This is a genomic window from Ascidiimonas aurantiaca (assembly GCF_037646345.1).
GTDB classification, from domain to species: domain Bacteria; phylum Bacteroidota; class Bacteroidia; order Flavobacteriales; family Flavobacteriaceae; genus Ascidiimonas; species Ascidiimonas aurantiaca.
The window spans coordinates 1-57,671 of sequence record NZ_JBBEWR010000004.1; the positions used below are offsets into that span (position 1 = coordinate 1).

General features: G+C 37.5%; 39 protein-coding genes (1 of these 39 running past the window's edge). 29 read left to right on the forward strand and 10 right to left on the reverse strand.

Annotated features, from left to right (window positions below; translation table 11 throughout):
* The 3 genes from WAO84_RS05100 to WAO84_RS05110 form a co-directional block, all read right to left on the reverse strand.
* A partial coding sequence (locus WAO84_RS05100; protein ID WP_340064111.1) for a hypothetical protein occupies positions 1 to 9,951 on the reverse strand: 9,951 nt, incomplete at its 3' end.
* Positions 9,948 to 12,257 carry a PorP/SprF family type IX secretion system membrane protein gene (locus WAO84_RS05105; protein WP_340064112.1) on the reverse strand — a complete coding sequence of 770 codons (2,310 nt, stop codon included), beginning with the start codon at positions 12,255 to 12,257 and terminating at the stop codon, positions 9,948 to 9,950. The genes WAO84_RS05100 and WAO84_RS05105, both read right to left, overlap by 4 nt.
* A gap of 3 nt (positions 12,258 to 12,260) precedes the next feature.
* A complete protein-coding gene (locus tag WAO84_RS05110; protein WP_340064114.1) occupies positions 12,261 to 14,459 on the reverse strand; it encodes an Ig-like domain-containing protein in 2,199 nt (732 codons plus the stop codon).
* A 383-nt stretch (positions 14,460 to 14,842) separates the two neighbouring features.
* Between WAO84_RS05110 and WAO84_RS05115 the strand changes: the two genes are divergently transcribed.
* Positions 14,843 to 16,528, forward strand: a complete 1,686-nt coding sequence (locus WAO84_RS05115) for a glutamine--tRNA ligase/YqeY domain fusion protein (RefSeq protein ID WP_340064116.1) — start codon at positions 14,843 to 14,845, stop codon at positions 16,526 to 16,528.
* 375 nt (positions 16,529 to 16,903) lie between these two features.
* On the opposite strand, the gene WAO84_RS05120 is transcribed toward WAO84_RS05115, so the two are convergent.
* The 3 genes from WAO84_RS05120 to WAO84_RS05130 form a co-directional block, all read right to left on the reverse strand.
* Positions 16,904 to 17,830 (reverse strand): SPFH domain-containing protein, encoded by a 927-nt coding sequence (locus tag WAO84_RS05120; RefSeq protein ID WP_340064117.1) that lies wholly within the window; start codon positions 17,828 to 17,830, stop codon positions 16,904 to 16,906.
* A gap of 103 nt (positions 17,831 to 17,933) precedes the next feature.
* Positions 17,934 to 19,451, reverse strand: coding sequence for a glutamate--tRNA ligase (gene gltX / locus WAO84_RS05125; protein ID WP_340064119.1), 1,518 nt, complete (start codon positions 19,449 to 19,451; stop codon positions 17,934 to 17,936).
* Positions 19,452 to 19,522: 71 nt separating this feature from the next.
* Positions 19,523 to 20,569, reverse strand: coding sequence for an alkane 1-monooxygenase (locus WAO84_RS05130; RefSeq protein WP_340064121.1), 1,047 nt, complete (start codon positions 20,567 to 20,569; stop codon positions 19,523 to 19,525).
* Positions 20,570 to 20,651: 82 nt separating this feature from the next.
* Between WAO84_RS05130 and WAO84_RS05135 the strand changes: the two genes are divergently transcribed.
* From WAO84_RS05135 to WAO84_RS05155, 5 genes are all read left to right on the forward strand, one after another.
* Positions 20,652 to 23,999, forward strand: a complete 3,348-nt coding sequence (locus tag WAO84_RS05135; RefSeq protein ID WP_340064124.1) for a DUF4175 family protein — start codon at positions 20,652 to 20,654, stop codon at positions 23,997 to 23,999.
* Positions 23,986 to 24,417 (forward strand): rRNA maturation RNase YbeY, encoded by a 432-nt coding sequence (gene ybeY, locus WAO84_RS05140; RefSeq protein ID WP_340064126.1) that lies wholly within the window; start codon positions 23,986 to 23,988, stop codon positions 24,415 to 24,417. The genes WAO84_RS05135 and ybeY overlap by 14 nt, the downstream gene beginning before the upstream one ends.
* Before the next feature lie 35 nt (positions 24,418 to 24,452).
* A complete protein-coding gene (gene mnmG / locus WAO84_RS05145; RefSeq protein WP_340064128.1) occupies positions 24,453 to 26,324 on the forward strand; it encodes a tRNA uridine-5-carboxymethylaminomethyl(34) synthesis enzyme MnmG in 1,872 nt (623 codons plus the stop codon).
* 63 nt (positions 26,325 to 26,387) lie between these two features.
* Positions 26,388 to 27,239 carry a class I SAM-dependent methyltransferase gene (locus WAO84_RS05150; protein ID WP_340064130.1) on the forward strand — a complete coding sequence of 284 codons (852 nt, stop codon included), beginning with the start codon at positions 26,388 to 26,390 and terminating at the stop codon, positions 27,237 to 27,239.
* 226 nt (positions 27,240 to 27,465) lie between these two features.
* The gene (locus WAO84_RS05155; protein ID WP_340064132.1) at positions 27,466 to 27,981 is read left to right on the forward strand and encodes an OmpH/Skp family outer membrane protein; all 516 of its coding nucleotides are present in this window, start codon (positions 27,466 to 27,468) and stop codon (positions 27,979 to 27,981) included.
* A 58-nt stretch (positions 27,982 to 28,039) separates the two neighbouring features.
* On the opposite strand, the gene WAO84_RS05160 is transcribed toward WAO84_RS05155, so the two are convergent.
* Together WAO84_RS05160 and WAO84_RS05165 are read right to left on the reverse strand one after the other, a co-directional pair.
* Complete coding sequence (locus WAO84_RS05160; protein ID WP_340064133.1) at positions 28,040 to 28,423, reverse strand: DoxX family protein; 384 nt, start codon at positions 28,421 to 28,423, stop codon at positions 28,040 to 28,042.
* A 5-nt stretch (positions 28,424 to 28,428) separates the two neighbouring features.
* Positions 28,429 to 29,580 (reverse strand): DNA polymerase III subunit, encoded by a 1,152-nt coding sequence (locus WAO84_RS05165; RefSeq protein WP_340064134.1) that lies wholly within the window; start codon positions 29,578 to 29,580, stop codon positions 28,429 to 28,431.
* 107 nt (positions 29,581 to 29,687) lie between these two features.
* Here WAO84_RS05165 and WAO84_RS05170 point away from each other — a divergent pair, with 107 nt between their 5' ends.
* From WAO84_RS05170 to WAO84_RS05180, 3 genes are all read left to right on the forward strand, one after another.
* Complete coding sequence (locus WAO84_RS05170) at positions 29,688 to 30,878, forward strand: phosphoglycerate kinase (protein WP_340064137.1); 1,191 nt, start codon at positions 29,688 to 29,690, stop codon at positions 30,876 to 30,878.
* Between the two features lie 431 nt (positions 30,879 to 31,309).
* A complete protein-coding gene (locus tag WAO84_RS05175; RefSeq protein ID WP_340064139.1) occupies positions 31,310 to 32,881 on the forward strand; it encodes a LysM peptidoglycan-binding domain-containing protein in 1,572 nt (523 codons plus the stop codon).
* A gap of 11 nt (positions 32,882 to 32,892) precedes the next feature.
* Positions 32,893 to 33,873, forward strand: a complete 981-nt coding sequence (locus WAO84_RS05180) for a DUF4837 family protein (RefSeq protein ID WP_340064141.1) — start codon at positions 32,893 to 32,895, stop codon at positions 33,871 to 33,873.
* Positions 33,874 to 33,957: 84 nt separating this feature from the next.
* Here WAO84_RS05180 and WAO84_RS05185 read toward each other — a convergent pair whose 3' ends face one another.
* Positions 33,958 to 34,125 (reverse strand): DUF6747 family protein, encoded by a 168-nt coding sequence (locus WAO84_RS05185; RefSeq protein WP_340064142.1) that lies wholly within the window; start codon positions 34,123 to 34,125, stop codon positions 33,958 to 33,960.
* Positions 34,126 to 34,299: 174 nt separating this feature from the next.
* Here WAO84_RS05185 and WAO84_RS05190 point away from each other — a divergent pair, with 174 nt between their 5' ends.
* On the forward strand, positions 34,300 to 36,432 hold the full coding sequence (locus WAO84_RS05190) for a Tex family protein (RefSeq protein ID WP_422614478.1): 2,133 nt from the start codon (positions 34,300 to 34,302) through the stop codon (positions 36,430 to 36,432).
* 43 nt (positions 36,433 to 36,475) lie between these two features.
* Here WAO84_RS05190 and tatA read toward each other — a convergent pair whose 3' ends face one another.
* On the reverse strand, positions 36,476 to 36,658 hold the full coding sequence (gene tatA / locus WAO84_RS05195) for a twin-arginine translocase TatA/TatE family subunit (protein ID WP_340064147.1): 183 nt from the start codon (positions 36,656 to 36,658) through the stop codon (positions 36,476 to 36,478).
* Between the two features lie 212 nt (positions 36,659 to 36,870).
* Here tatA and WAO84_RS05200 point away from each other — a divergent pair, with 212 nt between their 5' ends.
* From WAO84_RS05200 to WAO84_RS05290, 19 genes are all read left to right on the forward strand, one after another.
* The gene (locus WAO84_RS05200; protein ID WP_340064150.1) at positions 36,871 to 37,740 is read left to right on the forward strand and encodes a M23 family metallopeptidase; all 870 of its coding nucleotides are present in this window, start codon (positions 36,871 to 36,873) and stop codon (positions 37,738 to 37,740) included.
* 5 nt (positions 37,741 to 37,745) lie between these two features.
* Entirely contained in the window at positions 37,746 to 39,245 is a 1,500-nt protein-coding gene (locus tag WAO84_RS05205; protein WP_340064152.1) for a GH3 auxin-responsive promoter family protein, read from the forward strand.
* Between the two features lie 42 nt (positions 39,246 to 39,287).
* The gene (locus WAO84_RS05210) at positions 39,288 to 40,973 is read left to right on the forward strand and encodes a DUF6909 family protein (RefSeq protein WP_340064154.1); all 1,686 of its coding nucleotides are present in this window, start codon (positions 39,288 to 39,290) and stop codon (positions 40,971 to 40,973) included.
* A gap of 3 nt (positions 40,974 to 40,976) precedes the next feature.
* On the forward strand, positions 40,977 to 42,032 hold the full coding sequence (locus WAO84_RS05215; RefSeq protein WP_340064156.1) for a hypothetical protein: 1,056 nt from the start codon (positions 40,977 to 40,979) through the stop codon (positions 42,030 to 42,032).
* A 2-nt stretch (positions 42,033 to 42,034) separates the two neighbouring features.
* On the forward strand, positions 42,035 to 43,051 hold the full coding sequence (gene rfbB / locus WAO84_RS05220; RefSeq protein ID WP_340064158.1) for a dTDP-glucose 4,6-dehydratase: 1,017 nt from the start codon (positions 42,035 to 42,037) through the stop codon (positions 43,049 to 43,051).
* Positions 43,048 to 43,917 carry a glucose-1-phosphate thymidylyltransferase RfbA gene (rfbA, locus tag WAO84_RS05225; protein ID WP_340064160.1) on the forward strand — a complete coding sequence of 290 codons (870 nt, stop codon included), beginning with the start codon at positions 43,048 to 43,050 and terminating at the stop codon, positions 43,915 to 43,917. Before rfbB ends, rfbA begins: the two co-directional genes overlap by 4 nt.
* Positions 43,914 to 44,459: a dTDP-4-dehydrorhamnose 3,5-epimerase gene (gene rfbC / locus WAO84_RS05230; protein ID WP_340064163.1), complete on the forward strand. Its 546-nt coding sequence runs from the start codon at positions 43,914 to 43,916 to the stop codon at positions 44,457 to 44,459. Before rfbA ends, rfbC begins: the two co-directional genes overlap by 4 nt.
* Positions 44,456 to 45,313, forward strand: coding sequence for a dTDP-4-dehydrorhamnose reductase (gene rfbD, locus WAO84_RS05235; RefSeq protein WP_340064165.1), 858 nt, complete (start codon positions 44,456 to 44,458; stop codon positions 45,311 to 45,313). Before rfbC ends, rfbD begins: the two co-directional genes overlap by 4 nt.
* Positions 45,314 to 45,480: 167 nt before the next feature.
* Entirely contained in the window at positions 45,481 to 47,028 is a 1,548-nt protein-coding gene (locus WAO84_RS05240; protein WP_340064167.1) for an aldolase catalytic domain-containing protein, read from the forward strand.
* The gene (locus tag WAO84_RS05245) at positions 47,028 to 47,771 is read left to right on the forward strand and encodes a 3-deoxy-manno-octulosonate cytidylyltransferase (protein ID WP_340064170.1); all 744 of its coding nucleotides are present in this window, start codon (positions 47,028 to 47,030) and stop codon (positions 47,769 to 47,771) included. The genes WAO84_RS05240 and WAO84_RS05245 overlap by 1 nt, the downstream gene beginning before the upstream one ends.
* Entirely contained in the window at positions 47,764 to 48,402 is a 639-nt protein-coding gene (locus WAO84_RS05250) for an HAD family hydrolase (RefSeq protein ID WP_340064173.1), read from the forward strand. The genes WAO84_RS05245 and WAO84_RS05250 overlap by 8 nt, the downstream gene beginning before the upstream one ends.
* Positions 48,393 to 49,856, forward strand: a complete 1,464-nt coding sequence (locus WAO84_RS05255) for a polysaccharide biosynthesis C-terminal domain-containing protein (RefSeq protein ID WP_340064175.1) — start codon at positions 48,393 to 48,395, stop codon at positions 49,854 to 49,856. Before WAO84_RS05250 ends, WAO84_RS05255 begins: the two co-directional genes overlap by 10 nt.
* Position 49,857: 1 nt before the next feature.
* On the forward strand, positions 49,858 to 51,087 hold the full coding sequence (locus WAO84_RS05260; RefSeq protein WP_340064177.1) for a hypothetical protein: 1,230 nt from the start codon (positions 49,858 to 49,860) through the stop codon (positions 51,085 to 51,087).
* Positions 51,088 to 51,528: 441 nt separating this feature from the next.
* Positions 51,529 to 52,434, forward strand: a complete 906-nt coding sequence (locus tag WAO84_RS05265; protein ID WP_340064178.1) for a hypothetical protein — start codon at positions 51,529 to 51,531, stop codon at positions 52,432 to 52,434.
* Positions 52,412 to 53,254 (forward strand): glycosyltransferase family protein, encoded by an 843-nt coding sequence (locus tag WAO84_RS05270; protein ID WP_340064179.1) that lies wholly within the window; start codon positions 52,412 to 52,414, stop codon positions 53,252 to 53,254. Before WAO84_RS05265 ends, WAO84_RS05270 begins: the two co-directional genes overlap by 23 nt.
* Positions 53,255 to 53,258: 4 nt before the next feature.
* Entirely contained in the window at positions 53,259 to 54,371 is a 1,113-nt protein-coding gene (locus tag WAO84_RS05275) for a glycosyltransferase family 4 protein (protein WP_340064181.1), read from the forward strand.
* Positions 54,372 to 54,507: 136 nt separating this feature from the next.
* On the forward strand, positions 54,508 to 55,668 hold the full coding sequence (locus WAO84_RS05280) for an O-antigen ligase family protein (RefSeq protein WP_340064183.1): 1,161 nt from the start codon (positions 54,508 to 54,510) through the stop codon (positions 55,666 to 55,668).
* Between the two features lie 21 nt (positions 55,669 to 55,689).
* On the forward strand, positions 55,690 to 56,778 hold the full coding sequence (locus WAO84_RS05285) for a DUF1972 domain-containing protein (protein ID WP_340064185.1): 1,089 nt from the start codon (positions 55,690 to 55,692) through the stop codon (positions 56,776 to 56,778).
* A 228-nt stretch (positions 56,779 to 57,006) separates the two neighbouring features.
* Positions 57,007 to 57,671 carry the 5' portion of a UDP-glucuronic acid decarboxylase family protein gene (locus WAO84_RS05290; RefSeq protein ID WP_340064187.1) on the forward strand. 331 nt of this gene lie beyond the right edge of the window, so 665 of the gene's 996 nt are visible here — the first part of the coding sequence; the start codon lies at positions 57,007 to 57,009; its stop codon lies off the right edge, out of view.

Here is a 57,671-nt window from a genome sequence, read left to right on the forward strand (position 1 = left end):
ACCTGCGCCGGCCGGGCTACAGAACACCTCTGCGGTGATGGCAGCCTGTAACGTCAATGGCGGATAAATATCTAAAGAAACCAGATTACCACAGCCATTGGCATCAATTACTTCTATGGTATGTGTTCCGGAAGATAAATTTGTAATGGTAAAGGTAGCCGCATTATTGGTTTGAGGGGCTCCTCCGTCAACACGGTATGTGTAAGGAGCTATTCCGTTTACGGTACGGTTTACTTCAATGGTAAAGGCACCTTCGGCAGCCGTACATTGATCAATAACCGTAGCAGTAATAACGGGCTCAGGATCGAGGTTAACGGTTACAGGAGTCTGCTGTACACAGTTGTTGGCATCTCTGGCATAAACTATATAACTATCTGCTTCTACATTGGCAACATTTGTAGTGTTCCAACCCGGATCGGTAGCTAAAGGAGCCGGATCTGAAGCCAGAAGGAACTGATACTCATACGGAGCGGTTCCAAATTGAGCCGATGCCGTAATAACGCCTGCGTTGGGGTTACAATTATCATTAGTAGCAGTAGCATTTACTACCAGAAGGTTTGGTGATTCTGAGATCACAAAAGGATCAGAAGCAATAACACAACCATTATTGGCCCCTCCTACCTCTGTAAAGAGAATGTAATATTCACCGGGAGACAGACTACCAAAATTATTTACCGTTTCAAGTCCGCCGGATAAAGGCGAAATAGAACCGTTTTGTCCTGCTACTACTGTATTGGTCAGGAAGGTATATATCTGATAATCTATAGAAGTAGCTCCTCCGTCATAATTATCAACCGTGAAGGTCACACTTCCGTCAGCAGCACCGTTACAGCTTACATCGGTAGGAGCTACGGTACTTACCAATTGTGATTGTGCGGCAACCGGAACGGTAGCTTCCTGTATGTATTCACAGTTGGTATCATCGTCGCGAACAATAAAGGTATAAGTAACTCCGGGCGTAAGTCCGGTAAAGGTAAATGTATTGGGTACTGTAGCCGGAGCGGTAATGCTGGATGCGGGGAACCATGCCGGACTTGTTATACTAAAAGGCGGTGCCGGGAAAATGGCAAAATAGAAATTACCGGTACCCAAAATACCATTATTGGCCTGGGCTACTACAGTCATTTCTCCACTCCCCAGGGTACAACCTGCGGCACCGGAGGTAGTGAGTAATACATCAGGACCGGTAGCTACCGTAGCAGGATACGTGGTCTGACACCCGTTACCGTCGTCAATAACCACAGTATAATCTCCAAAATCTACTCCGGCAAATGTTAAGCTGGTAGCAGCAGTGGGCCCGGTGGGGTTCGCGGTAGAGGTGGTTGCCAGGGCTCCGGTATTGTCCAGAAGCGTATAGGTATAATTAGGGGTACTGGGCGTTGTGATCACAATATCCACAGAACCTAACTGATTCCCTAATACGGGGTCACACGATAACGGATTCCCGACTACATTGGCCACCAGGCCATCGGGCTGGGAAATGGTTACCGGGAACGGAGCAGAAATACATCCTTTGTTATCAGTTACGCGTACTTCATAATTACCTGCAGGCAGGCCGGTAGTTTGTGTACCGTAATTAAAAGCCGTAGAAACATTCAGTACTTCTATGGTATAAGGGGGTACACCAATAGCGGTGTTTATAGTTACATCCAGAGCTCCGGTAAGGTCACCGTTACAAAGTATATTGGTGGGAACCACATTACTTATTACCGGGATATCTGCCGGAGTTACCGTAATAGGGTTTGTGATGGCCTGGCATCCTTGCGAATCAGTAACTCTAAAGGTATAGTTACCTGCGTTATTGGTGGCGAAGGTAGCCGAAGGGATCGATGTATAGGCCCCTGCGTTAAAGGATACTTCGTATGAATAGACGGGGTATCCGTTAGCGGCGTTTATATTGATCACCGCATCAGGCGATGCGGAACAATCCAGGTCTTTAGTGAGTACAGCCGAAGCCGTAAGTGCCGGGTTGATAGTAACCGGTGCCGAAGTACCAGTACATCCGTAGGCATCGCGTACTTCTACCGTATAGGTACCTGGGGCGAGTCCTGCAAAAGTATTAGCGCTTTGGAAGGCTCCCCCGTTAAGGCTAAACTCATAGGGTGCGATCCCACCTGCGGGTGTTGCGGTAATAGTAATACCCGTAGCGGCATCAAAGCAGAACGTATCTGGTGCGATAGTTACTGTAGGGTTTACCGGCGGATCAATGGTAAGGGGTTGTGTGATGACACAACCTCTAACGTCTCTTACAGAGATATCATAAGTACCTGCGTTAAGAGCCGGGAAGGTATTGTTAGTTTGGAAAGGTACATCAATACCTGCGGTGGCTGTATTATCGAGTTGGTACTCATAGGTACCCCATCCTCCTGTGGCATTTACGGTAAGCAGGGCATCGTCAATACATGTCAGCGGACTCAGGTTTGTGGTAAAGGCCAGAGCAGCAGGGGGCCCTGCTACGGTTACGGCTGCTGCGGTATCGTTACAGAAGGGATACGAGAGATCGGTTACCGTTACAGTATAGTCATCAGGGGCGAGTCCTGTAATCGTTTCCGTAGTATTAGAAGACGTACCGGAAGCTACAATAGTACTGGCGGCATTGCGCACTTCAAAGTCATAGGACCCCGTAAAGTTTGCCACCGTAAACCGAATGCTGCCGTCATTGGCCCCGTCACATACTTCGTCACTGAGCAGTTGCGCATTCACCGTAATAGGCGTAATGTTGTTAATAGTATAGCTTTCTTCAATAGTACACCCTTTATCATCCGTAACTCTAAAGGTATAGGTACCGGGCGCGAGAGCAGTAAAAGTGTCTGCATTTCCATTATTCACCGTAATAGGAGCGATGATCTCATAGGTAAATGGCGCATTTCCATCCACTACTGTTACGGTGACATCGGTAGTAAGTGCGGGGCACTGTACCGGTGCAGCAGCAAAGGTGAGGTCGGTAGGAGGATTTAACGGATCGAGAGTTACGGGATTGGTAACGAAAATACATCCGTTGGGTATATCTCTTACCGTAATAGTATAGGTACCATCAGTAAGGTTTGAGAACAGTGGGGATGGCTGGAAGTTCACCCCATCGATACTGTATTCAAACGTACCTGTACCTCCTGAGGCAGTACCTCCTGCTATGGTGATGGCCCCGTTTACCAGACAGGTATAAGGAGTATCGATCACAGCAGTAGCAGTGATAGGGTTTGCGGGGTTGATCGTAACAGAGAAAGTATCTTCACAGAGTTTGCTGTCTCTTACGGTATAGGAATAGGTACCTGGGGCGAGTCCTGCATATACAGTTTGTGCCGAGAAGGCACTACCGTTAAAGCTAATGAGGTAGGGCGGAGTACCGAAGTTAGTATCTACCGTAATGGTTACTTCCCCATCGCTACCTGCGTCACAGCTTACCGGGTTGGTTACTGTAGCATTGGCCTGAGGGAGTTCTGCTGGAGTTACCGTAATAGGGTTTGTAATGGCCTGGCATCCCTGGGCATCAGTAACTCTAAAGGTATAGTCACCTGGGGTGATGGTAGTAAAGGTAGCCGAAGGGATCGATGTATAGGCCCCTGCGTTAAAGGATACTTCGTATGAATAGGCGGGGTATCCGTTAGCGGCGTTTATATTGATCACCGCATCAGGCGATACAGAACAATCCAGGTCTTTAGTGAGTACAGCCGAAGCCGCAAGTGCCGGGTTGATAGTAACCGGTGCCGAAGTACCAGTACATCCGTAGGCATCGCGTACTTCTACCGTATAGGTACCTGGGGCGAGTCCTGCAAAAGTATTAGCGCTTTGGAAGGCTCCCCCGTTAAGGCTAAACTCATAGGGTGCGATCCCACCTGCGGGTGTTGCGGTAATAGTAATACCCGTAGCGGCATCAAAGCAGAACGTATCTGGTGCGATAGTTACTGTAGGGTTTACCGGCGGATCAATGGTAAGGGGTTGTGTGATGACACAACCTCTAACGTCTCTTACAGAGATATCATAAGTACCTGCGTTAAGAGCCGGGAAGGTATTGTTAGTTTGGAAAGGTACATCAATACCTGCGGTGGCTGTATTATCGAGTTGGTACTCATAGGTACCCCATCCTCCTGTGGCATTTACGGTAAGCAGGGCATCGTCAATACATGTCAGCGGACTCAGGTTTGTGGTAAAGGCCAGAGCAGCAGGGGGCCCTGCTACGGTTACGGCTGCTGCGGTATCGTTACAGAAGGGATACGAGAGATCGGTTACCGTTACAGTATAGTCATCAGGGGCGAGTCCTGTAATCGTTTCCGTAGTATTAGAAGACGTACCGGAAGCTACAATAGTACTGGCGGCATTGCGCACTTCAAAGTCATAGGACCCCGTAAAGTTTGCCACCGTAAACCGAATGCTGCCGTCATTGGCCCCGTCACATACTTCGTCACTGAGCAGTTGCGCATTCACCGTAATAGGCGTAATGTTGTTAATAGTATAGCTTTCTTCAATAGTACACCCTTTATCATCCGTAACTCTAAAGGTATAGGTACCGGGCGCGAGAGCAGTAAAAGTGTCTGCATTTCCATTATTCACCGTAATAGGAGCGATGATCTCATAGGTAAATGGCGCATTTCCATCCACTACTGTTACGGTGACATCGGTAGTAAGTGCGGGGCACTGTACCGGTGCAGCAGCAAAGGTGAGGTCGGTAGGAGGATTTAACGGATCGAGAGTTACGGGATTGGTAACGAAAATACATCCGTTGGGTATATCTCTTACCGTAATAGTATAGGTACCATCAGTAAGGTTTGAGAACAGTGGGGATGGCTGGAAGTTCACCCCATCGATACTGTATTCAAACGTACCTGTACCTCCTGAGGCAGTACCTCCTGCTATGGTGATGGCCCCGTTTACCAGACAGGTATAAGGAGTATCGATCACAGCAGTAGCAGTGATAGGGTTTGCGGGGTTGATCGTAACAGAGAAAGTATCTTCACAGAGTTTGCTGTCTCTTACGGTATAGGAATAGGTACCTGGGGCGAGTCCTGCATATACAGTTTGTGCCGAGAAGGCACTACCGTTAAAGCTAATGAGGTAGGGCGGAGTACCGAAGTTAGTATCTACCGTAATGGTTACTTCCCCATCGCTACCTGCGTCACAGCTTACCGGGTTGGTTACTGTAGCATTGGCCTGAGGGAGTTCTGCTGGAGTTACCGTAATAGGGTTTGTAATGGCCTGGCATCCCTGGGCATCAGTAACTCTAAAGGTATAGTCACCTGGGGTGATGGTAGTAAAGGTAGCCGAAGGGATCGATGTATAGGCCCCTGCGTTAAAGGATACTTCGTATGAATAGGCGGGGTATCCGTTAGCGGCGTTTATATTGATCACCGCATCAGGCGATACAGAACAATCCAGGTCTTTAGTGAGTACAGCCGAAGCCGTAAGTGCCGGGTTGATAGTGATAGAAGCTGTGTCGGTACAGTTCTTATTGTCTATAACTTCTACGGTATAGGAACCGGGACTGAGACCGGCAAATACATTACCGGTTTGATAGGCCCCTCCGTTAAGACGATACTGGAACGGTGCGGTACCTCCGGAAGTAACGGTGGCTGTAAGGGTAAGGCCTGCAGAAGCGTCATAGCACACATCATTGGCCGTTAGATCCAGTGCAGGGCTTACAGCGTCTGTAAGTGTAAAGACATCCTGTATCTCACAACCATTGGCATCTCTTACGGTTACAGTATAAGAACCAGATGTTGTAAGTGCTGAAAACGTATTATTAGATTGATAAGGAAAGTCAATACCTGCAGAGGCATCAAGGTCGAGCTGGTATTCATAAGATCCCCATCCGCCAGTGGCGGTAATCAAAACGGAACCGTCATTGGTACAGGTTTTATCAGTTACGGCAATAGAAACGGATAAAGGTGAAGGAGGACCGTTTATGGTAATAGAGGTAATATCTGTACAATTGGTAACTGTATCGGTTACTTCTATGGTATAGGTTCCTACGGAGAGTCCGTTAAGGGGTACATTATTACCGGGAGCAAGAGTACCTGAGAAATTATTCGGGCCGGTAACTACATAATCAAAAGTATTGGGGCTGTTCACAGTAAACAGTAATTCTCCGTCACTATCTCCGTCACACGAAATGTTGCGGATAAGCTGCCCGGTAACATCTATTTCGGTGATGTCTCCAATGGTAAGATTTTCAGTGTAAGAACATCCATTGGTATCGGTTACCCTAAAGGTATAGGTATCTGGTGTAAGTCCGGTAAAATTACCGGTGGTATTGGATGTAATGGCTGCGGTTGGTGCCAGGATCTCATAGGTAAGAGGTGCTACTCCACCGGTAGATACAGCAGTTACATCTACTGCTTTTCCGTTATTACAGGTTACCTGAGGAACGGTAAATGTAAGATCAGTAGGTTCGCTGTTCGCAGGAATATTCAGGGTATTGGTCTGGAAAACACAACCGTTGGCATCGCGTATGAAAATGGTGTACACACCGGGAAGAAGCCCGGAAAAAGAGGTGTTTCCTGAGAAATTAACACCGTTTATACTATACTCATAAGGTACGGTACCCCCACTTACAGAGCCGGGTACAATACTTACAATACCATCTGGCGTATTACAGGTATAAAACTGGTCTATTTGTGCCTGCCCGGTAAGAGGGGAAGCATCATTAATGGTGACGTTAACTGGTAGCGGACAACTGGCAGGACCTTTTTGCTGGTTGATCACTACGATATAATTACCGGCAGCGAGGCCTGTAAACACACCTGTAGTATTACTGGCTAATACATTATTAGACGTGTCAGTAAGGTCGTAACTTAAGGTAAATCCGTGAGATTGGGTAATGTTTATGGTAACTGAACCATCGGTTAAACCGGCACAGCTTACATCGGTAATTACCGGAGTAAATACGACATCAGGTTCCACGTTTATGGTTACGGGATTAGATACAACCGAGCAGTTATTGTTATCAACTACCACAAACTCATAAGTACCTTGGTTGCCTGCAGTAATCACAAATTGATTGCTGGTTTGGAACTGATCAGCCGGAATATCGCCTATTGTGGTATAAAGATCGGTACCGTTATAGCTCCATATAGCATAATTATAAGGAGACTGCCCTCCACTGGCAGTTAATTCAATGAGCCCGTCTTCACAGGAAATATCCTGTATTACACTGGCCTGCAAATCAAGATCTGAAAAGTCTTCAATAGTTATATCACCTGTAAAGGTACATCCGTCATCAGTTCGGGCATTAACCGTATAGGTTCCTGCGGGAAGATTGTTAAAGGTATAGTCGTTATTATTGGAAGGGCCAAAGGTATCTATAGTGGTACCTCCCTGAGAGATTTCATAATAATACTGGGGCTCTACATCGTTGATCTGTACTCGTACTGAACCAAGGTCACCATCGCAAAAAATAGGCCCTGGAATAAGATCTACGGTAAAGTTTCGCTCTCGCACATCTGCCGAAGCGGTGAATACACAAATGTTTCCCGAAACGTTTTTCTGACGAATATATACGGTGTAAAGACCCGCAGTAGTAACGTTAAACACGGGGCTATCCTGAAAAGGACCACTGGGATCAAGACTGTATTCATAATCAGAAGGAACATTGGTCACAGTAATTTGTCCGGGAGTATTACAAACAATGTCCTGAACAAGGGTTCCGGGGGTAAGCAGGTTTTGGCTTACATTAAAATAAAAACGGTTAAAGCAACCATTTTGATAGTTAATTACCAGTCGGTACTGTCCGGCAGCGTTAACGTTAAAGTCGTTACCGTTTTTAAGATCAACCCAGGTACAGGTTTGGTTTTTGTTGGCACAATCATCAATACCTACTGCGGGGCAACTACTTTCATCGAGCCTTTGCCACACAATATTGTCTGAGTCGGTAATTTCGGTATCAATAAAACGGCTGTCAGTACCCCCGCAAAGAAAGATCTTTGGTAATTCATCTCCGTCATTGGGGCAGGTAACTACCTCATCTGCATAAGGTATTACAGGATTGGTAGCCGTAGTACCAAATAAAACTACGTTAATAGTCTCATCAAAACTAAGACATGGTGCGGGAGCGGTTTTGGTAACTATATAGGTACCTGTCTGGTTTACGGTAAGGGTGTTCCCGGGTCCATCCTGAAGGATATTACCGGCACTGTCACGCCAGGTGTAATTTATAAATCCGGAACCGGCCGTAAGCACTACTTCCGAACCACAAAGTACTTCATCACGTTCAAAAGAACAATCGTCTATATCGGTAAGGAAATTGGTAGATCCGGGGATACCGAGATCACAATCATCAAAACCGGCAAAACTGGGGTCATCTGATATCTGATTATCATTGATAATTCCCTGATAGTAGGAGAAAGCCTGATTTTGAATAAGATTGGAACAGGCGTCTCTTAGTTCATTACAACTACTTACGACACGCACTTTCATACGTATTTCGTATTCGGGATCTCCAATTTCTACATAGCCGTCTGGAACGAAAAATTCGAGAGTATTGTTGGCTGCATCAAAAGTGTACGTAACTTGCTCGGTAGCGCTAAGTGGCGGAGGAAGAATAATGTCTCCGGGTTGAAGAGCTCCGTTGGGAGGGAAATTTACGTTTACAGGAAGTACGTCTCTTATGCGGTAATTGGTGGCATCGTCGTTTCCCCGGTTTTGGAACTTAAGCACATATACAATTTCCTGCCCGAGGGTAACTCCTGCCCCGCCAATGTCATTACCGGCAGCATCTTCTACGGTTTTGGCAAGTGCAATTTCGGGTTCTATGATCTCAATGGAAAAAGTGGAAAGAAAGGCTCCATAACCATCTCCATTGGTAATAAGTCGCAAGGTAGCGGCTGTTTCTCCATTACCAATTACTGAATTACCGGGGTTGTTCATATCAAAAATATCGGCATCAAAACCAAGGGTATTGGTACTGGCAATATTTCTGGTGGTTACATTGGCACCGTCTATGGTGATATTGGAATTAAAAAAGTTGGTACCCGGGTTTGCGGCGTTTGAGAGGCGTATGAAACCATCATTATCAGGCCCTCCGCTGGCGGGTTTTCCAAAAGCTTTTATACGAAGTTCATCATTTGAAATACCACGGTCCCCTTCAAGGGCTGCTACTCCCAAACGGGTTCTTACGGGCCCTATGGGTATAGTGGTAAATCCGGCAACATCTATTTCTACACGTGCATCGGGGTCTCCGTTACGATCTCTACCCTGTACCCCGTTATACCCGTCAAAAGTGGTGATGTATCTACCGGGTAATGTAGGGTTCTCATACACTACCACAAGTACCCATCCGGCGGCACTACCTCCCAGCCTTCTTCCTCTGGCGGCACGCATATTAGCTACAAAATACTCTCCGTTAGGATTGGCAAGTGGTGTGATTAAGGAGGTTACATCTGCCACACACACATAAGGTGCATCTTTAAAAGAATTCACCGGATCGGCACTGTTAAAACCGTCAAAACGAACAATATCGGCAGTTACATCGGTATAAGCACCTCCGGGAACTCTGAATTTGACTGTGGTAAAATCGGGACTACGGCCATTTCCGTCTCCAATGTACTGAAGCGCGGAACCAGTTTGACCGGGAGTGCCATCCGGAGCACCTCTGTCAAACGGATATACGGCAGACCAGTATAAAGCGGCATAGGCTATTTTGGTACAACCGTCCAGATTAAGGGTTGAACTACTGGAACTAAATGTTGACGGGTCACCGTCAATGTCAATATATTCTACGTTAAAGCTGTTATTGTTACCGGTACCGTTATAAGGGTTATTGGCTTCTGAGGGATTATTAACGTTGGCACGGTTAATAATACCGTTTGCCAGAAAGGTAACGTCTCCTTTAATATTGGTCTCAAATCTCTTTTCGAAACCAGGAGGTACAGGCGTCTGGGCATTAACAGCACTATAGCCTACTATAAAAAAGCAGGCTAGAATAAATAATTTTTTGGGGCTAAGTAGGTTGGTTTTCATCATAAGACGTAATTAGTGTTAACACGCATTATCCACATCTCATCGAAATAAGAGTCGTTAATGTTGGAATAATATGAAACTAGGGCACTATTCCAGGATTCGTGTTTTTTAAGGTATACGTATCGGTAGTTATTTTCGGGGTTAATAAAATAATCCGCTTGAATTCCTTGATTACGCAGTTTTTGTACAAAACGGGTAGCGTTTGAGGGCACGGCAAAAACATTGGCTATTATGTAATAACCATCATCTAATGAGGCAATGTTTATAATTTTTCCTTTTTTGGCAGTTCTTCGTTTTTTGCGAGTATTTTGCGAGTAAATATTCTTGATCTGTTGTTCTGTTTTATCCTCGATCCCTGTAATAGGAGGGCTTTCCATATCTTGCTGGGCAACATTTTTGTTTTTAACAGGAGTCGAAATGCGTCTGGTATCTGCATCTTTTTGCGGATCTCTACCTGCAACTTCCTGCTCTGCAGTAATGTTTGGAGTTACAACGGGTGAGGATACTCTTTTTATGGCGGGCTCTTCTTCCTGTTGTGGGTCGTTATTAGCTTCGGAAGCTACTACGGGTGAACTGATACGCTCTGTTTCTTGAGGCTCCTGTTGCCGGGTGGCATCTGTAATGCGCTCTGTACTCTTAGGAACAGGAGAAGTAATACGTCTGTTTTGGGGAGTAGCCGGAACGATCTCCGGGGTATCGGTATCATTTTCAGCAAGCATCCCTTTGTCAATTTCAGCCCCATCTTCTACACTCATGATCCAAATGTCGTCCTGATACGCACCATTAAGGTCTGATTTATAAGCGTCGAGTGCTTCCTGCCAGGTATCGTATCGTTGCAGATATACATAATTCAGGTTGTTTTCCGGGTTTTTAAAGAAGGAAGCATCTAAACCTTTGGTTCCCAGTGTTTCTATAAAACGGTTACGGTAATAGTTTCCTTTTTTACTCTGGCTATATACATTGGCTATTATATAATAACCACCTTTTACGCCCTGAACGGCTTTTAGGGTTTGCTGACGAATATTGTTTGCTTTGGCAGCCCTGATAAAGTCTTTTTTCTCTTCTGCATAGGAAGTATTATACACTTTGGCTTTTCGAGATACCGCAGTGCGGTCGGCAATGGCATTTTGGGCCACTTTAGGATCATTTTTCATGGATTTGATAAGGTGGTAAAATCTGCGCTCAATGTCGTTAGTTACCGCTTTTTCCATAGAATCCTGTTTAATAATCAGTTCGGCGAGAATTTTGTTATTCTCTTCCAGGTTTTTGCGAATTCTGGAAAGTTCCTCGTCTTTATCGGCTATGAGTTCGTCTTTTTCTTCCAGTTGTTGTTCCATTTGCGCGAGCTCATCACCTGCTTCTTCTTCCAGCATTACCCGATCTTCGGTGAGATTGGGTTGAAATGAATAGGCAAAAGTGATCTCATGAGTAGGCCCCAGGTTTTCTGTCTGGTCATTGAAACCTTTTTCAATGGTATAACCTAATGATAAACGTCTGGTAAGGTTAAAACCAATTCCGGCAGAGGCGCCGAAAAAGTCGTCATATCCGGCCTGTATCCACCCTAATTTAGGTAAATCGGCAATAAGGCTACCGGAAAGGTTGATTTCACGATCGCCCTGTTTTCTGGCTCTGGTAAGCACTGAGAGTTTTCCGTCTTCAAGTATCCCGGTTTGCTTTTCAAATCTGCGGGTGTACATAAGGTGACCTGAAAAGGTTTTCTCTGAGAAATCGGTAAGTGATTCACTGGTTCTCAGGTTAAAATCTACCAGGTTTTCGGCATAAAAACCAACATCAAAACTACCTAATGAAAGGTTGAAACCGGGTTGGAACGATAAAAGGGAACTATTGTTAAGCTCCAGTAATACGGGGTCTATTTCACCTGATATTACTTCGTCTCCGTCAAGACCGCTGCTAAAGAAAGAAAGATTGAACCCAAAGGTAAGGTTGCTTTTCTCGGCGAGCCTTACTCCATAGGCATAGTTAGCAAGTATCCCAAAGTTACTGATCACTCCCAGTTTTTGCTGATATACCCCGAGACCCAGACCGGTGCGATCCCCGATACGGCCTGAATAACTGGCCAGATAGATCTCCGGAGAATCTTCAAACTGTACCCATTGATTTCTGTGATACAGGTTGATATAGGAGTTATCTTCCCGTACTGTTGAAAATGTTGGGTTAATGAGGAACCTGTTAAACTTTAAAAGGTTCTGTGAAGGCACTTCAAAGGAGATAAACGGGGTTTCTTCCTGACTCTTCACTGCTGTAATTGAAAGAATCATTAAAAGAAATGCTACTATTTTACTTTTCATCCTCTAGCGTATTAAGGTTATCGTTCCTTGTTTTAAAATTTCTCTTCCCCTCACTATCTTGTAATAAAATACAGGTTTGTTAACGGGATATGATAGGTTCGATTCGGGCCAATTGTTTTGATACCCCACAGCACGAAACACATTCTCGCCGTTGGGGCCGTAGATAAATACCTCTACGTCATTTTTAAAGGCATAACTGTTGGGAATAACCCATAAATCGTTAATGCCGTCAGAATTAGGACTTATAATGTTAGGAACTACAAAACTGTCCTGATATACTACGGTAAAACTCTTTACCACCTGACATTCGCCTACATTCGCTCGCAGTATATATTGTCCTTCTTCCATAAGTGTAACCGAGGCGGTATTAGAGATCTGCATGTTCTCCTGGTTAAACCAGGCATAGGTATCTGCACCGGAAGCGGTTACGGTTTTTGAGAAGCCTTCAGCAATTACAATACGCTCGGGAGCATCTACAGTAACTACGGAATCTTCAAAAGGATTAATGACTAATTCATTGGAAAATACGATACACCCTTCTGTCATTACGCCCAGTTTATAAACTCCGGTGAGGTTAGTATTCAGTACAGAACCGGTTTCGGGTAACTGTGCATTGTCCAGGTACCATTTATAGGAGTACCCGGCATCAGTTATACTAGAGGTAATGGTAATAGTGGTAGCCCCGTTACAGGAAACGTTGCCGTTACTTGTAATTATGGGGTTAATATCGGGTTGAAGCTTTACAGGCAGGTCGTTGGAAGTAACTGTAAAAGCATTCAAATTAGCGGTAACACGATACGTACCATTTTCTGATGGATCTGACAATGAAATGGTAGAAGCAGTGGCACCGCTTAGCGGTTGTCCTTCAAACTGCCATTGATAGGTAAAGTTGTTTACCAGTTGGGCAGTCGCGTTTATGGTAGTGCTGCTGGTTATGGCATTAATAGTTTGTATATGTAGTGTAGCATCTGTCTGTGTACATTCACTATAAGGAGCCTGAGCAGCGATAATAATTTCAAAATCTTGCGGAAAAGCTATGGTAATTTCATTAGAAAAGGTTGCTACGGCACACCCTGTTCCCTGGATTACTCTGGCTTTATATACACCGGGAGTGCTTATAGTGAGTGAAGGTGTGGTAGCACCGCTCACGGCTGTATTATCTTTAAACCATTGATAAGAAGGTGATTGTGCATTGGTGGCAACGTTAAGTGAGACCGATTCACCGGGGAGCAGTAAAACATCTGCATCAGAAGCAATGGAAACATTGATGTTAGGGGCAGTAACAGTAACGGGAGCTGAGGTTTCCGAACACCCGCCTGGGTTTTCTATCTCCACGACATACATACCCTGAGGGTCTGTAGTACTCAGTGTAAACTCAGGAAGATAACCTGGTGTATTTTGCAATGTACCATTTTTGAACCAACGATAAATAAGATCGGAATCATCAATATTGGCCTTGAGTACATAAGGAGAACCTGTACATACTTCTACATTGGCAGAGCCCTCTATGGCAATACCCATAAAGTTATCAAGCTCTACGCCTACTTCGTTTGATGAGGTAGAACTGGAACAATAGTCACCATAATCAACTTCTACATAGTAATAGCCGGGTTGGGTTATATCGAGAAAATACTTATTGGCACCGGCAATAGGGGTTATATTTCGGTTTCTGAACCATCGGTACGAAGCTTCCCCGGGAAAGTTTAATACCTGGAGCCTGAAACTGGAACCATCGCAAATGTAAAACTCACCGAACAGCGGATTCCCATTTTCATCACCCAGTAGTAGTGATTCTCTAACAGTTTGATAATAAGCAGGAAAAGAATTGCTTTCAGGACTGGTTCTGGCAGGATTGGTACTTCTAACACGCACTTTATAATTTTCACCTCTTGTATTGGCAGGAAATGAAAAGTTAAATTCAAATTTCAGAGTGGTGTTTTTATTGGAAACCGTAGATAAAACTGTAGGATTGGAAAAGCTGCCATTCCCGTTTGATAATTCCAGAATGAATTCGTTGGTATTATTAACCAGTGGCGGCGACCATTCAAATTCTACTTTATAGGAGTTAAAATTGTCTGATATACAGGGAGCCGTAAAATACGGTACAGGCTTATTCAGTGTTTGCGAGTGTGAGGGGCAAACATGAAGTAAAAACAACGCGCACAACAGCGCAGCAATATGAAAACGTTTAGAACATTTCATATAATAAGTAGGTCAAAAATTTTAGATTTGGGCATCTAAAACAACAAAATTAAAATGATTTGGGTTAAAAAACTAGGCTAACAGCTTAAAACTTCGTTGAATTGTTCACAAATGACGAAAAAACCAAATATTTTTTTTCACAATGGCTTTTTTTTATCAACAACAACTTGCTATAAACTGATAAACAGAGTTTTAACATGTTAATATTTGTTAGTTTCAGTAAATGATTAACGTAGCGAAAGTAATTATATTTTATGGGACAGCAACTTTTTTTCATGTTTATCAACAGTTGTTAATAACAATAATTACCCTAAAAAGCCTTCTGTTAGTTATTTAGCGTGATTTCTTTTTATGTATTTTTGCGCTTCAATTTGCAAAGCTTTATGTCTGAAGAAACAAAATCGCTCAATTTTATAGAACAAATCATAGAGGATGACCTCGAAAAAGGTTTCCCAAAATCAGATCTTCGTTTTCGTTTTCCTCCGGAACCTAACGGATACCTGCATATTGGGCATGCCAGTTCGGTATGCCTCAATTTTGGGTTGGGTTTGCGTTACGATGCGCCTGTAAATCTTCGTTTTGATGATACCAATCCGGCAAAGGAAGAAACCAAATATGTAAATGCCATAAAGAAAGATGTAGAATGGCTGGGTTTTAGCTGGGATGAAGAATGTTATGCTTCTGATTATTTTCAGCAATTGTATGACTGGGCGGTACTTTTAATAAAAAAAGGAAAGGCGTATGTAGATAGTCAGTCGTCAGAAGCTATTGCCAAACAAAAAGGAACCCCCACGCAGGCAGGTACGGCCAGCCCTTATAGAGAAAGGACCATAGAAGAAAACCTCGATCTTTTTGAGAAAATGAAAGAAGGGGTGTTTGAAGCCGGAACTCATGTTTTAAGAGCAAAAATAGACATGGCCTCGCCTAATATGCTTATGCGCGACCCGGTTATGTACCGCATCATGCATAAAACACATCACAGAACGGGTGACGATTGGTGTATCTATCCATTGTATGATTGGGCGCACGGCGAGAGTGATTATATTGAACAGATTAGCCACTCTCTTTGTACATTAGAGTTTCTGCCCCACAGAGAGCTTTACAACTGGTTCCTTGATCAAATCTATGATGAAAGGAAGGAAGTAAGGCCCAAACAAAGGGAATTTGCCCGGCGTAATTTGAGTCACACGGTGGTAAGTAAACGAAAGTTGTTACGCCTGGTAGAAGAAGGAAAGGTTACAGGGTGGGATGACCCGAGAATGCCCACTATTTCGGGATTACGGCGCAGGGGATACACACCGGCAGCTATACGCAACTTTGCTGATATGATAGGGATAGCCAAAAGAGATAATTTAGTAGATGTGAGTGTACTTGAGTTTTGCGCGAGAGAGGACCTTAATAAATTGGCACCAAGAGTAATGGCCGTGTTGAACCCGGTTAAAGTAATTATTACTAATTATCCCGAAGATAAAGAAGAATGGCTAAAGGCAGAGAATAATCCGGAAGCCGAAGTAATGACTTATAGAGAGATCCCGTTTTCAAGAGAGTTGTACATTGAGGAAGAAGACTTTAAAGAGCAGGCAAATCGAAAGTTTTTCCGCCTTAAATTAGGTGGTGAAGTACGGCTCAAAAATGCGTATATTATCAAGGCAGAGTCTGTAGTTAAAGATGAAAACGGTACTATTATAGAAGTACACTGTACGTATGATGAGGATAGTAAAAGCGGAAGCGGTACCGAAGCCAGCATGCGTAAAGTAAAGGGAACCCTGCACTGGGTTTCTGCAAAACACGCAATAAAAGCTGAGGTACGTATATATGACCGTCTCTTTACACATGAGGCCCCCGATGCAGAAAAAGATGTGGACTTTATGGAGCATCTTAATACAGAATCATTGAATAGTATAGTGGGATACGTAGAACCCGGACTAAAAAATGCTAAAACAGAAGACCGTTTTCAGTTCCAAAGACTGGGATATTTTTGTGTGGATAGAGACAGTACTGCCGAAAAACTGGTTTTTAACAAAACAGTGGGCTTAAGAGATACATGGGCAAAACTAAAAGAGAAATAACAGGTCTTGTGTAAGATCAAATATAAAGCCCGGAAATTTCCGGGCTTTGCTTTTCTTATCAAAATACGGTTTTTGATAAGATTTTATTATAATAGACCTTGATTATAGTTACTCATAACGAAAATCGATTTTTGCTATTAAAAATGACTTGATTTAAAGCGATCTAAGAGGCTTTTATTAAAAAAACATAAAACTATATGTTTTTCGCTGCTTTTGTTTGGTAAAAGCCTCTAATTCTCTTTTTAAAGGCAGTGTAGGTAATTTTTCACGAAGATGGTTATGTTAAATACAGTGTGTTTGTAGTATTAAAAACAGATGCTGTTAGCAAGGGGTCTTAAAAAACAAAAAACCCTGCCGTTAAGCAGGGTGTAAGTTTTATTCTTCTTTTTTACGATTTTGCTTTTTCATAGCTTCCCCTATTTGATTACTGGCGGTAAATGAGGCGACCATATTATTGAGCATGTCGCTTCCGGCTTGTGGTGAATTAGGAAGGAGAATTAAATTACTATTGGTTTCTTCCCCAATAGCCTGTAGTGTATCGTAATGCTGGGTAACGACAATAAGAGCAGAAGCTTCCTGCGAATTAATGCCTACTTTATTAAGTACTTCTACAGACTCTTCCAGACCCCGGGCAATTTCACGTCGCTGGTCAGCAATACCCTGTCCTTGTAAGCGCTTACTTTCGGCTTCGGCTTTAGCTTTTTCAACAATGAGTATTCTGGCAGCGTCGCCTTCAAACTGTGCGGCAATTTTTTCACGCTCTGATGCATTTATACGGTTCATAGCATGTTTTACCTGAGCATCAGGATCAATATCGGTTACCAGCGTTTTAATAATATCATACCCGTAATCCAGCATGGCTTCCTGAAGTTCTGCTTTTACGGCAATCGCAATATCATCTTTCTTGACAAATACATCGTCAAGTTTCATTTTAGGGACCTCTGCCCTGACTACGTCAAACACATAACTGGTAATCTGATCATGTGGATATTCCAGTTTATAAAAAGCTTCATATACTTTTTCACGAATTACTTTGTATTGAACAGAAACTTTAAGCTTTACAAAAACATCGTCCAGCGTTTTCGTTTCAACAATTACATCCAACTGTTGTATTTTAAGGCTAAGGCGCCCCGAGATACGATCTACAACGGGAATTTTAAGTTGTAATCCTGAGTTGCGAATACTGTGAAATTTTCCAAAGCGCTCAATTACCACAGCGGTTTGTTGCTTTACAATAAAAAATATTCCATAAAGAAGCACAAGTGAGAGAAGAAATAATATAGGTAAATAAATGATTTCCATGGCTATTAGTTTTAGTTTTAAGGTGGTAATTTACGAAACTCTCAATGTAATAGTATTTAGAAAAACTTAAATTGTTAAATAAAATACATTGTGTTCTCCTATATTAATCAAGTTCTTGTATCGCTTTTTGAATACGTAATACAGCTTCTTCTGTTCCTATGATATCAATTATCTCAAAAACATCTGGACCACTTAAAGCTCCCACGAGGCTTAGGCGCAAAGGCATCATAACCTTACCAAAGCCTATTTCTTTACTTGCGATCCACTTTTTTACCTGAGATGAAACATGAGAGGGACTATGGTCTGTTAAACTTTGAAGAATCTGGATCACTTCTTTCATAAGTGTTGAGCTACCCTCTTTCCAGGCCTTTTTAACAGACGTTTCATCATAAGTATGGGGAGCTTGAAAAAGAAAGTGGCCGGATTCCCATAGGTCTTCAACAAAAGTGGCTCTTTCTTTAAGCAGCCCAACAGCTTTTTTTATCTTATCCGGCGATGAGGTGATACCTTTGCGCGCAAGTATTTCTGAAAACATGGCAGCAAGGCTATCGTTAGATTTTTTAAGAAGGTAGGCGTGATTAAATGATCTTAATTTATCAATATTAAAGCTGGCAGCCGATTTGTTTACCTTTTGTATATCAAAAGCCTTAATAAGCTCATCAATAGAGAAGATCTCCTGGTCGGTTCCCGGATTCCACCCTAAAAGGGCTAAAAAATTGATCAAAGCATCGGCAAAGTAGCCATCTTCCCGAAATCCACGAGAAACGCTTTGTGTTTTTGGGTCTGTCCATTCCAGAGGAAATACCGGATATCCTGATTTATCACCGTCTCTCTTGCTCAATTTGCCTTTACCATTGGGTTTAAGTATAAGCGGCAGGTGGGCAAACTTGGGAGTTGACCAGTTAAAAGCTTTGTAGAGTAAAACATGCAACGGGAGTGAAGGCAACCATTCTTCTCCGCGAATTACATGTGATATTTCCATAAGGTGGTCATCTACTACATTGGCAAGGTGATATGTAGGCATACCATCACTTTTAAAAAGCACTTTGTCATCAAGTGTAGATGTATTGATGTTAATGGTCCCTCTTACGAGATCTTGCATGGGAAGCGTTTCATTTTCAACAATCTTAAACCGAATAACATGAGGCTGTCCTGCTGCTATCCGTTCTTTCACTTCAGTTTCAGATAAGGTTAGTGAATTTTGAAGTTGTAAGCGGGTACTCCAGTTATATATAAAAGTCTCTCCTTTGGCTTCATATTCTTTTCTCAGAACATCCAGTTCTTGAGCTGTGTCAAATGCAATGTAAGCGTGGCCGGAAGTAAGAAGTGTATCTGCATAAGATGCATAAAGCTCTTTACGCTCACTCTGGCGGTAGGGTCCGTATCCTTTTTCTTTGCCAACACCTTCATCATAAGGAATACCACACCATTCCAGAGCCTCTGTTATGTAAGCTTCGGCACCTTCTACATAGCGGTTTTGGTCAGTATCTTCGATACGGAGTATAAAATCGCCGTTATTTTTTTTAGCAAACAGGTAGTTAAACAAAGCGGTTCGTACGCCACCAATATGAAGGGGCCCGGTAGGACTGGGTGCAAAACGCACTCGTATATTTGAATTCATATATTTGTATTTTTGGCTGTAAAAGCCTGAAAACGGAGTGCAAATATACGATCTTTCCTATAGAAAGTATTTCATTTGCCGGGTTTCATCTCAACAGGAATACGCGGATTCATAATACGAAACCACAAAGGTGGAAATAGGGATAATACCATGGAAGTGGGGTACCCAAAAGGCATTTGCGGACTAATGTCATGATAATTGAGTAACTGGTATTTTTTACTGGCTTTGAAATGATGATCGCTGTGCCTGGTAAGCTCATAAAGAACTACGCGGCCCATGATATGATTGGAGTTCCAGGAATGCTTTTCACTTACCCGTTCATACCTCCCGGAGGGTTTTTTTTGACGTAAGAGGCCGTAATGCTCAATATAGTTTATAGTTTCAAGAAGTAGAAAACCTATAACGGCACAGGCTAATGCATAAGATAAACCGATCCAGCCGAAAACAAGGAAAACTATTACAAGATAAACGAATTGAAATAAAGAATACCAAAACATATCGTTTTGTATAGACCAAAAGGGTTTTGAAGCATTTTTCAAAAGCTTTTCTTGTATTTTCCAGGCATTAAAGTACTGCCTTGTGACCGAGGTAAACCAAAATGAATATACTGACTGATTGAATCTTGCTGTGGCAGGATCTTCTTTGGTCGCCGCATGAAGATGATGTCCAAAGTTGTGCTCCATATAAAAATGCATATACAAAGAAGGTAAGAGCAATATTTTGGCAAGAGTTCTTTCAGTAAAGGAATTTCGATGCCCCAGCTCATGAGCAACATTTATACCATTGGAACCCAGTACAATGCCTGTTGAAAAAACAAGACCGGCCGTTTCCAGAGTAGTTAATGTAGAGTGTGTTAGTACGTATAAAGTGTACAAAAGAATACCATACACCATGGGTACATTTAGGTATAACAACCAGTCAAAAAACTTTTTAGATCTTTTGCGTTCATATTCTTCATCACTCAAATTAGCAGCATCCAGCGGTAATACTATTTCTAATACAGGAATGAGCACAAAGGCATATACAGGTGTTAAAAATGTATAAGGGCCCTGCAGAAGTAACCCGCAAATGGCCATGACCGGTATGCTGTAGGCTGATAAATATTTAAGGTCTTTCATAATTCTTTAACATGATCTTATCAAATTTAAGGAATTGATGCAAGAAATAAAATTGTAATTTTATAAGTTAAACTTGAATTAGGTGAGTAATAATGTAGAAATAGTAAAGGGTAAGCTTCAAAAGTTTATAACGAGATATCATCTTAATGAGTTGATACGCGGGAGTATATTTTTCGTAGCTATTGGCTTAATGTATTTGATCGTTATTGCGGTGCTGGAAAACTTTCTTTGGTTTGATACCACGGTTAGAATGTGGTTGTTTTGGATAACGGTAGCGGTGGAGTTTATTTTGTTGTTACGCTTTGTTCTATGGCCCTTGGCATCCATATTTAGACTGCGTAAAGGAATAGATGTTTACAAAGCCGCAAAAATCATCGGAGATCATTTTAAGGAAGTAGATGACAAACTGTTAAACGTTATCCAGTTGCTGGAAGATAAGGAGCGTTCAGAACTTTTGCTGGCCAGTATAGAGCAGAAATCAAAGGGAATTAGTCCCGTATCATTCAGTAAGGCTGTTAATTTCAAAGTAAATGCCAAGTATGCAGTATATGCAGTGATTCCCATACTAGTAATTGTTTTCTTTTGGATTACCGGCAATATTTCCTGGTTTAATGATGGCTATAAACGTATGGTAAATTATAAAGAAGTTTACCAGCGGCCGGCACCTTTTAATTTCGTACTTCTTAACAAGGAACTCACAGCTATAGAGAATACTTCATTTACAGTGTTGCTGCAAACCGATGGTAAAATAGTACCGGAAAATGTCAAGATAGCTATTGAGGGACAGGAGTTTTTTATGACACATGAAGGTAATGGTAAATGGATGTATAGAATAGACAGGCCGGTGAATAGCACTAATTTCTTTTTCACTGCGGGAGAATTCCGATCAGTATTACACAGGCTTCAAGTATTAAAAGTTCCGAAATTGGTAGAGTTGCAAATGAAACTGGATTACCCGGGCTATACTAAAAAACGTGATGAAGTAATACTCAATACCGGAAACGCCGTAATGCCGGAAGGCACACATGTATTATGGAAAGTCAAAACGTATGAGACAGATACAGTAGAGCTCATAGAGAAGGACAGTGTAGTGTATTTTAAAAAGAATGAAAAAGCATTTGTACTCGAAAAGCAGATCAATAATGACCTATCCTATGAGATCACCAGTAGTAATGAAGAATTAAAGAGATATGAAAGACTGGGATATAGTTTTGAAGTGATTAAAGATGCACATCCACAAATACGGGTAGAAGAACGGGAAAGCGCCCTACTTAACGGATCTGTAGATTTATCGGGATTTTTATCTGATGATTACGGACTTACGAGGCTACAATTAGTGTATTATAATGTAAATGAACCGTATAATGAAATAAGGGTAGATCTGCCTTTTACTAAGAGTGCATTGGTAGAGTTTGACTTCCGGTTTCCTGGAGCCCTTCAACTCATTCCGGGTAATTCTTATGAATTTTATTTCGAAACATGGGATAATGATGAGGTTAATGGCAATAAATCTGCACGAAGCCAGGTTTTTTTATGGAATGTTTTAAAAGCATCTGAAAAAGAAGATCTGCGATTGGATAAGCAGGAAAAGTTATTGGATAATATAACTGACGAACTGCAGAATATAGAAAAACAACAGGAGGCGCTGGAAGAGGTTAATAGTTTACAAAAACAAAAAGAGAAATTAACTTTTAGTGATGAAAGAAGGCTTCAGGAGTTATTAAAGCGTCAGAGCCTGCAAAATGAGATGATGAAAAGTTTTCATAAGGACCTAAAGAAAACATTAGAGGATAATGATACCGAAAATGAAAAAGAAGAGCAGTACGATCGTTTTCTGGAGGAACGTTTAGAGCGTCAGGAACAGGAAAGACAAAAGAATGAGGAATTGCTTAAAGAATTGCAGGAATTATCTGATAGAATGAATAAAGAAGAGCTAAGTATGAAATTAGAGCAACTGGCAAAGCAAAATCAGCGTAATCAGAGAAGTTTGGAGCAGTTAGTTGAGCTTACCAAAAGGTATTACGTAACAGCCAAAGCCTCTAAAATACAAAAGGAACTCGAAGAAATGGCAAGTAGGCAGGATTCTTTAGCTCAAAAAACAGCGAGTGATGAGTTAAAAGACCAGCAGGACCTGAAGGATGATTTTGAGAAAGTCTCTAAAGAGTTGGATAAACTCTTAAAGGACAATGAAGATCTGCAAAAACCCTTAAATATCACATCAGATACGAAAAAGAGAGAAGATATAGCAAATGAGCAAAAAAATGCCGAAGAATCATTAAAAAGAGAAAATACAGATAATCAACCGGAAAGCGATCGTAATAAAAATCAGCAAAGTAATGAGCATCAAAAAAGAGCAGCCAGAAAAATGAAGGAGATAAGTGATGCTATGAAATCTGCAATGCAGAGTGGTGCCTCAGAGGGTATGCAGGAAGATGCTGAAGCTTTGAGACAGATACTTGATAATTTAGTGCTGTTTTCTTTTGATCAGGAACAGGTAATGAACAGGTTTGGAGATAACGAAAATGAAGATGTTCGTTTGGCATCCAAGCTCAGAAAGCAGAACGAATTACGATCATTGTTCAAACACATAGACGATAGTTTATTTGCTCTGTCATTACGGCGTCCTGAAATATCTGATGTGATCAATAAGGAAATAACAGATGTGTATTACAATATAGATAAAGCCATAGAGCGGATGTCAGATAATCAGATCTTTCAGGGAATGGCAAACCAGCAATATGTTTTAACCGCAGCCAATAGTCTGGCAGATTTTCTTAGCAATGTATTAGATAATATGCAACAAAGCATGTCTGGAAGTTCCGGGCAATCGGGTGAAGGTTTTCAATTGCCAGATATTATACAATCGCAAGAACAGATTAACCAAAAAATGGAGCAGGGTATGCAACAACAAGGTGCGTCTCAAAAACCGGGAGAAGAAGGTGAGAAGAGCAATAGCTCTAAGGATGGAGAAGCTAAAAGTAAGGGTGGTACAGCGCAGGAAGGTGATGAAGAAATGAACAGCAGGTTGTTTGAAATATTTAAAGAACAGCAGCAACTTAGGAATGCGTTGGAGGAACAATTGAAGAACAAAAGAGGTAGTGGTATTAGTGCTAACGAAGAATCTCTTTTACGACAAATGGAATCTATAGAGCAACAATTGTTAGAAAGAGGTTTTGATGAAAGCACTTTACGCAGAATGTCTGCATTAAAACATCAATTAATGAAATTGGATAAGGCAGTATTTCAACAGGGGAAAATGCCAGAAAGAGAAAGCAGGACCAATAGGGATATTTTTGGTAATGTATTTGATGAGCCAACGCCAGAGGTCAAACAATATTTTAATCAAACGGAGATATTAAACAGACAAGTATTACCTTTGCGGCAAAGTTACAAAGTAAAAGTGAAGCAATACTTTGATGGGAACAATTGATTTTGTGTATGAAACCAACTTTGGGCTTACTGATCAAAGTAGCTTTAAGGAGTGGATTCAACGCGTAGCCAGCAGTGAGGGATATATTGTAGATGAAATAGCATATGTGTTTTGTGATGACGAGTATTTGTTAGATATTAACAAAAAGTACTTAGATCACGATACATACACAGATATCATTAGTTTCGACTACACAGAAAACAAACACTTAAAAGGGGATATATTTATTTCAATAGACCGGGTGCGTGAGAATGCCACTCTGTATAACGTATCTTTTGAAGAAGAGCTAAAGAGAGTGATGATACATGGCGTATTGCATTGCATCGGGTATAAGGACAAGACCGATAAGGAAAAGCGCCTTATGAGAGAAAAGGAAAATGAAAAAATTAATATGTTCCACGTGAAACACAACCCCTGAAAATATGTTCCACGTGAAACAATTTTATAATTGCTATGTTTAATTCAGAATATGATGTTGTAGTAGTAGGTGCGGGTCATGCCGGCTCAGAAGCGGCCGCCGCCGCCGCCAATATGGGCTGCTCTACATTATTGGTGACCATGAATTTGCAGAATATTGCCCAAATGTCCTGTAACCCGGCTATGGGAGGTATCGCAAAAGGCCAGATTATTAGAGAAATTGACGCTTTAGGAGGGTACAGTGGTATCGTTACCGACAAAACCGCGATTCAGTTTAAAATGCTCAATAAGTCTAAAGGCCCTGCCATGTGGAGCCCCAGGGCACAGAGTGACCGAATGCGTTTTGCCGAAGAGTGGAGGTTAATGCTTGAAGCTACCCCAAATTTAGACTTTTATCAGGAAATGGTGTCCGGATTATTAATTGAGAATGGTAAGGTAACCGGGGTGAGAACTTCACTGGGAATTGAAATAAAATGTAAAACGGTCGTATTAACCAATGGTACCTTCTTAAACGGACTTATACACATTGGAGAGAAACAGTTTGGAGGAGGAAGAGCCGGTGAAAAAGCATCTACAGGAATTACCGAAAGCCTCGTTTCCTTTGGTTTTGATGCGGGAAGAATGAAAACAGGAACACCTCCCAGAGTTGATGGAAGATCTCTTGATTATTCAAAAATGAAAGTAGAACCCGGCGATGAAGATCCGGAAAAATTTTCATTTTCAGAACAAATATCCCCTCTTACAAAACAAAGGGATTGTTATATGACCTATACGAGTTCTGAAGTTCATGATCTCTTGCGGGAAGGTTTTGATCGTTCGCCCATGTTTAATGGAAGGATCAAAAGTATAGGGCCCAGATATTGTCCCTCGATAGAAGATAAAATTAACCGATTTGCAGATAAAGACCGGCATCAAATTTTTGTAGAACCAGAAGGATGGAATACCGTAGAGGTGTATGTAAACGGGTTTTCTACTTCTTTACCTGAAGATGTTCAATACAAAGCCCTGCGTTCGGTAGAAGGTTTTGAAAATGTGAAATTCTTCAGGCCCGGTTATGCCATAGAATACGATTATTTTCCGCCTACCCAGTTAAAGCATACCTTGGAAACCAAACTGGTAGAAGGCTTGTTTTTTGCAGGGCAGATCAATGGTACTACAGGGTATGAAGAAGCAGCTTCACAAGGCTTGATGGCAGGCATAAACGCAGCGTTGAAAGTACAGGAAAAAGACTCTTTTATATTAAAAAGGAACGAAGCTTATATTGGTGTTTTAATAGATGATTTGATTACCAAAGGAACGGAAGAGCCTTATAGAATGTTTACTTCAAGAGCGGAGTATCGTACCCTTTTGCGACAGGATAATGCCGATTTGAGACTTACGCCATTAGGCTATGATCTTGGTCTGGCCGGCAGCGAGCGTATGCGAAAAATGGAGAAAAAGAAAGAACAATCCGATGCATTTATTCAGTTCTTCAGGAATACAAGCGTAAAGCCGGAAGATGCAAATCCGGTACTGCAAAGTTTACATTCGGCCCCTATGAAGCAGTCTGATAAAATGTATAAAGTATTTTCCAGGCCTAAAGTAACTATGCAACACATGCAAAGCTTTCCTGAAGTAGATGCGTATATTAAGGAAAAAGAGCTAGATCAGGAGGTACTTCAACAAGCAGAAATAGAAATTAAATATGCTGGTTATATTGAAAAAGAGAAGAATAATGCAGATAAATTAAATCGGTTAGAAGATATAAAAATACCAGACAGCTTTGATTACAATAAACTGGTGTCGCTCTCTTTTGAAGCAAGGGAAAAACTAAAATCCATACGTCCCGCTACCCTTTCTCAGGCATCCAGAATAAGCGGAGTTTCTCCCAGCGATATAAGTGTTATGTTGGTTTATATGGGTAGATAAACCTGTTTGTTCAAAGTAACGTTTCACGTGGAACAGTTTTCGTTTTGCGATAACAAAGAAATCATGAATCAAATAAGCAAAGTACAAAAGCCTCTTTTTCTTAAATGTAAAGATCATACGGTTTCAGGAGAATCTTTTGCTTTGCACTATAATGAAGAATATGATCTGCTTGAAACACATCCTGTTCCTGAAGACCTTTCTCAGTATTATAAGAGTGAATCATACATTTCACATACCGATAGTAAGCGCACTCTTTTTGAAAAAGTATATCATTTTGTTAAAGGCATAGCGCTTAACAGAAAAAGACAATTAATTGAATACCTTAACAAAGGCCCGGGTACATTACTGGACATAGGAGCAGGTACGGGCGATTTTCTCTATACCTGCCAAAGAAAGGGATGGAAAATAACAGGAGTAGAGCCTAATGCTGAAGCCAGAAAAAGATCTGAAGAAAAAGGAGTGCCTCTCTATGGTTCTGCAAAGGCAATAAAAAATCAAACATTTGATGTAATAACACTCTGGCATGTTTTAGAACATGTTCCAGATGTGAAAAAACAGATCAGAGAGCTTAAAAAATTACTGGCAGTAAATGGTACTCTGGTTGTAGCAGTACCAAATTTTAAATCGTACGATGCCTCTCACTATAAAGAATTCTGGGCCGCTTATGATGTGCCGAGACATATTTGGCACTTTTCAAAAAGATCTCTTCACTGTATTTTTGAAGAAGAAAAAATGAAAGTCATACAAACGCTGCCCATGAAGTTTGATGCTTTTTACGTGAGTCTTCTTTCTGAAAAATATAAAACCGGAAAAATGGATCTGTTCTCAGCGATTAGTATCGGATTGAAATCTAACTGGCATGCCAGGTCTTCCGGTGAGTATTCTTCGTTGATTTACATCATTAAAAACCAATAAAGCGTGTTTTATGCGTTTTAAGCGTGTTTTAGCGCGCTTGACACTATACTACCGTTTAACAAAACAAAGTGAGCTTGTACGTAAAGTATATGCGTTTGTTTTTATTATATGTGCTTATACAGAAGCCAGATATGATAGATTTTGATTATAACTATTTCATTTTGTTTTTTTAATCAATATCAACAGCACTTTTATATTTTTGTCACATCTAAAATTTGAACACAAAATGAGAAAAATAATTTTTGGAGTATTGGCAATGAGTTTACTGGTAGCCTGCCAACAGGATAAAATTGGTTTTATTGATAATTCCAAACTGGTAAATGAATATGAGGAAAAGAAAGTAATAGAAGAGAAATTTAAAAGTAAAGCGCAACGCTTTGACAAAAAAATGGATAGTATCTCGAAGATGCTCCAGATGGAAGCGCAGGCCTTTGATGCATCTGCTTCAAAATTGAGCCAGAAGGCCATGCAGGAAAAATATAATGAGATCATGCAGAAGAGGCAGTTTTATCAGCAACAACTGCAAATGGAGGAACAGCAAATTCAACAAGAAGGCCAGAAAGAAATGGATTCGTTGGTGAATAAAGTCAAAAAGTTCGTAAAGGATTATGGCAAAACGAATGGCTATACCTATATTCTTGGCGCAAATGAAGCGGGTAGTGTACTCTATGGTAAAGATGAAAAAGATATTACCGATGCGGTTCTTAAGGCATTGAACGATGAATACGGTAACAATAAATAGAAAACGCTAAATAAATAATTAATTAAAAAGCGCCTGTTTTACAGGCGCTTTTATTTTTTTAGCTGAGGAGGAAAACTGTAAAAATGGTAGGTATTAGATAAATGACGATGGTACGTGCACCATCATAATCTTTGGCAACACGCTGCCCAAACAAAAGCATAAGAAGGACTACAGAGGAAAGGCAGGCCCCATACAGTGCCCATGTAGTACTTTGGTACCACAATACTTCAACAATACCGGCTATGCTTAAAACACCCGCTGCTATTTCCAGAATAAGAATGACCGCCAGGAGCATAGGTACCATTCCTTTCATAAAAGTGGCAGAAAAATGCCCGGTAAGAAACGCAAGGTTTCCCTTCCAGTCTATTAGTTTATCCAAACCGCTTTGCAAAAAGGTAATTACTAAAAAGGCAAGTAAAATTAATATCGTAATCTTTTCCATAATGTTTAAACAGGTTTTTTGTGTAACAATCGAGTAAGTTTTATTGAGAGATCTGTAAAAATAATCTTTGCGTTGCCATTTCGTTCTATATGGTACATCGCATTCTGAATATGATGGTTAATTTCCATAATATTGTTTCCATGAATAAAAGGAGAAAATTTCTCAAGTTTAAAACCATCTGTCTTAAATTCAGTATATACCAGAGGTGACGCCTGGTAATTGTGTAACATGGCTTGTCTGAATATTTCAAGACAGTAATTCAAAAATTGCTTTTGGGTTTCACGGCCCGCTGCGGCCAGTTGTTCACTCCAGCTAACCAGGTCGTGAATAGCCGTTTTGTTCCCTTTCGCCTTAAAAGCACTTCGTACCCACAGAACAAACCAGTTTTCAAAAGTAAGGTCTTCAGAATCCTTATAAAAAAGATCTATGGCCTTGTTGAAGTTGCCATTGGCCTGATGTGCAATTTTAGACGCTTCCTGCGCAGTGGCACCTTTGGTCATTAGCGCTTCCTGTATAGCTTTTTCGGCCAGAGGTGGAAAATGCAATACCTGGCAGCGGGAACGGATGGTTTGTATAATTTGCTCCTCGCTTTCGGCAATGAGGATAAAAAGTGTTTGCTGCGGAGGTTCTTCAATAAGTTTTAAAAGCTTATTTGATGCAGCTGTGTTTAGTTTATCTGCCATCCATATGATCATGATCTTAAAACCACCTTCATACGATTTCAGAGAAAGTTTCTTTACAATATCATGTGCTTCATCAACCCCTATTTGGCCCTGTTTCTTTTCTATTCCAATAAGTTGGTACCAGTCGTACAGGTTTCCATAGGGTTGCTCTTTTACAAACTGTCTCCACTCTTCTAAAAAATGACTACTTACCGGGTGCGACTTAATACGTTCATTAGTAGCTACAGGAAATGCAAAATGAAGGTCGGGATGAGAGAGCTGTTCAACTTTCAAATTACAGGAAGGATCACCATTTTCATTTTCACTGCCTGTATTTTTGCAAAGAATATATCTTGCATAAGCCAGGGCCATAGCCAGTACTCCGCTTCCTTCGGGCCCTATGAACAATTGTGCATGGGGTATTCTTCCCATAGATGCACTGCGCGTAAGGTGATTCTTAATATGTGGATGCCCGAGTACTTCTTTAAATAACATAAAAACAAAGATAGAACTTTTGGCCTCTGGTGAAAGATTTCTTTGTGGTACTTAACAGCTTGCATAACAGAAATAATTACTTTTGTGCATCTAATGCTATAAAGGGAATGAAAACAATAGACCATTTTAATTTTGAAAACAAAAAAGCACTAATTCGCGTAGATTTTAATGTACCGCTCTCAGAAGATTTCCAGGTAACTGATACTACCCGAATTGAAGCCGCCAAACCCACAATTATAAAAATACTGGAAGATGGCGGAAGTGCTGTACTCATGAGTCACCTGGGAAGACCCAAAGGGGCCGAAGAAAAGTTTTCACTACAACATATTGCCGATAAAGTATCTGAAGAAATAGGAGTTTCAGTAAAGTTTGTAAGTGACTGTATTGGCAAAGAGGCCGAAAAAGCAGTTTCAGAATTAAAAAGTGGGGAAATATTACTTCTTGAAAACCTTAGATTTCACCCGGAAGAGCAGGAAGGCAATCGCGAATTCGCAGAAAAACTTTCCAAGCTGGGAGACATTTATGTGAACGACGCTTTTGGAACGGCTCATCGCGCTCATGCTTCCACCACCGTAATAGCCGATTTTTTCCCTGAAAAAAAATGTTTTGGTTACCTGATGGCCCAAGAGATAGATTCTATTGAAAAAGTAATGTCTAAAGGAGAAAAACCGGTTACGGCCATTCTGGGTGGTGCCAAAGTTTCCTCCAAGATCACGATCATAGAGAATATACTAGACAAAGTTGATCACCTGGTCATTGGTGGTGGTATGACCTATACTTTTATCAAAGCACGCGGCGGAAATATAGGAAACTCCATTTGTGAAGATGATAAATTATCACTGGCAATTTCCATACTTGATAAGGCCGCTGCTAAAGGAGTACAGATACATCTGCCGGTAGATGCCATAGCGGCTGAGAGCTTTTCAAATAATGTCCCTACCAAGGTAGTTCCGGTAAGCAATATTCCCGAAGGCTGGCTAGGCCTAGATATAGGCCCCCAAACACTGGAAGCCTTTAAAAATGTGATTACAGGCTCCAAAACACTATTGTGGAACGGGCCCATGGGCGTTTTTGAAATGCCATCTTTTGCCAATGGCACCAAAACTATTGGAGATTATATAGAAGAAGCTACCAAAAACGGAGCCTTTTCCTTAGTAGGGGGAGGTGACTCGGTGGCTGCCGTAAAGCAGTTTGGCTATGAAGATAAAGTGAGTTATGTTTCTACAGGGGGTGGTGCCATGCTGGAAAGCCTGGAAGGAAAAACACTGCCGGGCGTAGCTGCCATACTGAATACCTGATATGCATACTCAAAAATAAACTCTTTAAAAAACAGTAAAACTACTTTAACGACTATTTCACAACAAGATCAAGGGCTTTTACAACAAAAGTTTTCCCGAAATATGGTTTAGCCGTATGTTTGAAGTGTTGAATAAGTAATCAAAATAATTTTGAACATATAGTAGAAGTCCCAAAACTTTAATTTACTATCGGTTTAACATAACGAAAGAGCCCCAGGTCCTACTTACTGAGGCTCTTTTTTTGTGATAACTCCTATATTATGTTGATTGTTAAAGCATACCACCAATTACTTTCCCACCGCATAGAACCTGTTTTATAGGTTAAAGTCTATACTTTTCTATGATTTATTTGGTTTTTAAGATATATTTAGTTTTCATTTGTCCTAAAATGTACGATTTTAGCAGCACTTTGGTATAAACCCAGAAAGACTATGAAGAAGGCAGCTTTTTTAATTTTATTTTCATTTTCCGTAATAACTTTTGCACAAAAACCGGTAAAAGATTCTATACCGGGAGATTCCCTGGTTATAGCCAATACATTTCTGGCCGATAAAACGGTGCCATACGATTCATTAAAGAATCTTTTTCAGGTTCATAAAGGAAAGCGACAATTATTAGATAACCCCATGGCAGCCAGGATAGACAGCCTCTGGATGAAAGAGCTTTTGCAGTCTAATCTCTTCGATACCATTTATGGAGACGTAAGTACACTGGATGTTACGTATGATGTAACATTTGACGAACTCCCTACAGATACCCTTAAAGCGCGCCTGGAAAGAATTAATCAACGTACACCTTTCAATATTGCCTACAATCCTTCTCTTGAAAATGTGATCAAAAATTTCTTAAAACGAAGAAGGCAAACTTTGCAGAAACTTATGGATAAGAGTGATTTCTACTTTCCTATGTTTGAGAAAGAACTTGATAATCATGATATTCCGCTTGAGGTTAAATATTTATCCATTGTAGAATCGGCCCTGAACCCTAGAGCTAAATCAAGGGTAGGTGCTACCGGACTCTGGCAATTCATGTTCTCTACCGGAAGGCTCTATAACCTGGAAGTAAACAGTTATGTAGATGACCGTATGGATCCGGTTAAATCTACCATTGCAGCAGGGCGTTATTTGGCAAAACTCTATGAAATATTTGGTGACTGGGACCTGGCTCTGGCCGCGTACAATTCAGGCCCGGGTAATGTAAGTAAAGCCATAAGAAGGTCAGGCGGATATAAGAACTACTGGAACCTGAGGCCCTACCTCCCCAGAGAAACGGCCGGCTATGTACCGGCATTTCTGGCTACCATGTATATTTTTGAGTATGCCGAAGAACATGGCTTTAAAAGGAACAAACAACCTGCGGCTTATTTTGAGACCGATACCATTAAAGTAAAAAAACTCATAACCTTTGATCATATATCTGAGCTTACCGGTGTACCCCGTGAAGAAGTAGAATTTTTTAACCCGGCCTATAAACTGGATATTATTCCTTATGTAGAGGGAAAAGACTATACCTTGCGCCTTTCAAAAGAAGCCATTGGAAAATTTGTGGCCAATGAAGACTCCATTTATGCCTATGTGCAGGCAGAACTGGCAAAAAAAGAAAAGCCTTTGCCACAACTCGTTAAAGTAAACTCAAGAATACGATATCGTGTAAAAAGCGGAGATTACCTGGGGAAGATTGCACAACGCTACGGTGTGCGTGTAAGCGATATTAAAAGGTGGAACGGACTTAGAAATAACAATATACGCGTAGGAAGCCGGCTTACCATTTATCCTCGAAAACCCGGTTTCCAAAAACCAACCTCTACTACCATAAAATCTTCGGCAACCCCTATAACAGCGACGGCTGGCAAAGTATATACTGTTCGTTCCGGAGACTCACTTTGGACCATTGCCAATAAATTTCCCGGAATTTCTGTCAAAAATCTTCAAGATTGGAACAATATTCGCGGTAATGATTTAAAACCCGGTATGAAGCTTAAACTTTGTAACTGTGAGCCTTAAAAATTTTTAAAATGAGATATTCCTTTTTACTCCTGTTAATACTCACCTTTAGTCAGTATTCATGTAATAAAAGTAACGGCGAACGCTACCTTCCAAAATCAGTTGGAGGCATTAATTCACTGTCCATTATTATCGAAAATGATCTGTGGAACGGAGAAATTGGTGATGAACTCCGAAAACATTTTGCCGCTCCCGTAGATGGTCTGCCGTGGGATGAGCCTCTTTTCTCCATAAATCAAATACCTCCCGTAGTTTTTACTGATTTTGTTAGGAACAGTCGTCATATTATAGTGGTCAATAAAGACATAACATCCTTTGGCGGTATTAAAAACGAAGTGTATGCAAGGCCCCAGAAAATCGCATATTTTACAGGAGAGAACGAAGAAGAAATTATTCAGTTAATACAAAAACACGCACCGGATATTATAAATGAGTTCAAAGATCATGAACTCAAAGAAAAGCAACAGCGTATTACCCGTTCCTTGAATAAAGAAACGGCCCTTAAAGAAAAATTAGGAATTTCTCTTACCATGCCCTCGGTATATAAAATAGCAAAAGAAGAAAATAATTTCTTTTGGATAGATCGTGAGATCCCAAAAGGTTCTATGAACATTTTGGCATACGAAATACCGTTGCACAGTATTCCCAGTGATTCTACTCAAATTGAACGCATTATAGCCATGAGAGACTCTATCGGAAAAAAATATGTGCCCGGGCCCGTAGAGGGTTCTTATATGGCAACCGAAAAGGCATATGCGCCGTATCTGTTTGAAACCGAAATAGCAGGAAGACCTTCTTTAGAAACCAAAGGCATGTGGGATGTTAACGGCTATTTTATGGCCGGCCCTTTTATAAATTACATTGTTGAAGATATTCCTAACAACAGACTTTTGGTGATAGAAGGTTTTACTTTTGCACCATCTACCAATAAAAGAGATTATATGTTTGAACTCGAAGCTATTTTAAGAAGCCTTAGGTTTGAAACAAAATAGCCCGTTAAAAATTATAAAAATAAAAAAGGCGCTTTTTTAAAAAAAGCGCCTCTTAGTTAAATAAGGGTAAAATTCAAATAATTCTTAAAAATAAAACCCTGTTGCCCATCTGTATATAAAAGCATAGCTTACAATAGCCAGGCAGGCAATACATAACCAGGTAAGAACTTTAAGGTAAGAAGTGATCAGGTAATGACCAAGATTCCTGAAAGCTTCTATGTAAAGTTCTTTAAAAAGTAGAAGTTTACTCATAAGTTTAACTTTAATTGATTAATAGCTAGGCTAATATACTATTGAAACTTCTTGTGTATCAAAGAAAACAGATAGAAAGCAAAAAAAAGAGATAAAAGGTGCATTTTAGCTTGCTAAACCTCATTTTTTTTTAAATATAAATGCTTAAAAAACAAGTGAATACTATCTATGTTATTGAGTGAAATAGATTTTGTAAAAACAAAAACCGGGCTTTCCGAACGAAGCGTACGAGCCACTTTACAGTTGGCAGAGGAAGGCTGTACGCTGCCCTTTATAGCACGTTACAGAAAGGAGCATACAGGAAACCTGGATGAACTGCAGATCAAAGAGATCCTTTCAAACAGAAAGAAATTCAATGAACTTATAAAGCGAAAAGAATACGTTCTAAAGTCTATTAAGGAACAGGGAGAGCTTAGTGATGTTTTAAGAGATAAAATAAATGCAGCAGATACTCTCACCGATGTAGAAGACCTTTATTTACCTTTTCGCAAAAGCAGGAATACAAGAGCTGCTGCTGCTGTTAAAAAAGGCCTTATGCCACTGGCAAAACAAATTATGGCCGGTAAATTATCAGACCCTTATGAAATAGCACACAAATATGTGAATAAAGAGGTTGTAAACCCCGATGAAGCCCTGCAGGGAGCCCGGGATATAATAGCACAATGGATAAGTGAGGATCAATTGGTGCGTAATACCCTTAGAAAGCTGTTGACTCGAAAAGCGCGTATAAAAAGTACACTCATTAAAGATGCAGATACCAGGGATAATGCTTCCAAGTATCAGCAGTACTTTGATTGGGATGAACTCTTGCATAAAATTCCTTCACACAGGCTTTTAGCCATATTGCGAGCCGAAAAAGAAGGTATCGTGAGAACAAAACTGGTTATAGACAAAGAAGAGGCCCTCAAAACTATGAACAATATAGTTATTAAGACCAATATGCCTGCTATAATCAAAGAAATACGTATGGCCTTGGAAGACGCATATAAACGCCTGTTATACCCCAGCCTTACCCATGAAGTCCTGAAAAATGCAAAAGAACAGGCAGACGATCAGGCCATTCGTGTATTTTCAAAAAACCTCAGGCAGCTTTTGCTCGCACCCCCTCTTGGTGAAAAACGAATTCTTGCTATCGACCCGGGTTTTAAAAGCGGCTGTAAAATAGTTTGTCTGGATCAAAAAGGCGATCTGAAACACAATGAAAACATTTATCCTCATGCACCTCAAAGAGAAACTGGCATTGCAGCAAAAAAAATAAGAAGCCTGGTAAACGCATACAAAATTGAAGCGATAGCTATTGGCAACGGTACCGCATCTCGTGAAACCGAAGCGTTCATAAAAAAAATCCCTTTTGATCGTGCATTGCAGGTTTTTATAGTAAATGAGAGTGGTGCCTCCGTTTACTCCGCCTCTTCAGTAGCCAGAAAAGAGTTCCCGCAATATGATGTTACTGTAAGAGGTGCCGTATCTATTGGGAGAAGACTGGCCGATCCTCTCGCCGAACTGGTAAAAATAGACCCAAAGGCTATTGGCGTAGGGCAATATCAACATGATGTTGATGCGGCAAAGCTTAAAAACGAGCTTGACACCGTAGTATCCAGTTGCGTAAACCATGTAGGGGTAAATGTTAATACAGCCAGTGCCGCTTTATTGAGTTATGTTTCCGGTTTGGGGCCTGTTCTTGCTGATGCTGTTTTGCAGTACAGAAAAGAGAACGGAAGCTTTCAAAACAGAGAACAACTTTTACAGGTTCCCAGACTGGGTCCTAAAGCCTATGAACAGTGTGCAGCCTTTTTGAGAGTAAAACAGGGAACCAACGCGCTCGATAACTCTGCGGTACACCCCGAAAGTTACCCTGTAGTGAACCAAATGGCAGATGATCTCAATGTAAGTGTTGATGAACTTATTGGAAACAAAGAATTGCTGTGCAAAATAACCCCTGAAAACTATTGTACCCAAAATATAGGATTACCTACCATAGCAGATATTCTTGTTGAATTGGAAAAGCCGGGCCTTGACCCTCGTCAAAAAGCAAAAGTTTTTGAATTTTCCAAAGAGCTTAAGAGACTGGAAGATGTAAAGGTAGGAAGCATAGTGCCGGGAATCGTTAACAATATTACCAATTTTGGGTGTTTTGTTGATATAGGTATTAAAGAAAGCGGGTTGGTACATATTTCAAATATGAGTAAAAAATTTATAAGCAACCCCGGAGAAATAGTAAGCCTGCATGAGCACGTGATGGTAAAGGTACTAGAGCTAGACCCTGAGAGAAAGAGAATACAATTAGCCTTGTTAAGAGAAGAATAAAAAAGCCTGCGTTCAGCAGGCTTACTATTTTTTATCAGGAAATCTAACTTTTATTTTCTTCCTTGTTCTCATCTTTAGAAGCATCTTTAAACTCCTTAATGCCGCTTCCTAAACCTCTCATTAATTCAGGTATCTTTTTACCACCAAAAAGCAGCAAAGCTAAAACTACTATCAGGACGATCTGCCAGGGGCCAATCATTCCTAAAAAAATACTTAGAAACATCATTATAAAATACTTTTATATACACAAAAGTAAAAAGAAAAGTTGGAACCATTGCCACGATCACTTCGTAAAGTAGTAAGAATCTAAACTTGTTAACACGCATTGAGATAATAATGTAATGTTAAATCCTATAGAAAACAGATTAATTTTTCAATATTCAAATAATTTTGTCAGGTTAAGTAACGTTCCCTCACAAGTACTATATTTGCGTATTCATGAGTAAAAAGAAGGTGAAGAGAAGACAGCTTAAAAAAAAGCTGCTGCATAAATACAGACTGGTAATTCTTAATGAAGATACTTTTGAAGAACGTGTCTCCTTTAAGTTAAGCAGGCTTAATGTGTTTGTAGTTAGCACGTTATTTGCATTTTTACTGGTAGCAGGTACCACACTTCTCATTGCTTTTACCCCACTTAGAGAATATATACCCGGGTATTCTTCTACACGTTTAAAAAAGCAGGCAATTGATAATGCAGAGAAGGTAGATTCTCTTCAACTGCTTCTGGAAGAAAACATACTTTATCAAGAAAATATACGGAAAGCGTTAACCGGAGAAGTACAAATAGGAGATATTAATAAAGACTCTCTACTGGAGCAATTTAGACTGGACCCCGAGGCATTAGATCTTTCACCCAGTAGGGAAGACTCTATTTTAAGAGTGCAGGTGGCCAATGAAGATAAATTTAATATCTTCGAATCGGCCACTTCCAATAGTAATTTTGTACTGTTTCCTCCCGTTATGGGTACCATTTCTCAGCAATACAATGCCCAGGAAAAGCATTATGCTATAGATATTATAGCTCCGAAAGGCTCACCGGTGAAAGCCGTAGAGGATGGAACGGTTATTTTTGCAGAATGGACTGCAGATACCGGATATGTGATCATAATTGAACATATTTTTGGGTTAACATCCGTATATAAACACAATGGCTCTCTCACAAAAAGCCAGGGAGATCTGGTAAAAAGTGGAGAAGTGATCGCCACAGTGGGCAATACCGGAGAACTTACTACAGGGCCTCATCTTCATTTTGAACTTTGGAGTGAAGGGTATCCTGTAAACCCTACCAATTATATAGATTTTGAATAGTCATCATGTTTTTGAAACCACTAGCAGCCAGAATATTTGCCCGAATTGTTTACCGTAATATTCAAAAATGGGCCACTCAACCTCAAAAAACCCAGGAAAAGGTTTTTAAATCACTTATTAAAAATGCATCTTCTACTGTTTTTGGTAAGGAACACCTTTTTTCTGAGATACATACCTATGAAGATTTTAGAGAACGCGTTCCCGTACGTGATTATGAACAACTGCGTCCTTTTGTAGATCGTGTGGTAGAAGGAGAAGAAAATGTGTTGTGGAAAGGAAAACCCATATATTTTGCCAAAACTTCAGGCACCACTTCCGGAGCCAAATACATACCTATAACCAAAGAGTCCATGCCTTATCATATCAAGGCAGCCAGGAACGCCATTTTGTGTTACATCCACGAAACAGGTAAGAGTGCCTTTGTAAATGGAAAAATGATCTTTTTACAGGGCAGTCCGGAACTGGATGAAAAAAATGGAATTAAAACCGGAAGATTATCCGGTATCGTAGCCCATTATGTACCCGGATATCTTCAAAAAAACCGGATGCCCAGCTGGGAAACCAACTGCATAGAAGATTGGGAAACCAAAGTAAATGCAATTGTAGAAGAAACCCGCAGTGAAAACATGACCGTCATTAGCGGTATTCCTTCCTGGGTGCAAATGTATTTTGAAAGACTGGAGGTTGAAACCGGAAAAAAAGTAGGAACACTTTTTGAAAAATTTCAACTTTTTATCTACGGAGGAGTAAATTATGAGCCGTATCGTTCCCGTTTCGAAAACCTTATCGGACGAAAAGTAGATAGTATTGAGCTCTTTCCTGCCAGTGAAGGCTTTTTTGCTTTTCAGGATTCCCAAAAGCATAAAGGAATGCTACTTTTATTAGATTCGGGCATTTTTTATGAATTCATTAAATCAGAAGACTTCTTTTCTGAAAATCCGCAGCGCATTACCATCTCAGAAGTAGAAATAGGAGTAAACTATGTCATGATCATATCAACCAATGCAGGACTTTGGGCCTACAATGTTGGAGATACCGTACAGTTTACCAGCTTATCCCCCTATAGAGTAATAGTTTCGGGCAGGATAAAGCATTTTATCTCGGCATTTGGAGAACATGTCATTGCCAAGGAAGTAGAAGAAGCATTACAAGAAGCTGTTTCCGGATCACTGGCAGAAGTTAGCGAGTTTACCGTGGCACCGCAGGTAAGCCCGGAAGAAAATGAACTACCGTACCACGAATGGTTCATAGAATTCAAAACAGAACCGGAAAACCTTCAACAATTTGCTTTGGAAATAGACAGGCATATGCAAAAACAGAACAGTTACTATCTCGATCTGATTGAAGGTAAAATACTTCAACCTCTTAAAATTACAATTATTAAAACAGGAGGGTTTACTTCATACATGAAATCCGTTGGAAAACTGGGAGGACAAAATAAAGTGAAACGCCTTGCTAACGACCGCGTATTGGCAGAAGCGCTTAGTAAATGGAAAAAGAACTGATCTTTTAGAAATTACTTGTATTTTTGCACGGAAAATCACTTAATGAATACACGTAAAGGAAGAACCAGAGCTCAGGAGTCTACAAGCGCCATAGAGCGCATGTACATCACTATGCGCCATCTTTTTAACAGAGGCTTTTATAAGCCGGGAGGGGTTTCAGGAGAGTCACTGCGTCAATCACTATTACAAATAAGACCGGAAATTTATGGAACAGTTGCTGAGGAAAAGACAGAGCTTAACGGACTCACGTATGTATTAGACCGGCTTCCGGAGGGTATTGAGCAATGCAGATATATAAACCTTACATCAGACGAGGGCTATAAAGAATCACATTTCCAGGTAATTATTCCTCCTAAGCGAAGACGAAATTGTTATAGGATCGACAAAGATCAAATGAATATTGAGATTACCCGCGGAAGATCTGATATTTACGATATATTAACGCATTTAACCTTTCTTTTTATTGAATCTCATAAAATATGCAAAAGGGTATTATTACCCGAAAAAGGAGAACTTATAAGAGATTGGGAAAAGCTGGAAAGCGCCGTAAAAAAGGGAAAACTAAACCAGTTTGAGCGTGAAGTCGCTTTAGTTCATACAGCAAATATTCTGGGCAGGACCTTTGAGGAAGTGCTTGAAGTTTACCGATTACTGGCCACTAAAGAAAAACCTGAAAAGTTTTTGCACATTATTTACTGGTTGGGTAAAATTGCCATTGAAGAAGAGACCCTGGGCGTAAAAAGGACCATTACTTTCAGTCCGGTTTTAAGAGAACGCCTGGGACACCATATTCATGGAGAAATGTGGGCCAATACCATTAAAAATACACTTAAAAAGTACAACCTTTTAAACAGGCCTTTGCATATAATAAGTGCCAATATGCATAGTGTGATGAATAGTATTTTTGCTCAAAAAGTACTTGGTAAAGAATTTCAGCATAAAGAAGAACTGGAAATATATCAGGCATTGAGTCTTCCGGAAAATGATCAGTTACGTAAAAAAGTAAAAGATTTTGCGTCAAAAAACGGGATGATTAGTATGGATGATGTATCAGGAACCAATATTGATGTTCAGATTTTTGATACGGCAAAAATAAAATCAAATGATGGTATTTTTAAGCCGAAGGATACAACTCCCGATGAAGAAAAACCTGTATTATTTGTGATGGACTATGCTTTTGGTGAACAGGCCTATGAAACCATTGATGAATTACTCAAACCTTATAAATCAGAAGATGGATCATCTGTTTTTCTCAATGTAGTTTCCATTTCAATTATGGGAAAAGCCGGTATTCTGGAAGGAGAAAAAGGCGATCTAATGATCCCGACCGCACATATTTTTGAAGGGACCGCAGATAACTATCCTTTTGATAATGAATTATCAAAATCTGATTTTGAGGGTTGCGGATTAAAAGTTTTTGAAGGGTCTATGGTAACCGTATTAGGAACATCGCTTCAAAATAAAGATCTTTTAAGATTCTTTAACGAATCGACCTGGAACGTGATAGGCCTGGAAATGGAGGGTGCACATTATCAAAAAGCCATACAATCGGCTTCAAAGATCAGGAAAAGTATTTCCCAGGATGTAAAAGTGCGGTATGCGTATTACGCTTCAGATAACCCTCTGGAAACCGGAAGTACCCTTGCTTCAGGAGGGTTAGGAACCACCGGTGTTAAACCCACCTATTTGATAACCCAGAAAATTTTAGAGCAAATATTTAATATTTAAAAAATGAGTCAGGATACTAAACCACAGAATACTTCTTCAGAAGAAATAGACCTGGGACAACTTTTTAGACTTATAGGAAATGCATTTCAGCGTTTTTTTAATTTTATAGGAAGCATTTTTAAAGGCATATTTAAGGTGTTGATCCTGTTTCTTATCTTCATCCAGTCTCATATTATTAAGTTTGCTATCGCTGCTTTCATAGGGCTGGCTATAGGCTTTTATCTGGATTATACCAAAGAAAGTGTTTATGAGTCTTCCATGGTAGTAGAGCCTAATTTTAACAGTGCTCAACAATTGTATAACAATATTTATTTTTATAATGAACTGGCAGATTCAAAAGATTCTATTGCTCTGGCACAAGCCTTAAGCATTAGCATTACAGATGCTGCCAGCATAAAAGAGGTCATTGTTGAATCTTTTTCCGATGAAAATCAAAAAATAAAATTGTTTGATGATTTTATAAGACAACTGGATACCAATACAATAAAGACTATTGATTTTAAGGCTTACATTGAAAACTTCAATTCTTTTGATGCCCGTTTTCATAAAATAACTATGAAAACCACCAATAATACCGTAGCCAAAAAAACGCAAAGATCTATTGTAAAATCAATAAGTGCTAACGAGTATTTTAAACTTCAGAAAGAAGTAAGCGATCAAAATCTTTCTATTCAGGATAGTATTTACAGAAAGCAGTTAGTAGAAATAGATTCGCTACAAAACCTCTATAAAGATGTAATGCGAATGACGGCTCAAAACCCAAATTTGGGAACGAACATTAATCTGGCAGACCAAAAATCAGAAGACAACAGAGAATTAGAGCTTATTAAACAAATAGATGTTTTGAAGCAAAATCTGGTAACGCTCAATGAAGAAAAAGCTAATAAAGCTACTATAATTAACGTAATTTCAGACTTCCCGGCAAGAGGTGTAGAAGTTAAAGGCGTTTTAAATAGTTTCAAGTTCTGGATCCCTATTGGGTTAATTGCCGTGCTATTATTAGCACTATTACTTATAGAATTAAACGATTATCTTAATGTATATAAAAATAAATCTTAGAAATGAACATACTGGTAACAGGAGGAGCAGGTTTTATTGGGTCTAATTTTATTCCTTATTTTTTGGAGAAAAATGAGGGCCTCAAGATTGTTAATGTTGATAAGTTAACTTATGCGGGTAATATCAACTATCTTAAGGAATTAGAAAACAATCCTAGATATAATTTTGTTAAAGGCGACATTTGCGATCGAAAACTGCTAGAAAAAATTTTTAAAGAATATAGTATTGCCGGAGTAATTCATTTTGCTGCAGAGTCTCATGTAGATAATTCTATTAAAGATCCAGCGATATTTATTAAAACAAATGTTTTAGGAACTTTTACACTTTTAGATGTTGCCTATAAGTATTGGATGGATGCTCCTTTCCAAGAAAAGGAAAATTATAAAGATGCGAGATTTCTTCATATTTCTACAGATGAAGTTTATGGTAGTTTAGGTAAGAAGGGTTTTTTCACAGAAACTACACCATATGCGCCAAATAGCCCTTATAGTGCCTCTAAAGCTTCTTCTGATATGATAGTCAGAAGTTATTTTCATACGTTTGGGTTAAACGTAGTAACTACTAATTGTTCTAATAATTATGGTCCTAAACAACACGATGAGAAGCTAATCCCTACTGTTATTAGAAAAGCTCTGGCTGAGGAGGATATCCCTATTTATGGTGACGGTAAAAATATCAGGGATTGGCTATATGTATTGGATCATTGTAAAGGTATTGGTCTGGTATTCGATAAAGGAAAAAGAGGAGAAACCTATAATATTGGTGGTCGTAATGAAAGAAATAACAATTATATAGCCTCTAAAATTTGCCAGATACTAGACAAAAAAACTCCTAGAAAAGAAGGAAAATCGTATAATGAACTTATTAAGTATGTAAAAGATCGTCCTGGACACGATTTGCGATATGCTATAGACGCGTCTAAAATAGAAAATGAACTAGGCTGGGAAGCTAATGAAAATTTTGAGACAGGAATTGAAAAAACCATCGATTGGTACTTAAAAAAGTATAAATTCATATGAAAGGAATAATACTAGCAGGAGGGTCTGGAACAAGATTGCACCCCATAACACTAGCGGTAAGTAAACAGCTTATGCCGGTATATGATAAGCCCATGATTTACTACCCTCTTTCAACGTTGATGTGGTCTGGGATAAGAGAAATTTTGATCATTTCTACCCCACATGATTTACCCCTATTTAAAAAGTTATTGGGTAATGGAAAAAAATATGGTTGTAGATTTGAATATGCCGTTCAGAAAGATCCAAACGGATTGGCTGAAGCTTTTTTAATTGGTGCAGATTTTATTCGACACGACAAAGTCGCTTTAATTCTTGGAGATAACATTTTTTATGGAACAGGGCTTGCAAAACTCTTACAAGCAAATAATGACCCAAATGGAGGGATCATTTATGCATATCATGTACATGATCCAGAAAGGTATGGTGTAGTTGAATTTGATGATGAAGGAAAGGCAATTTCTATTGAAGAAAAACCAGAAAAACCAAAATCTAACTTTGCGGTACCAGGAATATACTTTTATGATAACGATGTAATTGATATCGCAAAAAACATTACACCAAGTGATCGGGGAGAACTTGAAATTACTGATGTAAACAAAGAATATCTCAAAAAAGGAAAATTAAATGTTAGTATATTGGATAGAGGAACTGCCTGGTTAGATACCGGTACCTTTAATTCTCTTATGCAGGCTTCACAATTTGTGCAAGTGATAGAAGAAAGGCAAGGACTAAAAATTGGTGCTATTGAAGAAGTAGCTTACAAAATGGATTATATTTCTAAAGAACAATTAGAGTTTTTGGCAACACCTTTAATTAAAAGCGGATACGGAAAACACCTAAAGAGTATTTTAGAAGAAAAAAAATGATTGCAAAAGAAACTAAACTTAAGGGGTGTTTTATTTTAGAGCCTTCTATTTTTGAAGATGAAAGAGGTTACTTTTTTGAAAGTTACAATCAAAAGAAATTTAATGAATTGATTGATCAAGAAATTAATTTTGTTCAGGATAACCAATCTTTTTCAACAAAAGGTGTAATAAGAGCACTACATTATCAACTTGGAGAATACGCTCAAGCCAAATTAGTAAGAGTTTTACAAGGTAAAGTATTAGACGTAGCTGTTGATTTACGCAAGGGGTCTCCAACATTTAAAGAACATGTAGCGATAGAGTTATCTGATGAGAACAAAAAACAACTATTTATTCCTAGAGGTTTTGCACATGGGTTTGTAGTGCTGAGTGAAACAGCTCACTTCTTCTATAAGTGTGATAATTTCTATAATCAAGAATCCGAGGGAGGTATTATTTATAATGATAAATCTTTAAATATTGACTGGGAACTTACAGAAGATGAAATAATAGTATCCGAAAAAGATAAAGTTTTACCATCATTTGACAATGCTTTACTATGAAAAAAGTATTAGTAACAGGCAGCAGTGGTCAATTAGCATTATGTATCAAGGATGCTAAAAGTAAATATTCAGATTTGAACTTTACTTTTGCTGATACAGATGAATTAAATATTACAAAATTAGCTGAGGTTAATGATTTTTTTGAACGAAACGATGTTGATTATTGTATAAACTGCGCGGCATATACTGCCGTTGATAAGGCTGAGTTGGAACCAAAGTTAGCTAATAGAGTTAATGAAGTAGGTGTTCGTTTTTTGGTTGAGAACTGTAAAAAGTATGATGTTGTTTTTATTCATATATCTACTGATTTTGTTTTTGACGGAAGAAAAAGTAGACCTTATTCTGAACTAGATAAACCTCGTCCTTTAGGAGTTTATGGAGAAACAAAACTCCTTGGGGAAAGAGTTGCAGCTACTTATGATAAACATTTTATAATACGAACATCTTGGCTGTATTCAGAATATGGAAGTAATTTTTTTAAAACAATGCTTAAGTTAAGCAAGGAAAGAGAAGAGCTTAATGTTGTTTATGATCAAATTGGCACCCCCACCTACGCCAGAGATTTAGCTGAGATAATTTTAAAAATAATATTAGACGGTAGTAAGAAATATGGTATGTATCATTACAGTAATGAAGGAGTAGCTAGCTGGTATGATTTTGCAAAGGCAATTTTTGACGAAGCTAAAATAAGGATCAGGCTAAATCCAATAAAAAGCGAGGAATACGCAACTCTTGCTAAGCGACCAAACTATAGTATTTTAGATAAATCGAAAGTAAAAGGAATGTTAGATACTGGAATTCCTTACTGGAGAGATAGTTTAAGAAAATGCTTGATTAAAAATGTGATATATTGAAAATTAACTAGTTTTTACATTTGTATTTGTTGTTTTTATTAGGATATAAAAAAACTGCAAACTAATAACAAAGTTATAGATTCTAGTAAAGTAACTACCAGCTCAGATTTTTTTATCAATGTCAATTAAGGAGATTATTGATGATTTACGTTTTAATAAACCAATAAATGAAAAAAGAAGTTAAGATATTAGACTGTACTTTGAGAGACGGTGGGTACTATACCAATTGGGATTTTGACAAACAATTGGTTGATGAGTATTATAAAGCGATGGAAATACTTCCAATAGATTATGTGGAAATTGGCTATAGGAGTATACCCTTAAATAGATATTTAGGGGAATATTTTTATTGCCCTGAATATGTTATGGAAAAGGCTAAAAGAATGATGCCTTCTAAGAAATTGGCGATCATTCTGGATGAAAAAACTACCAAGATAGAAGATCTTGATTACTTATTAGATCCTTGCAAACCTTTTATTTCAATGGTTAGGATGGCTATTGCTCCAAACAAATTGATAAATGCTATAAACATTGCTAAGGTTATTAAAGCAAAAGGGTTTGAGGTTGGATTTAACATCATGTACATGTCTAACTGGAAAGAGGATAAAGAATTTTTGAATCAATTGGATAAAGTAAATGATATTGCAGATGTTTTTTATATGGTAGATTCTTATGGAGGTGTTCTGCCTAAGGATATTGAAGAAATATTTAGTTTAGTTAGTTCAAAACTGGATATTCCTGTAGCTTTCCATGGACACAATAATCTTGAATTAGCTCATATAAATACTTTAACAGCAATAGAAAGTGGATGTCTTATGGTTGATGCAACTATTACTGGAATGGGAAGAGGAGCTGGTAATCTTAAAACAGAATTACTACTAACATATTTTTCTGCTAAGGAAGACTTAAAACTATCAATGAATGAATTAAGTTCGGTAGTTTCAAATTTTGAAAAGTTACAGCAAGTGTATAAATGGGGAACAAGTTTACCGTACATGTTCTCTGGAGTATATTCTTTGCCTCAAAAAGAGGTAATGGAATGGATTGGACTTAACAGATATCCTCTGGGTAGCATTGTGAATGCCTTAAAAAATCAGAAAGATTCGATTTCAGATAATCTTAAACTTCCTAGTTTTAATACTGAATTAGATTGCAAATTTGCAATTATAATTGGTGGAGGAAAAAGTATCCAATATCATCATGATGCTATAGAAAGATTTATTGAAACTTCGGAAAATGTTTGTGTGATTCACGCTGGCGCAAGATATATATCGCTCTTTAATGACTTGACTAATGCAAAACAGTTTTATTGCTTAGTAGGATCTGAAATATATAAATTAAGTAAAGAATTTCACAATTTGAAAGAAATTAGTAATACCTGTATATTCCCTCCATTTCCTAGAAAAATGGGAACAATAATACCTGATGAATTGAAGGATCGGTCTTTTGAATTAGAAAAGATCAGTTTTATTGATGAATATCAAGATTCACCACTTGCGATAGCTCTTGAAGTTGCTCTACAATTAAAGTCAAACGAAATTGTTTTGGCAGGATTTGATGGATATGATACATCAATTAATAGAATTCAGTTTCAACTATCTAATGAGAATCAACAAATAATAGATTCTTTCGAGAAGAACTGTTCAACCCTTAAATCCTGCACACCTACAAAATATAAAAACATAAAAGAGGTGTCAATTTATAGTTCTTTATAATGAAAGTTTTAGGAGTTATACCGGCAAGATATAAATCATCGAGGTTTCCAGGGAAACCTTTAGCTTTAATAGATGGAGTACCTATGGTTATAAGAGTTGCTCGTATCGTAGAACAAGCTTTGGGAAAGAAAAATACGTACGTAGCAACTGATGACATCAGAATTAAAGATCAAGTAGAATCATTTGGCTATAAAGCAGTTATGACTTCTGATAAATGTTTAACAGGGACTGATAGGCTTTGGGATTTTGCGCAAAAAACAGAAGCCGATATTTACATTAATATACAAGGAGATGAACCGATGTTAAATCCTATGGATATCTTAAAAATATCTGAAGCAAAAAAGAAAACACCTGATTATGTCATTAATGGAATGTGTGAGATAAAAGATGAAGATATAAGCTCCGTAAACATTCCTAAAGTCTTGGTAAATAAAGACAATCAACTAATCTATATGTCCAGATTACCTATACCCGGAATAAAAGATATAAGAAAAGGGATACCGGGATACTATAAGCAAGTTTGTATTTATGCCTTTGACTACAAAGACCTGAAGGCATTTGGGAAACAAAATAAAAAAGCTAAATATGAGTTTTTTGAAGATATTGAAATATTAAGATTTTTTGACTTGGGAGTACCAATTAAAATGGTTGAAACATCTGGGGCTTCGCTTGCAGTGGATGTTCCGGAAGATATATTGAAAATAGAAAAAGCCTTAAAAAAATCGCAAACTAAAAATGATTAATACTATTTTATGGGATTTCGATGGAGTAATTTTGGACTCTATGGAGGTAAGAGATTTAGGATTTAGAGAGATATTCAATCAATTCGATTCTGAAAGTATTGAGAAACTAATAATCTATCATAGAAAAAACGGTGGATTATCAAGATATGTGAAAATTAGATATTTTTTTGAAAAAATTATTGGTAAATATATTAGCGACAATGAGGTTCAAAAGTATGCTAATGATTTTTCAATTATTATGCGAGAGAAATTAGTTAATCAGAAGAACTTGATTAAGGATAGTCTTAATTTCATAAAAAAAGAGCACAAGAATTATAAATTTCATATTGTTTCAGGCTCAGATCAAGCTGAACTCAGATATTTGTGCAGAGAACTAAAGATTGATAATTTGTTTATTTCAATACATGGTTCTCCCACTCCTAAGAAAGATCTTATTACAGCATTAATGAAAAAGTATGAATACTTAGTTGAGCAGACTTGTTTAATTGGAGACTCAATAAATGATTATGAAGCTGCAAATGCTAATAAAATTACTTTTTTTGGCTTCAATAATGAAAGTTTAAAAGATTTTATAGATGAAGACTTATACATAAATCACTTTTCTCAATTTACTTTTGATTTATGTCTTTAGGAAAAAACACCTTTTTTTTATCGATATCAAACTTAAGTGTTACACTCTCTAATTTGGTTCTATCCGTAGGTTTAGCTTGGATTCTTTTAGAGAAGGAAGATTATGGAAAATTGCATCAGGTATTTATGATTGCAAGTTTCGCTTTATCTTTTTTGTCTGGTTTTCCTACGGGCTTAAGCTACTTTTATGGAATATATAAATCTAATAGAAAGAAGGATAAACTACTTTTTAAAAGATTTTTTTATTCGATGCTTTTTTTAGCTGCTTTTATATGTTTAATCTTTTATTTATTAAAAGCAGATATTGCCAACAGCTTTATCAATGATTTGATATCTGAATATTTCTTTTTATGCGTTGGTATTATTTTTTTCAGATCAACATCTGGTTTTTTTATTAATTACTTCACATTAACTGATAAAACTGGAAGGCTATTTGTTATAAATTTTTTTTATCTTTTAGTATCGTTATTATTTATACTTGCTCTTTATTTGAAACCTATTTGGGGATCAACGGTATTTATCCTAAAGAGTATTCTTTTTATAGACATGATTAGATTTCTATTTTTCTATTACTCAATAAATAAATACGTTGTCCTCAAAGGAGCTTTTTTAATAACTAAAAAAGAGCTATTCTATATATTACCAATAACTGGTGTTACGTTGCTTAACACTCTATATGTCTTTGTGGATAAGTATATGATTTCAGTGATGTTAAACCCTGAAGCATATGCAGAATACCAAGTAGGTGCATTTGTTATACCTTTTGTAAACATAATAACAGGATCAATCATGGTAACATTGTTACCAATCTTTTCTAAACTAAGTTCAAATCAGCAATATTTAGAAATCATTAAGAAGTTAAGGGATTCAACAAAAAAAACCACCTTATTGCTTATACCGATCTTCTGTTATTGTTTAGTATTTGGCAAACAATTGATTATAAGCATTTACTCTGAAAAATATGTTTTTTCAGGAGAAATCTTTACAATCTATACTTTAAGATTTTTTACTACAGTCATCCTATTTTCTTTGACGATGGCAGCAATAGGTTTACAAAATTGGGTGGTAATAACCGCTGGACTATCATTATCCGTTAATGTGGTTTTAAATTATTTTCTAATAAAACTTTATGGAGTAATGGGTGCTGTTTATGCAACTGTTTTAACTGGGTATTTGGGTATATTTCTTCCAATATATTTGATTAACAAAAAACTAAAGACAAGTTTTTTAGAATATTTTCCTTTAAAAGAGTATTTTTTCACATTAACTATTTCACTTATTTTATCTTTCTTTATCTACTTTGTTTTTTTTAAAGTTTTATTGCTATCAAATGAATGGTCAATTTTATTGTCAATTTTTTATTACATAGTAGTATTATACTTTTGTAATAAGGTTTTAAGAATATTTGGTATTGACAAACTTAAAAAGCTAACTAAAGAAAAATTAGGAATGTAAGATGGTTGAAAAAAAATTCTCCTTTGAGAAATTGCAACACTTCAAAAAAGATATCTTAGAGTATAAGGGTTATAATTTATATGAAGTGCTGTCAATTGAACTGGCATTATTGATTAGTGGAAGCGAAAAATTAAAGTTCAGTACTATTGGTAAGTTTTTGTTAAGGTACAATTATAATAATGTTGCCTTAAACAAAAAGATTTTTTTTACAATTGGTCGACACGGAAGAAAAGACTATCAAGAAATTATGGACCATGTAAAAACTAAATTTTCAGATAAAGAAAATACATTTTTCGATTTCAATGATGCTTCTTTTCAATCGAATCTAAGCCTTAAAAATATTGTAGGTTCTTTGAAAAATTCATTCTCAATCTCAAACCTGTCTTGGAGAGATAAGTTATTGATCGCCTCAAAACTGTGTTTCTATAGGAATAATATAGATCATTTAGAAAAGATAAAATTAACAGGAAGCTTACAAAAAGCGGTAGTTTTCAGCAGTGTTCATCCCTGGGAGGTAATGTTTTTGTATTATTTTAGAAAGAGAAATATACCCGTTTATTCTTTGCAACACGGGGTTTATTTTATTTATAAGAAAAAGCCCCCTATTGATTGCATACTGTATGAAAATTTTAATGTTGATTTTCATTTGTGTTGGGGAAAATATTCAAAAATAGAGTTGGTTGATTATGGAATAGATAAAGACAAACTTATTGTTGCAGGATACCCTAGAAGTATAAAAATGCAAGCTAGTAAGAAAACTGACCCAAGAAAATGTATCGTTTTGTTAGCTAGGGAAGTTTTAAAAGAGTCTAACTACAGGTTGATTGAAGTTTTAAAACAATTTATTAAGAAAAGACCTGAAATGAAGTTTTACTTTAAATTACATCCTTCTTTAGATGAAATGGAATATAAAAATCTTCTAAAGAATAAAAACTTTTATTTATTTAAGAAAAAAAAGACATTAATAGAAATTTTCACAGAACTTAAATATTCAAGAGCTATTTGTGTATATACTACAGCATACTATGAAGCTTACATAAATGGAATTATTGGATTGAGATATCATGACGGCACTTCTGAACTTTCAGAAGGCGTTCAAGAAGATACTTTTGAGGATGTTACAGGTTTAGAAAATGTATTCGAATTAGGTTTTTCTGAAAATGAAATAAAAAAAAGATTAGAGTATATTATTGGACTTAATAGAGATCATTATTTTGAAGTTTTAAATTAAATTAATTTGTTATCAGACTTGGTTTTCTTATTAATAGGAGTATTGTTTTACTTTCTTTTTTTTTACTCTTTTCGCTTAAAGAATAAAACCCCTTTTTTTATAATTTGTTTGATTTTAATAACCTTCCACGATTATATATTCATTAATTTAAGCTTTTATGTTTCACAAACGGTAAACTATATTTTAAAGGCATGGCAAGAATATCTTTTCTTATACTTAACCACTCTTTTAATTATTAATAAAGCGAGGATACAAAAGCGTGTTTTTTATATTTTTTTGGGTAGTTTACTTTTATCTATATATGGAATCATAGTTTCCTTAATTTTTTCCAAGAACATTCTAGACACTATCCTTGCATGGAGAAGTTATCTTTTACCAATTATAATTCCTTGTCTTATATATATCAATAAAGGCTTTGATAGTGTATCAGTGAAGACACTTATGAGATTTTTGATTTTTGTATTACTGCTTTTGGTTTTTTATGCAAAGTACCAAGCAAATATATTTGAAAAAAACGGAGGAGCAGAAATAGTTTTTTTAGGGGATAAATTCCGTGAACAAGCAGGGTCTGTGTTACAAAAATCTTTTTGGTTCTATGATTTTTTTGGGCCAGATCATCTAATTCCTAGATGGTTTAATATGGTAAGAGATAATGAATTGAGAGTAACTAGTGTTTTCGTAAGCCCTATAATATTTGCTCAGTTTTTAAGCATTATAGCTTCATTTTTACTGGCGTACTATGTAAAAGTAATTAGAAAAAAGAAATTCACTATTTTTGCTTTAGTCTTAATTGCTTTATATGGTATTGTACTTTCACAGGTCCGCGCAGGCCTTATATTTTTGGCTATAACCTCTTTTTCAATTTTAATATTCAGAAGATTTAAACAATACTATTTATTGACACTTTCCATTCCTCTGTTGTTAGTTGCTTTAACATTTTTTGGATTACTTTTTTTAAAAGCAGGTGATGCATCTTCTGTAGGGAGGATTGCTCAATACAAAGATTTTTTTAATAACTTTAGTTTTATAGGTTATGGATTGGGAGAAAAAAAAGCAATTATACATTACGATTCTCTGGTCATTTCATCGGTTACTGCATTTGGGTTGTTAGGTTTACTATATTTCAAACTTCATTTAATATTAATTAAAAAACTATATGTCATCGAAAAATTAAAAACAGAAAAACAATCCATTAATTTTTTAGGTTTAGGTTTGTTAGGCTGTTTTTCTGCCTTTGCATATTTTATTTTCTTCCATTATTCAATTGGATCAACCCCTTTAAGATTTTTATATTTTATTTCGTTTTATTTTTTGTACATGGTTTATGAAGACAGAAGAGAAAAATAATATTTTTTTAATTGGGGTAGTGCTCTTTAAGGAAAAGCTTTTAGAAGCATCTACAATAAAATCATTACTCAGTATAAAAAATGAGCTTAATACTTTTGGTACTAAGTTAGTGATTTGGGATAATAGTCCGGGAAAGCAAAAGAAAAAACACATTGAATCTTTAGAAAATATCTTTGATAGATTTGAATATTTTCATACTCCTGAAAATTTATCACTTTCTAAGATATATAACAATATTTATAAATTTAATTTAGGATATAAATTTTTAATATTGTTCGATCAAGATAGTAAATTTTCTATTGATTATTTTAATGAAATATTTAAAGAAAGCTTAGCACTGCCGGAAATTAATCTTTTTCTACCAATTATTAGAGCTAAAAGTTTAATTGTAAGCCCAGCGAATCGTTTTTTTGTTACTGGGAGGTATTGGAAAGAAAAAAAAACTGGAGTGGTTGACGCTAAAAACAAACTTGCTGTAACAAGTGGCATGTCTATTTCAATGAATTATTTAAAAAATACGTTTAATGAATTTAATGAAGAACTAAATTTATATGGGATAGATACTGATTTTATGATTCAATATGAAAAAAAAAACTCAAATTTTTTTGTTTTAGATTATGAGATGAATCATGACTTATCATATTTTAATATTGAAAGTTTAGAGAAAAGATTATTCAGGTTTTCAAACCATAAAAAATCAATCATAAAAATATATAAGAAAGAATCAATTTTATTGCATGTTATTGCTATATTATTTATTCTTGGGAGCAGCTTGAAGATGTCAATTATAAATCGAGATATAAGGTTTTTTCTTAAATAGCAATATGGCTAAGGAAGAGATGGATAGAATTAAAGCTTTAATGATTAGCAGGTCGACTTTATATAGTTCACCTGGTGGAGATACTATTCAAATAAATGAAACTGCCAACTTCCTGAGAAAAGTAAATATTAGTGTAGACATTAAGTTAACTAATGAAAAAATTGATTATGATCAATATGATATTATTCACTTTTTTAATATAATTCGTCCTAACGATATTCTTTATCATTTAAAAAGAAGCAACAAACCATTTGTTGTTTCAACAATATATGTTGATTATCATGAATATGAAAGAAAAAATAGGGGGGGTATTATAGGCCTTCTTACTAGGGTATTTTCTTCGGACCACATAGAGTATCTTAAAACTATAGCTAGGGCTGTTTTAAATAATGAAAAAATTTATGATTGGGAGTATATCTTTAAAGGACATAAAAAATCTATAAAACATATTATTAGAAAGTCAAGTATGCTACTGCCTAACTCGAGAAGTGAAATGAATAGGATCACAGAATCTTATGGTCTAAAAGCAAATTATAAGGTAGTGCCAAATGCTATTAATCCATTGCTTTTTAGAAAATTAAAAGTTCAAGAAACAAATCATGAAAGATCTGGGGTGATTTGTGTTGGTAGGATAGAGGGTAGAAAAAATCAACTCAATCTAATAAGGGCTTTAAATAATACTGACTATGATTTATACATTATTGGCAACCCATCGCCTAATACTGTAAATTATTATGAAAGGTGTAAAAAAGAGGCAAAAGAAAATGTTGTATTTGTTGATCATATAGACCAGAATGAGCTCATACAATATTACAAGAAATCCAAAGTACATATTCTCCCAAGTTGGTTTGAAACAACGGGGTTAACTTCTTTAGAGGCAGGTTATTTGGGGTGTAAAATCGTTGTTACCGAAAAAGGTGATACCAAAGAATATTTTAAAGATTTTGCTTATTATTGTGAGCCTGATAATATTGATTCGATCAGAAATGCAGTTTCTTTAGCATATAATGATAAAAACAATAATAAGTTTGCGAAATATGTTGAAGAAAATTACACCTGGCAAAAAACAGCAGAAGTAACAAAAAAAGCATACATTGAATCAATTACTAAAAATTAATAAGCATTTCCTTCTTTACATAAGGGAAAATTTTTTTTTCATATCATTATGTCTAGTAGCATTTTCAATGCCTATTGACATGAATTTAAACACATATACCATAATTTTTTCTTTTATTATAGCCTTTTTTCGTTTCATGAAAGAAAGAAGATTTAAAGATCATAAACAAATAATTTATCTCCCAATTTATTTTTTGATATTGGTTTTGTCTTTATTAATTACTGAGAATCTAAAAGCGGGATTAAAAATTCTGGAATACAACTTAAGCTTTCTGGCTTTACCAATTATTTTTTTACAATTTGGGAGAGTAAATGAAAAACAGAAAACAACTTTGTATTCTTTTTTTTCCTATGGAGTTACAATAATTACATTTTTCCTATTGGTTAATGCAGTTTTAAGATATGTAGAAGTTGGTAATTCTGAAGAGTTCTTTTACCATGCTTTTACTAGTCCAATTGACTTTCACCCTGTATACTTATCAATCTATGTTTACTTTGCTATTTTAATTTCAATTCATTTTATGGCAAGAAATGGTAGGGTTGACCTATTAAATGTTATAAAATTGTTGTTTTACGCTCTTGCATTATTTTTACTATCTTCAAAGAGTGTTCTCTTATATACTTGTTTTACAGGTATTCTCTTCATCTTATATACTATTTTAAAAACTATTAATAAAATCAAATTATTTTCGTTTCTTCTCATATTAATTACAGTTTTAACTTTAGCATTGCAGAGTGATTTCATAAAAAATAGGTTTAAAGAAGTTTTACATATTGATAGTTTAAGCGAATTGAAACACGAGAGGATGACGGATTTTGAAAAAGTAAACGGTTTAACTTTACGTTTAATGTTTGTCAAATTTTCCATTCAAGATTTTTTACAAGACCCAATGAACATTCCCTTTGGATTAGGATTAGGTGATAGAAAAGAGTTTTTAAACTCCGTCTATGAGAATCATAATATGGCTAGAACTATAAAAGAACAAAAATTAGGGTATTATGATTACAATACCCATAACCAATATGTAGAAATTTTTTTAGGATTAGGTATAATTGGCCTTATATATTTTTTTTGGATGTTTTTTTATTATATATGGTCAACTAAAGAAAAATTTATATCTAAATCTACCTATGGATTATTTATTTGGGGTTTTTTATTCGAAGCTATCCTTAACAGAAATAAGGGGATAGTTTTTTTTGTTTTTTGGACAATAGTTTTTGTTTATAACGAATCCAGAGAATATAAAAAAGAAAAAACATATATAGGGAAAAGGAATCAAAAAAAATTGAGCTTTTAGCAATACAGCTCTTAAATATAAATGAAAATAGCAATATTGGGAACCAGAGGAGTTCCAAACAATCATGGAGGTTTTGAGCAGTTTGCAGAATTTTTTTCAAAATACTTAGCTGATAAAGGGCATAAAGTTTATGTATATAACTCTCATAATCATCCTTATCACGAAAAAAAATGGGAAGGAGTTAATATTATTCATAAATATAACCCAGAACATAAAATAGGTACCATAGGTCAGTTCATTTATGATTTAAATTGTATTCTGCATTGTAGAAAAGAAAAGTTTGATATCATTTTGCAATTAGGCTATACAAGTAGCTCTATTTGGAGTTTTCTTTTTCCAAAAAATTCTATAATTGTTACTAACATGGATGGATTGGAGTGGAAAAGATCAAAATATAGTAAGCCTGTTCGTAGTTTTCTGAAATACGCGGAAAAATGGGGAGCAAAATATAGCAATTTTCTTATTGCAGACTCCAAAGGAATACAGCAATACTTATTGACTACTTATAAAAGAAGATCTGAATTTATAGCATATGGAGCGAATGTTTTTAAAAGTCCTAATAAGGAAATCCTGAAAATGTATAATATTAGTGAATATAATTATTCAATGCTTATCGCACGGATGGAACCCGAAAACAATATTGAAGCTATTGTAAATGGTTTTCATCGATCCAATCAAGAATCTACTCTTTTGGTTATTGGTAGGATAAATAAATATGGAGCTTATTTAAAGGATAAATATGGCGAAGATGTAAGAATTCGTTTTTTAGGAGCGATTTACGATATGGATCATTTAAATAACCTTAGGTACTTTTCAAGATATTATTTTCATGGCCACTCTGTGGGAGGCACTAACCCCTCTTTATTAGAAGCCATGGCTTCTAAAGCTTTGATTGTAGCAAATAATAATGAATTCAATAGAAGCATTTTAGAGGAAACCGCAGAATATTTTGAAAATAGCGATGATGTAAAAAAAATTTTGGACAATGACATACTATTTGAATTGAAAGAAGAATATGCTAAAAATAATTACTCAAAAATTGAAAAAATGTATAATTGGAGTATTATCAATAAAAAATATGAGGATTACTTTATCTCCATCTTGAAATAGTTTTACTTTTATAAACAGCGCAAATAAAACCAATAATGTTGTAATATTTTGTAAATAGAAATCGGTTCAATAGAAGTTATTTTTGTTAAAAGTATGTTTGGTTCCTTTTAAGTATAATTGATTTTATTAGTTAAAAATTTTTACAATATTATATTATTAACATAATTAGCTTTAATGTCGTATATAATTGGTCGATGTATATTAAAAGATTAGCATAGAAATAAGATAATGAATAAAAAAGGACATGTTCTCATCACAGGAGCCGCAGGTTTTTTAGGATCACATTTATGTGATCGCTTTATTAAAGAAGGGATGCATGTGATTGCTATGGACAATCTCATTACCGGAGATCTCCGAAACATTGAACACCTTTTCAAACTCGAACAATTTGAGTTTTATCACCATGATGTCACCAAATTTGTTCATGTTCCCGGTAAACTGGATTATATCTTGCATTTTGCTTCGCCGGCCAGTCCTATTGATTACTTAAAAATACCCATCCAAACTTTAAAGGTGGGCGCCTTGGGAACCCATAACCTATTAGGACTTGCAAAAGAAAAAAAGGCAAGAATACTCATTGCTTCCACATCAGAAGTGTATGGAGACCCTCTGGTACATCCGCAGAGTGAAGAGTATTACGGGAATGTAAGTACCATTGGGCCCAGAGGGGTATATGATGAAGCCAAACGCTTTATGGAATCTATAACCATGGCGTATCACCGTTTTCATGATATTGAAACACGTATAGCCCGTATTTTTAATACGTATGGCCCCCGAATGCGTCTTAATGACGGGAGGGTGATCCCTGCGTTTATCGGGCAGGCCTTGCGGGGTGAAGACCTAACCGTTTTTGGTGATGGTTCCCAGACACGGTCCTTTTGTTATGTAGATGA

What these genes read in the sequence shown, in the direction of transcription:
- WAO84_RS05105 (WP_340064112.1), bottom strand. Translation starts at nt 12,257, where the DNA reads ATGAAAAGTAAAATAGTAGCATTTCTTTTAATGATTCTTTCAATTACA.
- WAO84_RS05110 (WP_340064114.1), bottom strand. Translation starts at nt 14,459, where the DNA reads ATGAAATGTTCTAAACGTTTTCATATTGCTGCGCTGTTGTGCGCGTTG.
- WAO84_RS05115 (WP_340064116.1), top strand. Translation starts at nt 14,843, where the DNA reads ATGTCTGAAGAAACAAAATCGCTCAATTTTATAGAACAAATCATAGAG.
- WAO84_RS05120 (WP_340064117.1), bottom strand. Translation starts at nt 17,830, where the DNA reads ATGGAAATCATTTATTTACCTATATTATTTCTTCTCTCACTTGTGCTT.
- gltX (WP_340064119.1), bottom strand. Translation starts at nt 19,451, where the DNA reads ATGAATTCAAATATACGAGTGCGTTTTGCACCCAGTCCTACCGGGCCC.
- WAO84_RS05130 (WP_340064121.1), bottom strand. Translation starts at nt 20,569, where the DNA reads ATGAAAGACCTTAAATATTTATCAGCCTACAGCATACCGGTCATGGCC.
- ybeY (WP_340064126.1), top strand. Translation starts at nt 23,986, where the DNA reads ATGGGAACAATTGATTTTGTGTATGAAACCAACTTTGGGCTTACTGAT.
- mnmG (WP_340064128.1), top strand. Translation starts at nt 24,453, where the DNA reads ATGTTTAATTCAGAATATGATGTTGTAGTAGTAGGTGCGGGTCATGCC.
- WAO84_RS05150 (WP_340064130.1), top strand. Translation starts at nt 26,388, where the DNA reads ATGAATCAAATAAGCAAAGTACAAAAGCCTCTTTTTCTTAAATGTAAA.
- WAO84_RS05155 (WP_340064132.1), top strand. Translation starts at nt 27,466, where the DNA reads ATGAGAAAAATAATTTTTGGAGTATTGGCAATGAGTTTACTGGTAGCC.
- WAO84_RS05160 (WP_340064133.1), bottom strand. Translation starts at nt 28,423, where the DNA reads ATGGAAAAGATTACGATATTAATTTTACTTGCCTTTTTAGTAATTACC.
- WAO84_RS05165 (WP_340064134.1), bottom strand. Translation starts at nt 29,580, where the DNA reads ATGTTATTTAAAGAAGTACTCGGGCATCCACATATTAAGAATCACCTT.
- WAO84_RS05170 (WP_340064137.1), top strand. Translation starts at nt 29,688, where the DNA reads ATGAAAACAATAGACCATTTTAATTTTGAAAACAAAAAAGCACTAATT.
- WAO84_RS05175 (WP_340064139.1), top strand. Translation starts at nt 31,310, where the DNA reads ATGAAGAAGGCAGCTTTTTTAATTTTATTTTCATTTTCCGTAATAACT.
- WAO84_RS05180 (WP_340064141.1), top strand. Translation starts at nt 32,893, where the DNA reads ATGAGATATTCCTTTTTACTCCTGTTAATACTCACCTTTAGTCAGTAT.
- WAO84_RS05185 (WP_340064142.1), bottom strand. Translation starts at nt 34,125, where the DNA reads ATGAGTAAACTTCTACTTTTTAAAGAACTTTACATAGAAGCTTTCAGG.
- tatA (WP_340064147.1), bottom strand. Translation starts at nt 36,658, where the DNA reads ATGATGTTTCTAAGTATTTTTTTAGGAATGATTGGCCCCTGGCAGATC.
- WAO84_RS05200 (WP_340064150.1), top strand. Translation starts at nt 36,871, where the DNA reads ATGAGTAAAAAGAAGGTGAAGAGAAGACAGCTTAAAAAAAAGCTGCTG.
- WAO84_RS05205 (WP_340064152.1), top strand. Translation starts at nt 37,746, where the DNA reads ATGTTTTTGAAACCACTAGCAGCCAGAATATTTGCCCGAATTGTTTAC.
- WAO84_RS05210 (WP_340064154.1), top strand. Translation starts at nt 39,288, where the DNA reads ATGAATACACGTAAAGGAAGAACCAGAGCTCAGGAGTCTACAAGCGCC.
- WAO84_RS05215 (WP_340064156.1), top strand. Translation starts at nt 40,977, where the DNA reads ATGAGTCAGGATACTAAACCACAGAATACTTCTTCAGAAGAAATAGAC.
- rfbB (WP_340064158.1), top strand. Translation starts at nt 42,035, where the DNA reads ATGAACATACTGGTAACAGGAGGAGCAGGTTTTATTGGGTCTAATTTT.
- rfbA (WP_340064160.1), top strand. Translation starts at nt 43,048, where the DNA reads ATGAAAGGAATAATACTAGCAGGAGGGTCTGGAACAAGATTGCACCCC.
- rfbC (WP_340064163.1), top strand. Translation starts at nt 43,914, where the DNA reads ATGATTGCAAAAGAAACTAAACTTAAGGGGTGTTTTATTTTAGAGCCT.
- rfbD (WP_340064165.1), top strand. Translation starts at nt 44,456, where the DNA reads ATGAAAAAAGTATTAGTAACAGGCAGCAGTGGTCAATTAGCATTATGT.
- WAO84_RS05240 (WP_340064167.1), top strand. Translation starts at nt 45,481, where the DNA reads ATGAAAAAAGAAGTTAAGATATTAGACTGTACTTTGAGAGACGGTGGG.
- WAO84_RS05245 (WP_340064170.1), top strand. Translation starts at nt 47,028, where the DNA reads ATGAAAGTTTTAGGAGTTATACCGGCAAGATATAAATCATCGAGGTTT.
- WAO84_RS05250 (WP_340064173.1), top strand. Translation starts at nt 47,764, where the DNA reads ATGATTAATACTATTTTATGGGATTTCGATGGAGTAATTTTGGACTCT.
- WAO84_RS05255 (WP_340064175.1), top strand. Translation starts at nt 48,393, where the DNA reads ATGTCTTTAGGAAAAAACACCTTTTTTTTATCGATATCAAACTTAAGT.
- WAO84_RS05260 (WP_340064177.1), top strand. Translation starts at nt 49,858, where the DNA reads ATGGTTGAAAAAAAATTCTCCTTTGAGAAATTGCAACACTTCAAAAAA.
- WAO84_RS05265 (WP_340064178.1), top strand. Translation starts at nt 51,529, where the DNA reads ATGAGATTTTTGATTTTTGTATTACTGCTTTTGGTTTTTTATGCAAAG.
- WAO84_RS05270 (WP_340064179.1), top strand. Translation starts at nt 52,412, where the DNA reads ATGAAGACAGAAGAGAAAAATAATATTTTTTTAATTGGGGTAGTGCTC.
- WAO84_RS05275 (WP_340064181.1), top strand. Translation starts at nt 53,259, where the DNA reads ATGGCTAAGGAAGAGATGGATAGAATTAAAGCTTTAATGATTAGCAGG.
- WAO84_RS05280 (WP_340064183.1), top strand. Translation starts at nt 54,508, where the DNA reads ATGAAAGAAAGAAGATTTAAAGATCATAAACAAATAATTTATCTCCCA.
- WAO84_RS05285 (WP_340064185.1), top strand. Translation starts at nt 55,690, where the DNA reads ATGAAAATAGCAATATTGGGAACCAGAGGAGTTCCAAACAATCATGGA.